Genomic DNA, 57,671 nt, shown 5'->3' on the forward strand with positions numbered 1-57,671 from the left:
TCCACCAGCAGGACGTCCCCGCCGTCGCCAACGCCTGCCGCGCCGAACTGCGCCGCCTCGGCGCCCCCGTCCACCAGCACCGCACCGGCACCAGCCGGATACCCGAGGTCCTGCGGGCCCAGGGGGTGACGGTCCGGGAGTACGAGGTGTTCGTGGTGCTGGCCGAACGACTCGGCAACAAGGACGTGGCGGACCGGCTGTACATCTCGCCCCGAACGGTGGAGAAGCACATCGCGAGCCTGATCACCAAGACGGGGGTGATCAACCGGGCGGCGCTGTGCGCGCTCTCCGCTTCGCTGCCAACCGTTGCCTGAATCCTCCGTGGACCGCCGGTCCCGTGCCTGTCAGCGTGGAGACCATCGCCGGTACCAGCGGGGGCCCGATGACCGACCGGGCGAGCAACTGGCTCCCCCGCGAACGGCCTTACGGCGGGAGCCTTCCGCCGCGCGCAGTTCCTCGCGCCCCCAGGGTTGGCCCCAACTCTTCAGGGGCGCGGGGAACTGCGCGAAAGCGGAAGCGCACTGCCCGCACACCGACCGGGCGAGCAACCGGCTCCCCCGCGAACGGCCTTACGGCGGGAGCCTTCCGCCGCGCGCAGTTCCTCGCGCCCCCGGGGGTTGGCCCGAGCTCTTCAGTCCGCGAAGGCGGGAGAGCGCTGTCCGCACACCGACCGGGCGAGCAACTGGCTGCCCCGCGAACGGCCTTACGGCGGGAGCCTTCCGCCGCGCGCAGTTCCTCGCGCCCCCAGGAGGGTCACTGCATGGCACGGGTGGCGCGGGAGGTGAGGACGGCCAGGGCGGTGAGGGCGAGGAGGGCGGCGGTGGCGGTGAAGACGAGGCGGATGTCGGTGCGGGCGAGGGCGCCGCAGGCGATCAGGGAGGCGGGGGCGGCGGCGTAGCCGACGACCATGTCGACGGAGATGACGCGGCTGAGGACGTGCTGGGGGACGTTGCGCTGCAGCCAGCTGAGGCCGAAGACGCCCTGGAAGCCGATGCCGAAGCCCATCGCGAGGACGGTGCCGACCGCCGCGGGGGCGCTGTCGAGGAGGCCGAGCAGTCCCATGCCGACGGCCAGCCAGCCGGCCAGGGCGGCGATCAGGAGGCCGACCCGGGGGCGCCCGGCGACGGTGCCGCCGGTGAGGGTGCCGAGGATCGCGCCGGCGGCGAGGGCGCCATTGAGCAGGCCGAGGGTGGTGGAGCCGCCGTGCAGGGCGGTGCGGGCGAGGGTGGCGAAGCCGACGGTGAACGGTCCGGCGTAGCAGAAGTTGACGGCGGTGTCGATCGCCAGCATGGTGCGCAGCCGCGGGTCGGCCCAGGTGAAGCGGATGCCTTCGCGGATCCGGGCGCCCAACGTGGCGTCAGGACTGTCGGGAGCGGCGGCGGTGCGCGGCCCGGCGGCGATCAGCGAGACGCAGAGGCTGCAGAGCGCGAAGCAGACGGCGTCGACCAGGAAGGCGGCGGGGGCGTCGGAGACGGCGACCACGACGCCGCCGAGGGCGGGGCCGAGGACGGCGGCGAGGCGGCTGCCGGTGCCGAGCAGGGCGTTGGCCTGGGTGAGGAGTTCGCTGTCGACGATGGAGGGCAGCACGGAGACCCGGGCGGGTTGGAAGAAGGCGTCGACGGTGCCGAAGCCGGCGGCGGCCGCGCAGAGCATCCAGGCGGTGAGCGAGCCGGACAGGCCGGCCAGGCCGATCCCGGCCATCAGGACGGCGCGGACGCCGCTGGACCAGGCCATCAGGGTGCGGGGCGAGAAGCGGTCGCCGAGGGAGCCGCCGACGAGGGTGAGCAGGGCCCGCGGGACGGCCTGGAAGGTGAGGACGTAGCCGAGGGCGAGGGTGGAGTGGGTGAGGGTGAGGGTGATCCAGGAGAACGCGACGTAGCTGAAGCCGTCGCCGAGCAGCGAGAGGGACTGGCCGAGCCACAGCAGGCGGAAGGAGCGGTGCCGGGCGGGGGCCCACAGTCGCGGGCCGGCGGCCGGCAGGGTGGTGGTCGCCATCGTCTGACCTTTCGTCGGGGCGGCCCGCGGGCGGGCCCGGTGGTGGGCCCGCCCGCGGGCGGGTGCGGGGTCGGTCGGTCAGTAGCGGACGGGCAGGGCGGTGAGGCTGCGGTTGAGCAGCGAGTTCTGCCAGCCGAGGGCCGGGGTGTCCAGGGCCAGGCCCGGGTAGTCGCGGACCAGGACGCCGACCACCACGCCGGCCACCAGCCGGGCCAGGGCGGCGCCGATGCAGAAGTGGGCGCCGAAGCCGAAGCCGAGGTGGGTGGAGCCCTCGCGGTGCAGGTCGAAGCGGTCCGGGTCGGGGAAGCGCTCGGGGTCGCGGTTGGCGGCGGCGGTGACCAGGAAGATCCGGTCGCCGGCCCGGACGGTGTGCCCGTCCAGGTCGAAGTCGCGGGCGGCGTTGCGGATCGACATCTTGGACGGGCCGTCGAGGCGCAGGGTCTCCTCCACCGCGGCTTCGACCAGGGCGGGTTCGGCCCGGACGGCGGCGAGCAGGGCGGGGTCGCGGAGCAGGGCGAGCAGGGTGTTGGCGATCAGGTTGCTGGTCGTCTCGCCGCCGGCGAAGGCCATCTGGGTGAGCATGCCGGTGAACTCCTGCTCGGTGACGGTGTCGCCGATCCGGCCGCCGGCCAGCACGGAGCTGATCAGGTCGTCCTTGGGGTCGGCGGTCCGTTCGGTGACCAGGTTGCCGAGGTAGTCCTCCAGGCTGACCAGGGACTGCAGCGAGGTGCGGTACTCGGCCTCGTCCTGGGCGACGCCGAGGACCAGGTCGGCGACCTTGGCGTTCCAGTACCAGAAGGAGGGGCCGTGGGCGGGGCTGACGCCGAGCCAGCGGGCGAAGACCAGGGCGGGCAGCGGCTTGGCGATGTCGGTCCACAGGTCGCCGCCGCGGCCGGGGGCGGCCTTGCGGGCGAGCATCGCGCCGGTGGCCCGCTCGGTGAAGGTGCGGTAGCGGGACACCGCGCGGGCGGCGAACTGCTCCTGGAAGACCTGGCGCAGCCGGCGGTGGTTGGGCGGGTCGTTGAAGACCATCCAACGGGAGAGGATGCCGAAGGCGCGTTCGGCGTCCTCGCGGGCGCCCTGCGGCACCGCGTCCATCAGCGGGCGGACCCGGTCGGCGGAGACCGCGGGGTCGCGCAGGCAGCGCATCACCTGGTCGTAGCCGGTGACCAGCCAGGCGCGGTGCATGGCGCTCCAGTACACCGGGGCGTGCTCGCGCAGGGAGTTGAGGTAGCCGTACGGGTCGGCGTTGACGGCCGGGTCGAGCAGGTAGCGCTCGGTGAAGCGGGTGGCGGTGAGGGTCATCGCCGGGCCTCCTGGGTGATCGTGGTGAGCAGCTCGGCGAGCTGGTGGACCCGGGGTTCGGCGAGCATCGACATGTGGTCGCCGTCGCTGACGTGGACGGTGAGCCCGCCGAGCGCCACCTCGTGCCAGCGGCGGACGTAGGTCGGGAAGTCCACGTCCGTCTCGGGCATCGGTTCGCCGGCCGGCAGGCCCGCGACGTGCGATCCGACCACCAGGTGGATGTGGCCCGGGTAGGGCCGCACCTCGTACCCGGCGAGGGCGGTGAGCAGCGAGTGCCAGACCTCGATCGGGGCGTCGGCGACCAGGTCGGCCTCGCTGCGGCTCATTCCGGCGGCCAGCAGCAGGGTGATGAGTTCGGCGATGGTCGCGGTGCGGGCGTCGGACGGGGGCAGGGTGCGGATCCGGTCGCGCAGGCGCAGGGCCCGCTCCATCTCGCGGCCGACCGCGGCGAGCTTGGCGCGGGCGGTGGGGCCGGGCAGGTAGGGCTCGATCAGGACCAGCGGGGCGACGGTGTGGCCGGTGTCGTGCAGCCGGCCGGCCATCTCCAGGGCGATGTTGGCGCCCATGGACCAGCCGAGCAGCTCGTGCCGGTCGCCGCCGTGCGCGGCGATCTCGTCCGCGTAGTTGGCGGCGATGCCCTCGACGGTGGTCGGGTCGACGCCGCCGAGCAGGCCGCGGGCCTGGAAGGCGTGCACGGCCCGGCCGGCGGGCAGGGCGCGGGCGAGGGGTACGTACCAGGCGGCGCTGCCGCCGGTGGGGTGGACGCACCACAGCGGGGCGCCGGTGCCCTCGCGCAGCCGTACCTCGGAGACCACCTCGGCGGGTGCGGCGCCGGCCGCGGCGTCGAGGCGGGCGGCGAGCTGGGCCACGGTGGGCAGTTCGATCAGGTCGCGGACGGTGAGGGTGAGGCCGCGGGCGGCGGCCATCGCGCAGACCCGGACGGTGGACAGGGAGCTGCCGCCGATCCGGAAGAAGTCGTCGTGGACGCCGACCCGGGGCAGGCCGAGGGCGGCCTGCCAGACCTCGGCCACGGCCTGCTCGGTGGGGGTCCGCGGGGCGGTGAACTCGGCGTCCACGTCGGAGCGTTCGTCGGGCAGCGGGAGCCGGCCGCGGTCGACCTTCTTGCTGCTGTTGAGCGGGAACTCGGAGAGGAAGACGAAGCGCGCGGGCACCATGTAGACCGGCATCCGGGTGCGCAGCTCCTGCCGGATCGCCTCGGCGTCGGGGGCGGCGCCGGGTTCGGGGACGACGTAGGCGACCAGGGCGGGGTCGCCGGGCAGGTCGCGGCGCAGCAGCACCACGGCCTCGGCCACCTCGGGCAGTTCGCGCAGGGCGTGCTCCAGCTCGCCGAGTTCGATCCGGTAGCCGCGCAGCTTGACCTGGGTGTCGCGGCGGCCGAGGAACTCGATGGAGCCGTCGGCGTGGTAGCGGCCCAGGTCGCCGGTGCGGAACAGGCGCCGGCCCGGGCCGCCGTACGGGTCGGGGACGAAGGTCTGCGCGGTCAGCGCGGGCCGGTTGAGGTAGTACTGGCCGACGGCGTCGCCGCCGAGGCAGATCTCGCCGGGCACGCCGACCGGGACCGGCTCCAGGTCGGCGTCGAGCACGTACACCTGGGTGTTGCGGATGGCCGGTCCGATCGGCGGCAGGCCGGCGCCGACCCGGCAGATCTCGGCGCAGGACCAGACCGCGGTCTCGGTCAGGCCGTAGGAGTTGACGAAGCGGCGGCCGTCGGACCACACGTCGGCCATGGCCGCGGTCGGGGCCTCGCCGCCGGTGACGATGGTGCGCAGGGTGGGCAGGTCCTCGCCCGCCAGGACGGCGAGGGTGCTCGGCGGCAGGGCGGCGGCGGTGATGCCGTGGCGGTCGATGGTGGCGACCAGGTCCGGGCCGGGCATCAGCGCCTCGCGGGGCGCGGTGCACAGCCGGGCGCCGTTGGCGAGGGCCCAGGTGAGTTCGCTGACGAAGACGTCGAAGGTGCAGGCGGCGAACTGCAGCACCCGGTCGGCGGCGGTGGGCCGGCAGACGTCGCGCTGGCCGTGGATGAGGTTGGTCAGCGCCAGGTGCGGCACGGCGGCGCCCTTGGGGCGGCCGGTGGAGCCGGAGGTGTAGAGCACGTACGCGGTGGACTGCGGTCCGGTGCCGGGGTCGACGGGGGTGGTCGGGGTGCCGGTGCTGGTGTCGCCGCCGTCGCCGCCGTCGTCGAGCAGCAGCGCGGTGCCGTCGAACGGTACCCGGCCGAGCAGCGGCTCCTGGGTGAGCAGCACCTTCATCCCGCTGTCGCCGGCCACGTAGGCCAGGCGGTCGGTGGGGTGCTGCGGGTCCAGCGGGAGGAAGGCGCCGCCGGCCTTGAGGACGGCGAGGACGGCGCGCACCAGGTCGGGTCCGCGGTCGGCGCAGATGCCGACGATCACCTCGGGCCCGACCCCGAGCCGGCGCAGCCGGGCCGCCAACCGGTCGGCGGAGAAGTCGAGTTCGGCGTAGCCGACGGTCCGGCCGCCGTGGACCACGGCGGGTGCGTCGGGGGTGCGCAGGGCGTGGCCGTGGAACAGCTCGTGGAAGGCGTCGGGGCTGTTGGCGCGTTCGGGGCCGCGCGCCCAGTCGGTCAGCGCGATCCGGCGGGCCTCGCCGGTGAGCGCGGGCCGGGTGACCGCCGCGTCCGGGTCGGCGACCATCGCGGCGAGCAGTCCGACCACCACGTCGGCGAGTTGCTCGGCGGTGGCGGGGTCGACGCAGGCGGTGTCGGCGTCGATGGTGAAGGACTCCACGCTCACGTTGATGTTGAGCGGGAACATGGTGCGGGCGATCTCCTGGGACTCGTCCCAGGTGTCGCCGGAGAGCCGGTGGAAGTTGATCCAGTTGAACAGCACCTCGACCACGGCCGGCTCCTCGGGCCGCAGCCGGGCCAGGTGCGCCAGCGGCACCCGGCGGTGCGGCATCAGGTCCTGCTCGGCGGTGAACACCTCGCGCAGCAGCTCCCGCCAGGTCCGCCCGGTGGAGGCGAGGCCGAACGGCACGCTGTTGAGGAACAGTCCGCGCATCCGGTCGGCGCCGGGCAGTTCGGGCCGGCCGTTGGTGACCAGGCCGATCGAGTGGCGCCCGGCCGGGGTGCCCGGCTCGGCGAACAGGCCCGCGGCGTGGTGGAAGGCGGCCAGCAGCACGGTGCGGCGCGGCACCCCGGCGAGGGTGGCCAGCCGGCCGATCGGCTCGGCGAGGGCGGCGTACGAGCGGCGCACCTCGTGGATGCCGCCGCCCGCCGGCGAGCCGGCGCCGCGCCGGGTGAAGCGCACCGGGCGCTGCTCGGTCAGCCGCTCGGTCCAGAACTTCAGCCCCTCCTCGCTCGCCAGGGCGGCCCGCTCCAGGGCGACGTACTCGGCGAACCGCGGCGAGGCGGGCAGCGCGGGTGCCTCGCCGCGGGTGACGATCCGGCGGTGCAGGTCGAGCAGGTCGGCGACCAGCGAGGTGAGGCTCCAGCCGTCGAGGACGACGTGGCAGTCGGTGAGCACCAGGCGCAGCTCGTGGTCGGCGAGGTGGTGCAGGTGGATGCGGACCAGCGGGGCGGCCGCGAGGTCGAAGCGGTGGGCGAACTCCCGCTCCACGAAGGTCCGCAGGTGCGCGCGCTGCTCCTCGCGGGGCAGCGCACGCAGGTCGGTGTAGCCGACCGGCAGGGTCGCCTCGGGACGGACGAGCTGCAGCGGCTCGCCGAAGCCGATCAGGTCGAAGCCGGTGCGCAGGATGTCCTGCCCGGCCACCACGGCGTCCACCGCGGCCTGGAAGGCGGCGAGGTCGAAGCCCTCCGGGACGGTGATCTTCAGGTCGGTGACGTTGTGGTACGCGCCGCGGTCCGGGTCGGCCAGCATCTCGTGCAGCATGCCGGTCTGCAGCAGGGTCAGCGGGTAGGCGTCGACCAGGCCCTCGGGCAGCCGGGCGGCGTCGGCCGGGTCCAGCAGGGAGAACGGGGCGACCGGTCCGTCGGCGGCGGCCTCGGCGGCGCTCGCCAGGGCGGCGAGGTCGGCCAGGGTGCGGGCCCGGAACAGGTCGGCGACGCTGATCCCGAGGTGCTGCGCGCGGGCCAGGCCGACCACGCGCAGGGCGATGATGGAGTCGCCGCCCAGGTCGAAGAAGTTGGCGCCGCGGCCGACCCGCTCCACGCCGAGCACCTCGGACCAGATCGCCGCGAGCGCGTTCTCCTCGGCGCCGACCGGCGGCTCGTACCCGGTGGTGGCGGTGTCGGCGGGCGCCACCTCGGTGAGGGACTTGCGGTCGACCTTGCCGTTGGCGGTGATCGGCAGCCGGGCGTGCCGGACGAACAGCGCCGGGACCATGTACTCGGGCAGGGTGAGCCGGAGCCGGTCGCGCAGTTCGGCGGCGTCCAGCGGGCGGCCCTCGGTCAGCACCACATGGGCGACCAGCCGGGCGGCGCCGTGCGGCTCGGTGCGGGCGACCACCGCGGCGTCGCGGACGCCGGGCAGGGTGCGCAGGGCGGTCTCGATCTCGCCCGGCTCGATCCGGTAGCCGCGCACCTTGACCTGGTGGTCGGCGCGGCCGATGTACTCCAGTTCGCCGTCGGGCAGCACCCGGACCAGGTCTCCGGTGCGGTACATCGGCGCGCCGGTCGCCGCGAACGGGTCGGCGGGGAAGCGCTCGGCGGTCAGCTCGGGCCGGCCGCGGTAGCCGCGGGCGACGCCGCCGCCCGCCACGTACAGCTCACCGACCGTGCCCTGCGGCACCAGCCGGCCGACCGCGTCGAGCACGTAGCCGTGCTGTCCGGCCAGTGGCCGGCCGATCGGCGAGCGGACGCCGGCGGCGGCGTCCTCGGCGGTGATCAGGCGGTACGTGACGTGCACGGTGGTCTCGGTGATGCCGTACATGTTGACCAGGTCCGGCTTGCCGCCGGGCGCGGCGAACCAGTCGCGGTAGTCCCTGACGTCGAACGCGTCGCCGCCGAACACCACGGTGCGCAGGGCCAGTTCGGCGATGTCGGCGCTTTGCTGGGCGAGGTGGGCGCGCAGTCCCTTGAACGCGGCCGGGGTCTGGTTGAGCACGGTGACCCGCTCGGCGCGCAGCACCGCGTGGACGGCGGCCGGGTCGCGCACCTCCTCCTCGGTGAGCACCACCACCCGCCCACCGCTGGTCAGCGGGCCCCACAGCTCCCAGACCGAGAAGTCGAAGGCCGGGGAGTGCACCAGGGTCCACACGTCGGCCGGGCCGAAGTCGAAGTGGTGGTCGGCGGCGGCCAGCAGCCAGGCCAGGTTGGCGTGGGTGAGCTCGACGCCCTTGGGGCGGCCGGTGGAGCCGGAGGTGTAGATGACGTACGCCAGGTCGCCGGGTGCGGGCTCGGCGTCGCCGGGCTGCCCGGGGACGTCCTCGGCGTACAGCGGGAGCACCCCGACCGGCAGGCCGTCCAGCGCGGCGCGGCCGGTCTCGTCGGCGACCACCCACTCCACGCCCGCGTCGGCGACGGTGAACTCGCGGCGGGCCCGCGGGTGGGCCGGGTCGAGCGGCAGGTACGCCGCGCCGGCCCGCCAGACGCCGAGCAGCGCGACCGCGAGGTCGACGCTGCGGCCGAGGCAGACGCCGACCAGGTCCTCGCGGCCGACGCCGGCGGCGCGCAGCCGCCGGGCCAGCGCGGAGGCGGCGGCGTCCAGTTCGGCGTAGGTGAGGGTGCGGCCGCCGCCGCTGACCGCGACGGCGTGCGGGGTGCGGGCGATGTGCTCGGCGACCCGTTCGGGGGCGGTGCGCGGCTCGGCGGTGTGCACGCCCCGGTTGGCGGGGCCGGTGGGTCCGAGCAGGTGGGCGCGCTCCTCGGCGGTGAGCGGGTCGACGGCCGACAGCGGCGTGTCGGGGGCGGTGGTGAAGGCGCGCAGCAGGGCGGCGGTGTGCTCGGCGAGGCGGGCGATGCTGGCGGGGGCGAACAGGTCGGGGCGGTGGACGAACAGCAGGGCGAGGCCGCCGTCCTGCTCGCGCAGCTCCAGCTGGAGGTCGAACTTGGCGGTCGTCAGGTCGATCGGGAAGGGCCGGCCCTCGGCCGCGCCGAGGGCGAGCGTTCCGCGGCCGGCGGTGGCGTGGGTGAACAGCACCTCGAACAGCGGGTTGCGGCTCAGGTCGCGCTCGGGGCTGAGCTCGTCCACCACCCGCTCGAACGGCAGCCCCTGGTGGGCGAGGGCGCCGAGGACGCTCTCCCGGGTGCGGGCCAGCAGCGCGGCCGGGGTCGGGTCGTCGGCGAGGTCGGCGCGCATCACCAGGGTGTTGACGAAGAACCCGGCCAGCTGCTCGGTCTCCGGCCGGTCGCGGTTGGCGACCACGGTGCCGATGGCGATGTCGCTCTGCCCGCTGTGGAAGGCCAGGGCGGCCTGGAAGGCGGCCATCACGGTCATGTACGGGGTGGTGTCCAGGGTGTGCACGGCGGCCGCGAGGTCCGCGGGCAGGTCGAGGCGGTGCACCGCGCCGGTGCTGGAGGGCACCGCCGGGCGGGGGTGGTCGGTGGGCAGGTCGAGCGGGGTGAGGCCGGCCAGCCGGGTGCGCCAGTAGGCGAGGTCGGCGGACTCGTCGGCGGCCCGCTGCCACACCGCGTAGTCGGTGTAGGCGATCGACAGCTCGGGCAGCTCGGGTGCGGTGCCCGTGCTGCGGGCCCGGTAGAGCTCGCGCAGGTCGCGCACCAGCAGGTCCAGCGACCACCCGTCGGAGACGATGTGGTGCATGGCGAGGACCAGCACGTGGTCGTCCGGGGCGAGCCGCAGCACGGTGGCGCGGAAGGCGGGCTCGGTGGCCAGGTCGAACGGCCGGGTGGCCAGTCGGCGGACGGCCTCGGCGAGGTCCTCGCCCTCGGCGTGGTCGAGCAGGTCCACCCCGGCTCCGCCGGCCGGGTGCACCAGCTGGGCGGGGACGCCCGCCCGGTCGGGGAAGGTCACCCGCAGCTGCTCGTGCCGGGCGACCAGGTCGGCGACCGCGCCATCCAGGGCGGCCAGGTCGAGCGGGCCGGTCAGCCGCCAGGCGGCCGGCATCAGGTAGGTGGCGGCGCCCGGGTCGAGCCGGTCGAGGAAGTACAGGCGCTGCTGGGCGGCCGAGAGCGGGGTCTGCTCGGGGCGCGGGTCGAGCCGGGGGATGCCGGCCGGGGCGGCCTGGGCCCGGCCGCGCAGGCGCTGCTCCAGCAGGCGGCGGGCGGCCGGGGAGAGAGCGGCCGGCGGGCGGGTGGCCCGGCCCTGCTCGGGCATGATCTCCGAAGTGGTCATGACGTCATCCGTCCAATCTCAGTCTCGGTGGTCCACCGTCAGGGAGAGGTCGATCTCGTCGTCGCTCATCGCGGAGATCAGTTCGACGAGCTGACGCTCGATCTCGGCGGCCAGCAGCTCGACGGTGGGGTGTTCGAAGAGGTCGCGCACCTCGATCGGGCAGTCGAAGGCGGCGCGCAGGCGGGAGGCGGCCGCCACGGCGCGCAGCGAGTGCCCGCCGAGGGTGAAGAAGTCGTCGTGGACGCCGATCCGGGTGACACCGAGGACCTCGGCCCAGATCTGGGCGGTCACCGTCTCGGTGGGGGTGCGCGGCGGTACGAAGGCGGTCGGTTCGGGTGCCTGCGGCTCGGGCAGGGCGGCGGTGTCCAGCTTGCCCTGGACGGTCCGGGGCAGCGCGTCGAGCAGGACGAGGGCGGCGGGCACCAGGTAGCCCGGCAGGTGGGCCCGGCAGTGTGCGGCCAGCGCCTCGGCGGACAGCCCCTTGCCCGCGACGTAGCCCACCAGGGCGCGCTCGCCGCGCAGTTCGCGGACCAGCACGGCGGCGGCGTGCACCCCGGGGTGGCGGCGCAGCACGGCCTCGGCCTCGCCGGGCTCGACCCGGAAGCCGCGGATCTTCACCTGGTCGTCGCTGCGGCCGACGAACTCCAGGTCACCGGAGGCGAGTCGGCGCACCAGGTCGCCGGTGCGGTAGAGCCGGCCGCCGGCCGCGCCGAACGGGTCCGGCACGAAGCGCTCGGCGGTCAGTGCCGGGCGGCCCAGGTAGCCGCGGGCCAACTCGGGTTCGCTGACCAGCAGTTCTCCGGGGATTCCGATCGGGGCGAGGTCGCCGCCCGGGTCCACCACGTAGGCCCGGCGCGATCCCAGCGGCCGGCCGATCGGCACCCGGCCCTCGACCGGGGCGGTGACCCGGTGGGCGGTGGCGGAGATGACCGACTCGGTCGGGCCGTAGGTGTTGACCACCGGTACGCCGGGCAGGTGGGCGAACCAGCGCTCCAGCGGTCCGGGCGGCAGCACCTCGCCGCCGGTGACCAGCAGGCGCAGGCTCGCCAGCGAGCCGGCCACCGCGTCCAGCCGGGCCACCAGCTCCTCCCAGTAGGAGGGGGTGAGCTCCATGACGGTGACGCCCTCGGCCGCGACCCGCTCGGCCAGCTGCTCCACCGTCCAGATGTCGTCCGGTCGGACCACCACCCGGGCGCCGCAGCTCAGTGCGGGCAGGATCTGCTCCAGCGAGGCGTCGAAGGAGAGCGAGGCGAAGGTCAGCACCCGGTCACCGGCGGTCAGGCCGAACTGCTCGCGGGCGGCGGCGACATGGGCGGCCAGCGCGTGGTGCTCCACGCCCACCGCCTTGGGCCGGCCGGTCGAGCCCGAGGTGAAGATGGTGTACGCCAGCTCGTACGGGTCCGGGGTGTGCCGCGGCGCGTCGGGCGCCGGCCGGACCTGCTCGACGGCGAGCTGCGGTAGGGCGAGCCCGGCCGTCCGGTCGGCGGTCGAGGCGTCGACCACCAGGCAGCCGACGCCGGCCTCCTCGACCATGAACCGCAGCCGCTCGACCGGCAGTTTGGCGTCCAGCGGGACGTACATCGCCCCGGCCCGCCAGACCGCGGCCATCGCGGCCACCGACCAGACGCCGCGGCCCAGGCAGACGCCGACCGCGCTGCCGGGGCCCGCTCCGGCGGCGGTCAGGGCGGCGGCCAGGCCGCCGGTGAGTCCGTCCAGTTCGGCGTAGTCGACGCTGCGGCCGTCGCAGACCAGGGCCACCGCGTCGGGCTCGCCGCCGAGGGTGAACAGCGGGGCGGGCGCGGCGTCGGTCCCGGCGGTGGCGACCAGGTCGGCGCGTTCGGCCGCGGCCAGCAGGTCGACGCGGTCGACGGCCGTGTCCGGGTCGGCCAGCACCGCGGACAGCACCCGGCCGACCTGCTCGGCGAAGCGGACGGCGGTGGCGGGGTCGAACAGGTCGGCGGCGTACTCGACGTTCAGCGCGAACCGGCCCGGGGACCGCAGGAAGGTCGCGGTCAGATCGAACTTGGCCGAACCCCAGGGGAGTTCGAAGGCGGAGGTGTCCAGCCCGGGAAGTGTCCAGGTGCCGGCGGCGCTCTCCTGGACGTCCACCATCACCTGGAACAGCGGGTTGCGGGACAGGTCCCGCTCCGGGCGCAGCCGCTCCACCACCCGCTCGAACGGCACATCCTGGTGGTCGAAGGCGCCCAGCACCGTGGCGCGCACCCGGCGCAGCAGCTCGGCAAAGCCGGGCGCGCCGGTGAGGTCGGTGCGCACCACCACGGTGTTGACGAAGAAGCCGATCAGCCCCTCCAGCTCGGTGCGACCGCGGCCGGCCACCGGGGTGCCCACGGCCAGGTCGTGCTGCCCGCTCCAGCGGGCCAGCACCAGCTGGGCGGCGGCCAGCAGCACCATGAACCGGGTGGCGCCCTGCTCACGGGCGAACTCCTCTACCCGGTTGCCGAGTTCGGCCGGGAAGTCGACCTCGACGGCGCCGCCGCGGCCGGTCCGGGCGGCCGGGCGGGGGCGGTCCGCGGGCAGGTCGAGCACCGGGACGCCGGCCAGGGCGCCGGCCCAGTGCTCCAGCTGGGCGTCCAGCGCCCCGCTCTCCGCCCGGTCTCGCTGCCACTGGGCGAAGTCGCCGTACTGCAGCGCGAGTTCCGGCAGTGCGGGCGGCTCGCCGGTGAGCGCCGCCCGGTAGTGGGCGGCCAGTTCGGCCAGGAAGACGTCCTTGGACCAGCCGTCGGTGGCCACGTGGTGGAAGGAGACCAGCGCGACGTGGTCGTCCGGGGCCAGCTCCCACACGCCGGAGCGCAGCAGCGGCGGCCGGTCCAGCGCGAAGCGGCGGGTGGCCAGCGCGGCCGCCGCCGGGCGGAGCGCCGCCAGCCGGGCGGCCGCATCGGCGCCCTCCGGTGCGGGCCGCCACTCCAGCGGGACGCCCGGGTTGTCGCAGACCTGCTGCGCCGGGCGGCCGTCCACCTCGACCAGGGCGGTGCGCAGCACCTCGTGGCGGTCGACCACCCCGTCCAGGGCGCGCTGCCAGGCCGCCCGGTCGAGGCCGCCGCGGATCCGCCAGGCGTACCAGAGCACGTACTCGTCGCCGACGCTCGACGTGCGGTCCAGGAACCACAGCCGCTCCTGGGCGAAGGAGAGCGGCAGCGGCCCGGAGCGGTCCACCGGGACGACCGCGGCGCCGGCCGCTCGGCGGGCGGCGGCGACCGCCGGGGCGAAGTCGCGGATCCGCGGGTTCTCGAACAGGGTGCGCAGTTCGACCTCGCGGCCGAGCCGCTCGGCGACCCGGGAGACCGCCATGGTGGCCAGCAGCGAGTGGCCGCCGAGGTCGAAGAAGCCGTCGTCGATGCCGACCCGCTCCACGCCGAGCACATCGGCCCAGATCTCGGCGACGGCCCGCTCGGTCTCGTCGCGCGGGGCGGTGTAGTCGGCGCCGCTCGCGGCCCGGTCCGGGTGGGCGTCGGGCAGCGCGGCCCGGTCCAGCTTGCCGGAGACCGACACCGGCAGCGCCTCCAGCCGGACCCAGTCGGCGGGCACCGCGTAGTGCGGCAGCCGCTCGGCGCACCAGGCGCGCAGGGCGGCCGGGTCGAAGGCGTCCGCGACCACGTAGCCGGCCAGGCTCTGCCCGGTGCGGGCGTCCGGCCTGACGGCGGCGGCGACCACGCCGGGGTGGGCGCGCAGCACCGCCTCCACCTCGCCGAGTTCGATCCGGAAGCCGCGCAGCTTGACCTGGTCGTCCCGGCGGCCGAGGAACTCCAGCTCGCCGGTGGGCAGCCAGCGGACCAGGTCGCCGGTGCGGTAGAGCCGTCCGCCGTCGGGGGCGAACGGGTCCGGGACGAAGCGCTCGGCGGTCAGCGCCGGGCGTCCCAGGTAGCCGCGGGCGACCTCCTCGCCGCCGATCAGCAGCTCGCCGGGGACGCCGACCGGAACGCTCTCGTCCTGCTCGTCCACCACGTACACCCGGCGGCCGCCGAGCGGGCGGCCGATCGGCACCCGGTCCTCGACCGGCCCGTCCACCTCGTGGCTGGTGGAGGTGACGGTGGTCTCGGTCGGCCCGTAGGCGTTGACCACCCGCACCTGCGGCACGGCGGCCCGCCAGGCGGCCAGCGCGCCGACCGGCACCGCCTCGCCGCCGAGGATCAGCAGCCGCAGGCCGGCCAGCCGGGCGGCCGAGCCGCGGTCCAGGGCGAAGGCCAGCTCGGTCCAGTACGTGGGCGGCACGTTGAGCACAGTGATGCCGTACCGGGCGACCACCTCGGGCAGCTGGCTGGGCAGCCACGGCTCGTCCGGGCGGATCACCACCCGGGCGCCGCAGGTGAGCGCCGGCAGCAGCTGGTCGAGCGAGGCGTCGAAGGAGAAGGAGGCGAAGGCCAGCACCCGGTCCTCGGCGGTGATCCGGTAGCGGGCCCGGGCGGCGGCCACGTGCGAGGCGAGCGCGCGGTGCTCGACGCCGACCGCCTTGGGCCGGCCGGTGGAGCCGGAGGTGAAGATGACGTGGGCCAGCTCCGCCGGGTCCGGGGTGTGCCGCGGCCCCGCCGGGTCGGGGCGGACGGTGTCCACCCGGACGGTCGGGCCGAGCAGCGCGGCCAGTCCTTCGGTCGCCGGGTCGCTCACCAGGCAGCCGACGCCGGCCTCCTCGACCATGAACCGCAGCCGCTCCATCGGCAGTTCGGGGTCCAGCGGGACGTACACCCCGCCGGCCCGCCAGACCGCGGCCGGTGCCAGCGCCGACCAGATCCCGCGCCGCACCAGTACGCCGACCGGCCGGCCCGGCGCGACCCCGGCCGCGGCCAGCTCCCTGGCCAGGCCGCCGGCCAGCGCGTCCGCCTCGCCGTGGCGGACGGTCCGTTCGCCGCAGACCAGGGCCACCGCCTGCGGCTCGCCGGCGAACGCGACGGCGGGCGCGGGACCTGCCGGGCGGTCGGCGGCGCGGCTCCACTCCTCGGCCGGCCGGTCGCCGGCCCGGGGCACCACCCGGCGGGCCGACTCCCGGACCGGGGTGGCCGGGTCGGCCAGCAGGGCGCGCAGCAGCGCCACGTACGCCTCGCCGAAGCCGCGCATGGTGTCGGCGTCGAACAGCGCGGTGGCGTACTGCAGCAGCGCGATGACGGAGCCGTCCGCCGCGAGGCTGAGGTCGAGGAAGACGTCCAGCGCGGTGCCGCGCAGCGGCGGGGTGACCAACTCGGCTTCCAGGCCGGGCAGTCGGACCGGCTGGATGGCCTGGTTGAGCAGCGTGAAGGAGGCCTGGGCGAGCGGGTGGCGGGACAGGTCGCGTTCGCCGCCGACCGCGCCCACCACCCGGTCGAACGGGGCGTCGGCGTGCGACAGGTCCGTCAGGACGTTGCCGCGTACCCGGGCCAGCAGCGCCGGGAAGTCCGGGCTGCCGGACAGGTCGGTGCGCAGCACGATGGTGTTGACGAACGGACCGATCAGGTCAGCGACCCGGCCGTGCCCGCGGTCGGCCAGCGTGGTGCAGACCGCGATGTCGCTCTGACCGCTGTAGCGGGCCAGCAGGGCCTGGTAGACGGTGAGCAGCACCATGTAGCGGGTGGCGCGGTGGGCGCGGGCGTACCGGTCCACCTCGGCGACCAGCTCGGCCGGCAGCCGGAACCGCTCCACGTCGCCCGCGCCGTCCCAGAACCGGGGCCGGGGACGGTCGGTGGGCAGGCTCAGCGGGGTGACGCCGGTCAGCCGCCGCCGCCAGTGGTCGAGCAGCTTCGCCATCCTCGGGCCGGTCAGCCGCTCGTGCTGGGCGCGGGCCGCGTCGGCGTACTGCAGGGCGGGGGCCGGCACGTCCTCGCCCCGGTAGCCGGCGGCCACCTCGCGCAGCAGCACGTCCCAGGACCAGCCGTCGATCGCGATGTGGTGCACCACCACCAGCAGCAGGTGCTCCTCGGGGCCGAGCCGGCCCAGCGTCATCCGGATCGGGTACTCGGCGGCCAGGTCCAGCGGCCGGGCCAGCTCGCGGTCGAACAGCTCCTCGGCGCTGCCCGCCTCGACCCGCTCCAGGACCGCCCCGCCGGGGGCGTCCACCATCGGCACCGGCTCGCCGGCCACCGCGGTGAACCGGGTGCGCAGTACCTCGTGCCGGTCGACGACGCCGGTCAGCGCCCGCTCCAGGGCGTCCGCGTCGAGCGGGCCGCGCAGGCGGAGCACGAGCGGGAGCAGCGAGCCGGCGGAGTCCTGGGCGAGCTGGTCCAGGAACCACAGCCGCCGCTGCGCGAACGAAACCTTCGGGGTGGTGTCACCGTGCCTCGCCCCGTCGGGGGCTGCGCCTGCTGTCACTGTGGGCCTCCATGCCGTGTTTTCCAGCAGCGTGCCGTCCGGCGCGGTCCCGCCCCAGAGAAGAAGACGCAGCCCTGTGCGCAGGGCGCCGTGCCGGTGTGGTCCGGGCGGGGCGGCGAGCTGGGAAAACGCCGACGCGGCGGGCCGGACCGGGGGTGACCGGTCCTGGCCCGCCGCGGCGGCGGAGTGGGGAGTGTCAGTCCTCGTCGACGGCGACGAAGCGCAACTCCGAGGTGTAGCGGCGGCCCTGGTCGTCGGTCAGCCAGGTCTGCTCGGGGGTGGGCAGCATCTCGCTGACCACCAGCCGGCCGTCCGGGTCCTTCCCCGCCAGCCGGCGCATCGCCTTGGCGAGGATGTTCACGTAGACCGGGCTGTCGAAGTCCACGTAGAACGGCCGGGACTCGGTGGGCGAGACCACGAACACGAACCGGGGCAGGCCGTGCTCCTCGCGCCAGCGGCGGGCGCGGACGAAGCGCCGCCCCTCGTCCTTCTCGGTGGCGAAGCCGGCCGCCGCGGCCGGCAGCCGCCAGGTCTCCCGGGCCACCACCAGCCGGTCGACCGTCACCCGCGGGGTGTGGTCGCCCTCCGGCAGCACCTGGAACAGGTCCATCGCCAGGGTGGTCAGTACATGGGCGAACACGTCCACGGCCGGGAACTCGGCGCCGTCCGGCAGCACCACCCGCAGCTCGCCGTCCCGCTCGACCACCGCCACGTCGGCGCTGCGCACGGTGCGCGGCCGGGCCGGGTCGGCGGTCAGGTCGACCAGGGCGACCTGGTAGTCCTCGGGCCGGGTCAGCGCGTACTTCACCCGGGCGGACAGCCGGGAGCGGTGCTCCTTGGGCAGCAGCGGCAGCAGCCGCGGTCCCGGGTGGTCCCGGGTGGTCTCGGCGAGCAGCTCCGCGCGGTCCGGGTGCTGGTGGACGAAGAGCGAGGCGCCCAGGGTGTTGGAGGCCAGGTGGAGTTCGCCCAGCACCAGGGTGAACGCGCCGCGGGCGACCGCGTCCGGCCCCTCGGCGGCGATCATCACGTCGGGGCTGAGGTAGCGGGCGGCCGTCCAGCCGCCGCCCGGGCCGCCGAACTGCTCGCGGACGCCGTCCGCGATCCGTTCCAGCGGCAGGTCGATCCGCCGCTCCCCGGGCGCGGGCGCCAGGATCCGGGCCCAGCGGTCGCGGAAGTCCTGCTGCAGTTCCCCGGCCGCCCGGCGGGCGTCCCCGTGCAGCACCGGCATGCAGGCGAACCAGAAGGCGGCCAGGTCCACCGGTCCTTCGGCGGCCAGCCGGTCGTACACCGGGCGGGCCCCGGCCAGCACCGCCTCGGCGAGGCGAGCGGTGAGCCAGCCGGCGCTGGTGAGCAGCGGCTCCAGCGGCGCCAGGGCGTCGCGCACCGCCGGGCCGAGCAGCGCGGTGGCCGAGCGGCGGCAGTCCGCGTACACCAGGGCCCTGCAGGGCGCCGTCCCGGACGACTTCTCGCGGACCGCGGCGGTGTCCGTCAGTGCGACGAACGCCTGCTCCAGCTCTGTCAGTTCGGCGACCACTGCCTCGGCGCCGGCCGCCGCGCCGACTCTGGCCCGGCCGGCCTCCAGGGCGTCCAGCGCGGCCAGTCCGCAGATCCGGACCGCGTCGTCGCCGATCCGCTCCAGCCATGCCCGCAGGTCGCGCTCGGGGTGGGTGCCGGCCGGGATCTCCAGCCGCCACTGGGCCCAGCGGCGCGCCACCAGCTCCTCCAGTACGCCCGGGACGTCGGTGCCGGGCAGCTCGGCCGCGATCCCCAGCGCGGTGCGCACCCCGTCGCACCGGCTCAGTACGGCCGCCTCCTCGGCCGTGACCGCCTGCGGCCGGCGGCCGGGTACGGTGACCAGCAGCCCGTCCAGCCGGACGAACGGCACCCGGCGCGGAGCCACCCAGCCGCGGACGGCCGGGTCGGCACCGATCAGCGCGGCCAGTGCGTCGATCGCCCAACTCGCCCAGTAGACGGTGGAGTCGGCGACCAGCCCGGTGCCGGGCCTGATCTCCACGCCGTCGACGGCGCCGTCCCAGCGGCCCCAGCCGACCGGGCCGAAGAAGCCGATGGTGTCGTTCTTCACGCAGAACCGTTGCCAGTAGTGCGCCACCAGCTCCTCGCGCTGGCGCGGCATGCTGGTGCGGCCGGCGGCGGTGGGCGTCCAGTTCAGGAACGGGGTGACGCCGGAGTCGAGCACCGGCCGGTTCTGCCAGGCGACCGCCTCGCGGAAGGCCGGGGTCCGGGCGATGTCCTGCAGCGCCTCGGCGGTCTCCACGGCCGCGTCCGCGAACAGTCCGGCGAACTCGGACCAGCGCTCGCCGCCCAGCTGCTCGTCCGGGGCGAACTTGTCGGCGGCCTCGGCCAGCCCCGCCGGGGCCAGCCGCAGCACCCCGTCGGCGGGGAAGCCCGGTCCGCGCAGCGCGAACTGCTCCCACAGCCGCCAGCGGCCGCCCGGCAGGTAGGTGTCGGTCACGGCGCGCTCCCTCAGGCCTCGACGAAGTCGGACTCGACGACGTCGGCGAGGTCCGCCGGCGTCGGGTAGGCGAAGACCAGCGACACCGGCACCTCGACACCCAGCGCCTCCTGGAGGCGGCCGGTGATCTGGAAGGCGCTCAGCGAGTCGCCGCCGGCCTCGTAGAAGTCGCTGTCGCGGTCGAGGTCGTCGATGCCGAGCACCTCGCGGTAGACGGAGACCAGCAGGTCGGTGGTGGTACGGGCGGTGGTGGTCACGGGAGCTCCTCGGGAGGGTGGTGGCGGGTGGTCGGGGTGGCGCAGGTGCGGGAGTGCGGGGTTTCGGAGTGCGGGACGCGCGTCGGCGGTCAGGCCCGGACGGGCGGGCGGCAGCGGGCGGCGGCGGCGTGCAGGGCGGCGGCGGTGTTGCCGCCGGAGACCACGGCGACCGCCGGGCGGGTCCGGGTGGCCCGGCCGTCGCGCCGGGCGCGCAGGGCGCCGGCCAGGGCGACCGCGCCGCTGGGTTCGGCCTCGACGCCGTGGCGGCCGAGCAGGTCGACGGCGGCGAGGATCTCGGTGTCGGTCACGGCGATCAGTTCGTCGACCCGGTCCCGGATGATCGGGTAGGTCACGGTGCCGGGCTGCTGTCCGCGCAGCCCGTCGGCGACCGTCGCGCTGGGCGGCAGCCGCAGCGGGCGGCCGGCGGCCAGCGAGCGGGCGTAGCGGGGCGTGGTGGCGGGTTCGACGCCGACCACCCGGACCGGGCGCCCGTGGGCGGCGAGGCAGACACCGGCCAGCAGTCCGCCGCCGCCGGTCGGCACGTACACCGTGTCCGCCTCGGGGACGTCCGCGAGGATCTCCCGGCCGACCGTGCCCTGTCCGGCGACGATCAGCGCGTGGTCGGAGGAGGGCACCAGGACGGCGCCGGTCAACTCGGCCAGCTCTCGGGCCCGGAGCTCCCGTTCGGCCACTCCCCCGGTCACCGTGACGGTCTCGGCGCCGAGCGCCTCGATCAGCCCGACCTTGGCCGGGTTGGCGCCCGCGGCGAGCACCACGGTGAGGTGGATGCCGAGCGGTCCGGCCAGGCCCGCCAGCGCGATGCCGTGGTTGCCGGAGGAGCCGGTGACGATCCGCCGGGCACCGAGCGCGAGCACCGCGTTGGCGGCGCCGCGCAGCTTGAACGAGCCGCTGTACTGCCGGTGTTCGGCCTTCAGCAGCAGTCCGGGCAGGATCGGCAGTACGGGGGTGCGGCGGACGTGCCCGGCGATCCGCTCGGCCGCCGATCGGACGTCGGCGGGGGTGACCTCGGCCGGGGTGAGTTCGGCGACGGGGGCGGTCATCGGATTCCTCCGGCTTCGGCGAGGGCCCGGCGGTCGGCCTTGCCGCTGCGGTTGACGGGCAGTTCGGCGAGCCGCTCGATCCGGCGCGGCATCAGGTGCGGCGGCAGGGTGCGGCCCAGGTGGGTGCGCAGCTCGTAGTCGGTGGTGTCGGCCAGGGCGCCGGTGACGTGGGCGACCAGGTACACCCGGCCCTGGGTGTCGGTGGCGGCGGTGACCACCGCGCCGGTCACCCGGGCGTGGGTGAGCAAGGCGGCCTCCACCTCGGCCGGGTCGACCCGGTAGCCGCGGATCTTGACCTGGCGGTCGCCGCGGCCCAGGTAGCGCAGCCCGTCGGGGCCGGCCGCGGCCAGGTCGCCGGTGCGGTAGAGCCGGCTGCCGGGCGGTCCGAGCGGGTCGGGGACGAAGCGCTCGGCGGTCCGGGCCGGGCGGCCGCGGTAGCCGCGGGCGACGCCCACCCCGCCGATGTACACCTCCCCGGTCGTGCCCTCCGGCACCGGCGCGAGGGCCGGGTCGAGCAACCGGACCACCACCCCGTCGACCGGCGTGCCGACCACGTCGGCGGCGGTGTCCGGCTCACCGGCCACCCGGTGGCGGGTGGAGGTCATGGTGCACTCGGTCGGGCCGTACTGGTTGACCAGGGCGCCGTCGATCAACGCCCGGCCGCCGGCGGCCAGGAACGGCCGCAGCGACTCGCCGCTGGAGACCGCCAACCGCACCCCGGCGAGCAGCCGGGCCGGGTCGGGCTGACCGGCCAGGAAGGTGAGGAAGGACGGGGTGACGCTGAGCAGCGTGTTCACCCCGTGGGTCCGGACGGCGGCGCCGAAGCTCTCCGGCCGCAGCAGGTCGCCGCGCGGCACGATCACCAACCGCCCGCCGGCCAGCAGCGGGGCGAAGGTGTCGCGGATGGAGGCGTCGTAGCCGAGCGGGGCGACCTGAAGGGCGACCGTGTCGGGGCCGAGGCCGTAGTCGCGGGCGACGAAGCGCAGGTAGGAGTCGAGTCCGCGGTGCTCGATCAGGACGGCGCTCGGCTCACCGGTGGAGCCCGAGGTGTGGCTGACGTACGCCAGCGCGTCCGGCCCGGACGGTCCCGTGGGGCTTGCGTCGTGGTCGTGGTCGGCATGCTCGTCGAGCAGCACCACCGGTCCGGGGACGGGCAGTTCGAGCCGCTCGGCCAGCGCGGCGGTGGTGATCAGCAGGTCGGCGCCGCCGCTGCGGACCAGGGCGGCCAGCCGGGCGGGCGGCTGCTCGACGTCCAGGGTCAGGAACGCCGCCCCGGCGTGCAGCACCGCCGCCATGGCGACCACGGCGTCGGCGCCGCGGGTGACCGCCACCGCGCAGACCCGCTCCGCGCGGGCGCCGCCGGCGTGCAGGGTGCGGGCCAACGCGGTGATGCGGTGGCCGAGTTCGGCGTAGGAGAGCTCGCCGTCCGGGGTGGTGAGGGCGGTCCGGTCCGGCGTCCGCTCGGCGTGTGCGAGGAGGTCGTCGACGAAGGTGCGCATCACGCCTCCGTCGCGGCGGGCACGGGCAGGGAGGGCACGGCCGTCTGGTCGACGGCGACGAAGCGCAGCTCCGAGGTGTAGGTGCGGCCCTCGTCGTCGGTCAGCCAGGCCTGCTCGGGGGTCGGCAGCATCTCGCTGACCTTCACCCGCGCGGCCGGGTCCTTGCGGGCCAGCCGGCGCATCGCCTTGGCGAGGATGGTGATGTACACCGGGCTCTCGAAGTCCACGTAGAAAGGCCGGGGTTCGGCCGGCGACACGACGAAGACGAAGCGCGGCAGGTCGAGTTCGCGCTGCCAGTTCCTGGCCCGGACGAAGCGGCCCGCCTCCGTCTTCTCCTCGGCGAAGGCGAACGCCTCGACCGGCAGGCTCCAGGTCTCCCGGGCGACGACCATCCGGTCGATGGTGATCCGGGGGGTGTGGTCGCCCTGCGGGCGCAGGGTGAAGCGGTCCATCACCCGCTGGGTGAGGGTGTTGGCGTAGACGTCCAGCAGCGGGTACGCGGTGCCGTCGGGCAGCACCGCGACCAGGGCGCCGTCCCGCTCCTCCACCGTGACGTCGGCGCTGAGCGCGGTGCGCGGCCGGTGGGGGTCGCCGGTCTGGTCGACCAGGGCGACCACGTGGTCCTGCGGCCGGTCCAGCGAGGGGCGGCTGCGGGTCGACCACTTCAGCGGCAGCTCCTTGGGCAGCATCGGCAGCAGCCGCGGGCCGGGGAAGTCGCGGGTGGTCTCGGCGATCAATTCCTCGCGGTCCGGGTGCTGGTGGACGAAGAGCGAGGCGCCCATGGTGTTGAGCGCGCAGTGCATCTCGCCGAGCACCAGGTCGAAGTCGCCGCCTTCCACCGCCTCCGGGCCGTCCGCCACCAGCAGGACGTCGGGGCTGAAGTAGCGGGCCAGCGACCAGCCGGCGCCCGGCTCCTCGAACTCCTCCCGGACCCGCTCGGCGATCTCGGCGGAGGAGATCCGCACCCGGCGCGCACCCTCCGGCAGGGCCAGGATCCGGCCCCACTTGGCGCGCAGCTCGGCCTGGATCGCGTCCAGGTCGGCGCCGGCCTGCGGGTACGGGGAGGGCAGGCACTCCAGCCAGAGCGTGCCGAGGTCGACCCGGCCGTTCGCCTTCAGCCGCTCGTACACCGCGCCGACCCGGGCGGTGACCTGCTCGGCGAAGCGGTTGGTCATCCACCGGGCGGCGGTCAGGCACTGCTCCAGCGGGGTGAGTTCGGCCAGCAGGGCGGTGCCGACGGTGGCGGTCGCGGCGCGCCGGCTGTCGGAGTAGACCAGCCCGCGGCACGGCGCGGTGCGGGCGCCCTTGGCGCGCTGGGCGTCGGTGCGGGTCAGCGCCGCGAACTCCGCCTCCAGCGCGCCGATCGCCGCGGTGAGCGCCTCGGCGTCCAGCCCGGCGGCCTGGACGGCGTCGCGGCCGCGCTCCAGCACGGCCAGCTTGGCGAGCGCCGGCTCACGCACCGCCGGATCGCCCACCCGCTCCAGTACGGTGCGCAGTTCGCGCTCCGGGTAGGTGCCGGCGGGCAGGTCGAGGCGCCAGTGCGCCCAGCGGCGGCCGACCAGCCGGCGCACCGCCTCCTCGGTCCGCTCCGGGTCGGCGCCCAGGGTCTCGGCGATCCGGGCGACCGTCCGGGTGCCGTCGCACAGGTCGAGCACGGCCCGGTCCTCGGGCGTGATCTCCTGCGGGCGGCGGCCGGGCAGCCGGACCTCGCCGTCCACCACGCCGACGAAGGACACCCGCACCGGCGGGATCCACGCCATCAGCGCCGGGTCCTCGGCAAGCGCCTTGGCCAGCGCGTCGATCGCCCAACTGGCGAAGTACACCCGCGAGTCGGCGAGGAACCCGGTGCCCGGGTCGACCGCGACACCCCGGCTCGCCAGGTTCCACCGGCCCCAGCCGACCGGGCCGAAGAAGCCGATCGTGTCGTTCTTCACGCAGAACCGCTGCCAGTAGTGCGCCACCAGCTCCTCGCGCTGGCGCGGCATGCTGGTGCGGCCGGCCACGGTCGGCGTCCAGTTCAGGAACGGCTCGATGCCGGTCCGCAGCACCGCCGGGTTCTGCCACGCCACCGCGGCCCGGAACCGCGGCATCGCCGCGATCTCCTGGAGCAACCGGGCGGTGTCGACCGCGGCGAGGTCGTACGCCTCGGCGAAGTCCTCCCACTCCGGACCGGTCAACCGGTCGTCCGGGCCGAACTTGTCGGCGGCCAGGGCCAGCTGGGACGGTGCCATGCGCAGCACGCCCTCCGCCGGGAAGCCGGGGCCGCGCAAAGCGAAGTGCTCCCACAGCCGCCACCCCCCGGCGGGCAGCAGCACGTTCTCCGGGACGTCCGACATGGGCGGCACTCCTTCCAGGGCAGGCGACTTCGGCGGCGCCGGCGACCCGGTTCACCCGGTCCGGCCGTGCCAGCACCCTGCCCGCCGCACGGGCCCGGTCGGCAGAGAAGAACCGGCAGCGACACGCGCTGCCGCCGCCGCGTCTGTGTCCCTGGGACCGCCGCGCGTACCGGGGCACGCTGGCCCTCGACCGAGCGAGCCCGAGGAGGATGCACCGCGATGAGCGACACCAGCGACAGCGACGACACCCAGTACCTGGTCGTGCACAACGACGAGGAGCAGTACTCCATCTGGCGGGCCGACCGCGAACTCCCCGCCGGCTGGCACGCCGAGGGCACCCGCGGCCCGCGCCAGAACTGCCTCGACCACATCGACCGGGTCTGGACCGACATGCGCCCGCTCAGCCTGCGCCGCCGGATGGCGGCCGCGGGCGCCTGACCGCCCCACCGCCCGCCGACGGGGCCCGGGACACCCCCGGGCCCCGCACGGCACTGGCACCGCCCGATCGGAGGACCCGAGTCCGTGATGACCTCGCAGCAGCCGTACGTCCCGACCGAGGTCGACGTACGGCGGATCCAGGCCGAGCTGCGCTCCCCGCCCCGGCGCAGCCTCACCGGCCCGCCGGCGGTCTACCTCGCCACCGCCCGCGGCCACGACGAGCACGCCGTCCGGCTCGCCACCGAGGTACTCGACACCGAGGAGCGGCAGCGCGCCCGCGCGTTCCGGCGGGACAGCGACCGCGAGGCGTACGTGATGGCCCACGCCGTCCTGCGCGGACTGCTCGGCTCCCACCTCGGCATGGACGCCGCCGCCCTGCCGCTCACCCGCGAACCCTGCCCCGGCTGCGGCGGGCCGCACGGCCGGCCGGCCCTGCGCGGCGCCGGCGTGCACTTCTCGCTCTCGCACAGCGGTGACCTGGTGATGGTGGCCCTCGCCACCGCGCCGGTGGGCGTCGACGTCGAACAGGTACCGAGTGCGCAGGCCACCCAGGACGTGCAGTCCATGCTCCACCCCGACGAGGCCGCCGAACTCCTCGCCCTGGTCGAACAGGACCGCCCGCTCGCCGTCGCCCGCGCCTGGGTCCGCAAGGAGGCCTACCTGAAGGGCCTCGGCACCGGCCTCTCCCGCAGCCCCGGCCTGGACTACCTGGGCACCGGCCCCGTCCCCGCCGCGTCCCCGCCCGGCTGGCTGATCCGCGACATCACCGTCCCCACCGGCTACGCCGCCGCCCTCTCCCTCGCCACCCGCCGTCCGGTCTGACCGGTCCGACCGATCTGACCGGTCCGACCGGACGGAGCGTCAGAACTGCCCACGCGCCCGGCCGATTTCTTCGTGTCATCCGCCAGTACGGCCACCGCCCGGCGCCGGAGGAGACTTTCGGCCACAAGCAGCGGACTCAAGCAGCGGTCAACGAGGGGGCGGCACATGGGCGTGCAGCAGTACGACGGGATCGGCGAGGCGTTCGAGGGCTTCAAGTCCCTTCCGCTGACCAGGTACGGGGAGGTCCCGAGCTTCCTAGGCCTGATCGGCGACGTCCGCGGCAGGTCGGTCCTCGACCTGGCGTGCGGCACCGGCTTCTACAGCCGCGAGGTGAAGCGGCGCGGCGCCACCGACGTCCTCGGCGTCGACATCTCCACCGAGATGATCGCCGCCGCCCGCGACATCGAGCGCCGCGAACCGCTCGGCGTCGACTACGAGGTCGGCGACGTCGCCGAGTTGAAGCCGTTCGACCGCCGCTTCGACCTCGCCCTGGCCGTCCAGTGCCTCAACTACGCCGAGGACATCGCGGCCATGGAACGGATGTGTCGCAGCATCCACCAGAGCCTGCTGCCGGGCGGCCGGTTCCTGGTGCTCGCCCAGAACCCCGACTACCGCTTCGACTGCGACTCCCTGGAGACCTACGGGTTCCGCTGCGAGCCCACCGGCGAGGAGATCGAGACCGGACCCCGCGTGCGGGTCACCGCCCTCCTCGACCCGCACCCGATCACCATCGTCGCCGGCGCCCCGCGCCGCGAGGTCTACGAGCACTCCCTGCGCGCCGCCGGCTTCCACGACCTGGAGTGGGTCCCCCTGCACATCTCCGAAGCCGGACTCCGCGCCCACGGCGAGGAGTTCTGGGCCGACCTGCTCGCCCACCCGCCACTGGAGATGCTCCGCTGCCGGGCCTGAGCACCACGGGGCGGACGCGGGGTGCGCCTCAGCCGGTCAGGAGGGGCAGCAGTTCGGCGAAGGACATGGTCGTGTCGGGTTCGAGGCGCGTCGTTCCGCCTCGGAACGACCGCACCTCCAGCCAGCTCTGCGGCGATGCCGTCGGCAGGATGTCCAGGAGCTTCCGGAGGTCGTCCGCCTGGTGGACCTTGAACTTCGGCGACGGACGGTAGGGCGAGGGCCGGATGTCGAAGCGCAGGTCCACCACGGGGTGCGGCGGCCGGGACCAGTCGCTGTGGGGCAGCGCGCCGTGCCCGTGGATCCGGGCGTCGACCAGCACCTCCGGATCCTCGTCCCCGATCTCGCAGTCGAAGATCGGGAAGGCCGTTGCCACCCGGGCCGCTACCGCCGGATGTGCGGCGCAGGCCCGCCCGAGCGCCGGCGAGCAGAACAGCGCGTGGTCGAAGGACCCCACCGGCGTCGGAAGCTCAACCTTGTGGTGGGACCTGCCGTCGAAGGCCAGGTCCCGCCTGGCGGACAGGAACTCCAGGAACGGGGCGACGGTGTCGGCGCGGTGGCTGCTCGCCCGAACGGTGAAGCGGACCGCGCTGCGCCCGTTCTCCCGCAGCACGTAGTACTCGTGGAAGCCCCTCGGGTGGTCGGGCGCGTGGGCGCAGCCGTACACCTGGTCGAAGCCGTCGATCGGCCGGTACCGGGGGACGGGCGCGTGGGGGCGGGTGGCGCCGGCGAGGATGTCGAGGACCGGCGTCTCGACGTCGGACTCCGCCGGATCGCGGGGAGGGTCGACCTCGACGAATCCCTTGCGCAGACGGTCGTTGATCTTGCGGGCCGCGTGGCGCCGCGCCTGCTCCGTGTCGTCGAGCGTCGATGTGCCGGCCTTGCCCGGCGTCCGGTCGGAGCCCCATCTGAGGAAGCAGCGGATCCCTTCCTGTCGGATCTCCCAGTAGTCGAGCGTGGCCGCCTGCCGCTCGAACCGCCGCCATCGGGTCATGCGGGTGACCCTATCGCCCGGTCGCACCGGAGAGCAGGTCAGGCGGTCAGGCCGTCAGGCGGTCAGCCGGTCAGGCGGTCAGCCGGTCAGGCGGTCAGGCCGTCAGGCGGTCAGCCGGTCAGGCGGACGGCCCCGGGGGCAGCTGGTCGACGAGGAAGGGGAGCATGCCCCGTTCCAGCAGGGCCGAGCGCCAGGCTTCGCGGGCGCGCCAGAGGGCGTCGTCGGCGAGTGATTCGGCGGCGCCGCCGGGGGGACGGCGGGCGGCGGCGGTGAGCAGGCCGATCACCCCGGCCAGGGCGCTGGTGGCGGCAACGACAGCGGCTGCCGCGCCGGCGTGCCAGAGCGCGAGGCCGAGGGTCCGCTGGGAGGGGACGAGGCCGAGCATGGCGCCGAGCAGGAAGAAGATCGCCCCGGCGCTGCCGGTGAGGATGGGCACGATCAGCGCGAGAACGCCGAGCCAGCCGGAGGAGTTCTCCGTGGTGGACGGGCGGTCCGGGGGCGGGGCGGCTTCCGCCGCGGTGCGCAGTCGTGCGTAGGCGGCGTATTCGGGCGCGGCGCCGGCCAGGATCTCGGGGACGGACCGGCGGGCGAGGGCCCGCAGGCGTTCGCTCTCCGCACCGTCGGCGCCGGCCGCCCCGGCGGCGCGCAGCGCGTCGCGGACGGGTTCGCGGGTCAGTGCGCGGTTGAGGGCCCGTTCGAAGTCGGCCCGGTCCTGCTGCGAGAGGCGTGGTGGTACGTCCATGGGTCCCCCGGGGTGCTGCCCGGCTTGGGTCGCCGGTGGTGTCGGTGGTCGAACGGGCAGGTCACGTACGGCACATCAGGTGGGGCGGGTCACGAACGGCGGGTCACCGGGTGCCGGTGGCCCGCCGCTCGTGGGGAGTTGCTAGCCGTACGAGAGGTCGGCGCAGGGGTCGTCGTCGGCGGAGCGGGCGGCCTGGGTGACGCTGGTGGGCAGCGGTCCGGGCGGGGGCGGGGCGACGGACGCGCCGGCTTCGGCGCCGCCGGTGGCGAAGTCGGCGCCGAGCACCAGGGCGAGGCCGGCCTTGGTGCCGGCTTCCAGCGTGGCGCCGGGGAAGAGGGCGGCGACCTGCTCGGCCTTGGCCTTCTCGCCGGGCCCGTACTCGACGACGGTGGTGCGGTGGTCGCGGGTGGAGGCGTTGGCCTTGCCGCTCACGGTGAAGTCGGCGGCTTCGAGGAGTGCGGCGGCGCGGGTGGTGAGTCCGCCGGTGGTGGTGCCGTTGTAGACCGCGACGGGAGTCCCGCCGCCGTGAACCGCGGTGGCGGGGGCGGTGGTTGGGCTGGGGGTGGGGGCGGGCGCGGAGGGGCCGGGGCTGCCGGCGTCCTGGCCGTCGAGGGTCCGGTCGGCCTTGAGGGCGGCCCAGAGCTGGTCGGCGTCGGGGTGGAGGACGGCGACCCGGGCGCCCTGGTAACGCCAGGGCATGGTGACGAACTTCATGTCGTGCAGGTCGATGTCCTTGAGGGACATCGCGAAGCCGAGGAGCTTCTGGGCGGAGCCGAGGCCGGGGTCGACGGTGAGCGACTTGGTCGCGGCGTCGGCGAGCGGGAACAGCGTGGTCGGGTCCATGCCGCGGCTCTTGACGTCCTTGGCGAGCGCCGAGAGGAAGGCCTGCTGGCGCTTGGTGCGGCCGATGTCGGAGCCGTCGCCGATGCCGTGCCGGAGCCGGACGTAGTCGAGGGCCTGCTGGCCGGAGACCTTCTGCAGGCCCTGCGGGAAGATCTCCTTGCCCTTGTGGCCCAGGTTGGGGTTGAGGTCGCCCTCGTAGACCGCCTTGGGCACGCAGACGGTGACGCCGCCGACGGCACTGGTCATCGCCGCGAAGCCCTGGAAGTTGACCACGATGGTGTGGTCGATCCGCAGGTTGGTCATCTTCTCGACGGTGTTCTGGGTGCAGGCGGGGTTGCCCTGGGACGTGTTGCCCACCGAGAAGGCGCTGTTGAACATCACGCCGGTCTGCGGCTTGGTCCAGGTCTTGTTGGGGAGCATGCAGGGCGGGATGTCGACCAGCGAGTCGCGCGGGATCGAGACGCCGACCGCGTGCCGGTGGTCGGCGTACACGTGGAGCAGGATGGTGGTGTCGGAGCGGGCGCCGTCGTCGTCACCGCCACCGAGGTCCTTGTTGGCGCCGTCGCGGGAGTCGGAGCCGATCAGCAGCAGGTTGACCGGGGTGTGGCCGTTCGCGTCGGGCGAGGAGGCGTCGGGACGGTCCTTGCTGAGGCCGCTGCCGTCGAAGGTGGAGAGGTTGCCGTTGAGGCGCCAGTAGACCAGCGCGCCGGCGAGCACCACCAGAGCGAGGACGGCCGCCGTGATCCACGCCGCGATCTCCTTGCGCGACCGCCGCCGTTTGTCCTTCCGTCGACCGACCGGGGACGCCCCGGCCTCCGGGTCCCGTGCCTTGTGGCCTGCCATCCGCCCACCCTTCGCCAGCGTCGAGCCGCCGGCCGACTCGATCCGAGTTCTACACTCGTGTAGAGGTCCAGCGAAGGATACAAACCGAAACCCGCGGAGTCACACCGGGTCGCCCGCTCCGACCGTCGGACGGCCGTCACCGGGACCTCACTAGGATGGGAAACCGCGACCGGACGACCCCCGCCGGACGTACCTGGAGGGAGACGGGCCATGGCCCAGGACAGCGACGAGAACGCCGACTCCCCCCGCACCCGTCGCCGCGGACAGGGCGAGCTGGAGGCTCAGGTACTCGCCGCTCTCAAGGCCGCCCCCGGACCGGTGCCGGCCGGCTGGGTCCAGCAGCGCATCCCCGGCGGCCTCGCCTACACCACCGTGATGACCATCCTCTCCCGCCTCGAGGCCAAGCGGGCCGTCTCCCGCACCCGCGCCGGCCGCGCCTACGCCTGGAGCGCCGCCTCCGGACCGGCCGACCTGACCGCCCTGCGGATGCGCCGCCTCCTGGACAACGAGACGGACCGCGATGCGGCACTGGCCAGTTTCGTCTCGACCCTCTCCCCGCACGACGAGGAACTGATCCGCGGCCTGCTCGCCGCCGCGGACGAGAAGCGGCGGTGACCATGGGCGTGTTCGTCTTCCTCCCGCTGATCCTGCCGCTCACCGCGCTGCCGATCTCCCGGCTCGCCGCCCAGCACCTCCACCCGCGCGCCGCCACCCGCCTGATGACCACCATCAGCGTCGCGATGGCCCTGTGCAGCGCGGTCTGCCTCGGCCTGCTCGGCGTGGTCGGCACCGCCCAGATCCCCGGCAACCCGCTGCCCGACAGCTGGTCCGACCCCGAGGTCAGGGCCGCCGTCCCGTTCCACGAGGAGGTCGGCACCGCTGCGCTGATCGCCCTCGCCCTGGTCCTGCTCACGGTGGCCGCCACCGCGCTGAGACACCTGCGCGTCCGGGTCCGGGCCCGCCGGGTGCTCAGCACCGTCCCCGGCACCACCGGACCCGCCGTCACCCGCGACGACGAGCCGTACGCCTACGCGCTGCCCGGCCGGCCCGGGCGGATCGTCGTCTCCACCGGGATGCTCGACAGCCTGGACGAATCCGAACGGCGCGCCCTGTTCGCCCACGAGCAGGCCCACCTGACCGACCGCCACCACCGGGTCCGGCTCGCCACCCAACTCGCCTCCGCCGTCAACCCGTTCCTGCGGCCGCTGCAGCACGCCGTCGCCTACACCACCGAGCGCTGGGCCGACGAGGAGGCCGCCGCCGCGGTCGGCGACCGCCGGCTCACCGCCCGCGCCGTCGCCAAGGCCGCCCTGGTCTCCCACCGCGGCCCCGGCCACCCGCTTCCCGCCTTCGCGGCGCCCGGCCCCGGGCCCGTCCCGCGCCGGATCGCCGCCCTCCTCGGGCCCGCCCCCGACGACGCCCCCTGGCCCCCGGCCCGCAGCCCGGCCGGCCTCGCCGCGATGGTCGCCGCCGCGGGCACCGCCGCGTCCGCCCTCTCCGCCCTCAACGCCGCGGTCGCGCTCCTCCTGGTCCTCAAGGCCGCTACTCCGTTGTAGGGCCCGCCCCGGCGGGCAGGTCAGACCGCGACCGCCTTGGCGCGGTCGGCGGCGATGCGGACGGCGAGGCCGGCCAGCACGGTGCCCATGGCGTAGCGCTGGATCCGCAGCCAGGCGGGGCGGCGGGCCAGGAAGCCGGCGATGCCGCCCGCGCCGAGGGCGATCAGGCCGTTGACGGTGACCGCGATCGCGATCTGGGTGAGGCCGAGCAGAAAGCTCTGCGCCGCGACGTGGCCGCGGGCCGGGACCACGAACTGGGGCAGCAGCGAGAGGTACATGACGGCGATCTTCGGGTTGAGCAGGCAGGTCAGGAAGCCCATCGCGAACAGCCGCCGCGGCCGGTCCGGGGGGAGCTGTTGCGGCGCGAACACCGCGGTGCCGCCGGGCTTGACCGCCTGCCAGGCGAGCCGGAGCAGGTAGGCCGCGCCGGCCAGTTTGATCGCGGTGTAGAGCACGGGCACCACGGCGAAGAGTGCGGCGATGCCGGCCGTCACGGCCGCCAGGTAGACCAGGAACGCGGTGGCGACGCCGGCCAGCGACACCAGGCCGGCGCGCCGGCCCTGCACGATCGATCGCGACACCAGGTAGATCATGTTCGGCCCCGGGGAGAGCACCATGCCGGTCGCCACCGCGGCGACCCCGAGCACGGCGTGTCCGTCGACGGCCGAGACGGGCCCGAGGCTGCTGAGTGCGTCCATGCGGCGAGGCTAGGCGGCCGATCGGTGTCGGTGCAATACTCACTTTGCCCTCGGTGCAATGAGCGTGCGATGAAGGGGATCGGCCGATGAGCGAGCACGACTACCGCCTGATCGCCGACGAGGTCGCCGCCGCCATCGACGCGGGACGGCTGCGCCCGGGTCAGCAACTGCCGACCCAGCGCGCGTTCGCCCGGCGCCGCGGCATCGCCAACTCCACCGCCGGCCGGGTCTACCGCGAACTGGTGGCGCGCGGCCTGGTGGTCGGCGAGGTCGGGCGCGGCACCTTCGTCCGGGCAGGGCGCGGTACGGCCGCGACCGTACCGCTGGCCGAGCCGGCCGCGGCCCGGGTGGACCTGGAGCTCAACTACCCCGTGGTGCCGGAGCAGTCCGCCCTGCTGGCCGCGGGCCTCGCACCGCTGCTGCGGGCCGACGTCCTGGACGCCGCGCTGCGCCCCGTTCCCGTGACGGGTACGGCGGACGCGCGGGAGGCGTTCGCCGCTCTGGCCGCCGGTACGACGACACACACGGCCCCCAGTACGACGACCGGTCCGGACCGCCCCGACTGGCAGCCCTCGCCCGACGACCTGCTGTTCGCCGGCAACGGCCGCCAGGCCCTGGCCGCCGCGCTCGCCGCACTCGTACCGCCGGGGCAGCGGCTCGGCGTCGAGGCACTGACCTACCCGGTGGTGAAGGCCCTGGCGCAGCGGCTGGGAATCGTCCTGGTGCCCCTGCCCGTGGACGAGCACGGCCTGCTCCCCGACGCGCTCGCCACCGCCGCCCGAGGTGGGCCGCTGCGGGCGCTCTACCTGCAGCCGCGGCTGCAGAACCCGCTCGGCGCCACCCTCTCCCCCGAGCGCCGTGCCCATCTGGCGGCCGAGGTGCGCCGCCTGGACGTACCGGTGGTGGAGGACGCGATCTGGTCGTTCCTCCACCCCGGTGCGCCGCCGCTGGCCGCGCTGGTGCCGGAGCGCACCGTCCTGGTCGACAGCCTCTCCAAGCGGCTGGCGCCCGGCCTGTCCACCGGGTTCGCCGTGGTGCCCCGCGGGCTGCACGGCGCCGTCGGGGCGGCGCTGCGCTCGGGCGGCTCGGCCCCGAGCGGGTTCGCGCTGGAGGCGGCGGTGCGCTGGATCGCGGACGGCACCCTGGAGACGGTCGCCGCCGCCAAGCGCGCCGATGCGGCGCAGCGCCAGGTGCTGGCCCGTCACCTGCTCACGGGCCGGCGGCTGCACGCCGACCCGACCTCCTACTACCTGTGGTGGGAGCTCCCGCCGGCCTGGCGGGCCGACACGTTCGTCGCGACCGCCGGGCGCGCGGGCATCGCGGTCACGCCGGCCGCCGCCTTCGCGGTCGGACCGCAGGCCGGCTCGTCGGCGGTCCGGGTCGGCCTCGCCTCACCGCCGGTGCCGGTACTGACCCGGGCGCTCTCCACCCTCGCCGAGTTGGCGGACAGCCTCCCCGAGGACCACCTCGACCGATCGGGTCGGCGGGGCGGCGGGTAGCCTGCTCCGGTGGCCTACCAGCTGGTGATCTTCGACAACGACGGCGTGCTCGTCGACAGCGAGCCGACGGCGCACCGGATCCTGTCCGACTACCTCACCGAGCTCGGCTACCCGACCACGCTGGAGGAGTCCTTCCGGTACTTCCTCGGCAACGCGGGCCGCAATGTGCACCGGGTGATCGCCGACCGCTACCGGGGCACCCTGCCGGACGACTTCACGGCCCGCTGCCACGACCGGGTGTTCGCCGCGTTCCGCGAGGGGCTGGCCGCCACCGCGGACGCCGGCGCGGTCCTGACCGAGCTGCGCCGCCGGGGTGTCCCGTACTGCCTGGCGTCCTCCTCCGATCATGCCTGGATCGAACTCGCACTGGAGCAGGCCGGGCTGCGCCCGCACCTGCCGGCGGAGCTGGTGTTCAGCGCGCAGGACGTGAACGGCGTGGGCAAGCCCGCACCGGACCTGTTCCTGCACGCGGCGGCCGCGTTCGGGGTGGATCCGGGCGAGTGCCTGGTGGTCGAGGACAGTCCCAACGGCGTGCTGGCCGCCCGTGCGGCAGGAATGGACGTGCTCGGCTTCACGGCGCTGATGCCGGCCGAGCGGCTGACCGAGGCCGGGGCGACGGGAGTGATCGAGCGGCTCCCGCAGCTGCTCGAACGGGTCTGACGACGCCCGCCACCGGTCCACCCCGCCCGGTGGCCGGTGGCCCGGAGGGCGCTTGACAGGGCGGGCGGGGTTCGAAGACTGAGGACGTGTCGGCCGGTACGGACGGGGATTCCCGGGTACCGGTCGGCGGCGGCGCGGAGGGGAGTGCGCGGACATGCAGCAGGACAGCGGCGAGGGGTCGCCGAGCACACCGTCGAACGGGCCCGACCCGTGGGCGCCGCCGAACCCGGCCAACCCCTGGGCGGCACCGACCGCGGCGGCGGCCGAAGGGTCGTCCGCGGCGCCGTCGGCGCAGCCGTACCCGTGGATCCCGCCGATGCCGACCCGGCCGCCGGGTCCGCCGCGGCGGGCGTGGTGGCGGCGGCGCCTCGTACTCGGCGTCGGGGCGGGCGGCCTGGCCCTGGCGGTGGCGGCCGGCGTGCTGGTGTGGCGGGGCGGGGAGGACGCCGCGGCGGCGGACGCCGCGAACCGGGCACCGTTCTACCTCGCGGTGTACAACCTGTTCGGCGAGCCCGCCGTGCACTACACCGGGTCGGCGTCCGGGGCCACCTCCTGGGACCTGACGGTGACCGCCGACGACGAGACCCTGGGCACGGTCACCTCCGAGGGGAACCGGTTCGACCTGCTGGCGGTCGGCGGGCGGACCTATCTCAAGCCCCCGTCCGGCCGGTTGGCCGACTACGCCGGCAGCACGCCCCGCGCGATGCTGGAGGGCAAGTGGCTGACCGGGAACCCGGCGCTGACCGATCTGGTCCCCGAGCTGCCGGGTTCGCCGTCCACCTTCGCGAGCCGGCTGTGGACCGCGCTGGACATGGCCCGGCACTTCCCGGCGGCGGGCGCCGCACCGACCCGGATCGACGGTCAGGACGCGCTCACCGTCTCCACCTCGCTGGGGACACTGGCGGTCTCGGCCACCGCCCCGTACCGGGTGCTGCGCATCGACCCGGAGCCGTCGGCCAAGAACGCCGCCGCGCTGGGCGGTCCCACCCGGATCCCGGTGGCCCTCGCCGCCGCGCCGGACGTGGTGTCGGCGGCCGGCCAGGGTCCGGGCACGGTGGCGCTGAGCCCGCTGGCCCCCGCCGAAGTGGGCCAGACGTACGACGCGCTGATCGACCGGACCAGGACGCTGAGCAGCGCGGTCGACCTCGGCGTCGGCTTCGACTTCAACCAGACCGGCAACCTGGCCTGTTCGGACTCGTGCACGGTCACCGAGCACGTCACCACGTCCACCGCGGCGGGCCGCAGCACCAAGCTGACCGGGAACGTGACCGCCGTGCTGAACGCGGACGTGACCCTCAACGGCGAGGCCGCCGGCAGCTGCAGCCAGACCGCCGAGCTGCCGCTGAACGGCAGCGGGACGATCAGCTGCGTGGACTCCGCCATCGCACCGGTGGTGGCGAAGATCAAGGCGCAGAAGCAGCAGGAGGCCGACCAGCAGGCGCAGGCCCAGGGCCGCAACGTCACCCTCCAGTACACCCTGGACTACCGCGCGCAGGTCTCGCTCACCGCCGTCGCCCAGGGCCAGGCCGAGGTCGACCAGGAGGTGAAGGGCCAGCAGACCCGCAAGGACCAGGCGGTCCGCACCGCCCAGGACAACGCCGGGCAGCAGCCGGACTGCGGCCAGGACAGCTTCCTCGCCGGCACCGGCGTGCTGGCCGCCGACGGTTCGGCGGTGCCGATCCAGGAGCTCGGGGCGGGCGACCGGGTCCGCAACGCGGTGGCCGGCGCCACCGACCTCCAGGCCCACCCGGTGGACGCCGTGGTGGTGACCGACACCGACCGGGACTTCGTGGCACTCGGCGTGGACGGCCCGCAGGGCGGCGGCGAGCTGGGGGTGACCGCGCACCACCTGTTCTACGACCTGACCACCGCCGCCTGGACGCCCGCCGCCGAGCTGCACCCCGGCGACCTGCTGCAGAGCACCGGCACCGCACGGGCCACGGTCCGCTCGGTGCACCCGTACCGGGGCGCCGCGCGCACGTTCAACCTGTCCGTCGCCGGGGTGCACAGCTACTTCGTGCTGGCCGGCGGCACCCCCGTGCTGGTGCACAACTGCCCGATGAAGCGCGACGCCAAGGCGCTCAAGGGCGTCAAGGTGCCGCGCACGTACGAGGGTCTGGACATCGCCCACACCCGGCAGAACCACGTGCCCGGCAAGGACGGCCTGGCGCCGGGCAAGGACGCCTGGCCGGCGACCATCACCGACCCGCAGCTGGAGGACATCGCCCGCCAGGCGCTCCGCAACACCCCGCGGGTGATCGGCTACGATCCGAACACCGGGATGGTGCAGGCGGTGGCGATGGTGAACGGGGTCCCGGTCCAGTTCCAGATCCCGCGCGGCGGCGGGCAGATGAGGTCGATCTACCCGCTGCGGCCGTGGCCCGGGAAGTGAGCCCGGCTGGGAACGAGACCGGCGACCGGACGGAGGGCGGCGGACGGTGAGCGCGCTGGAGATCTCCCTCGCCGCCCTGCGGCTGGACCGGGCGGCGCCCCCGCTGGTCGCCGGCGAGGTCTGGTTCACCCTGGACGGGGTGGACTTCCCGGCCGCGCACTGGAGCGACTCGCCGCTCTCCGTCCTCGGCTCGCTGGCCGAGGCGGTGCGGCACGCCGCTGCGGGCCGGGCCGCGGACGTGTACTTCTTCGACGGTCCCTACTACCTGCGGCTGGCCCCCGGGCCCGGCGGCACCATCCGGGCGGCCGGGGTCTGCGACCGCGAGGGCTGGGTCTCCGGCAGCGGGGAGGGCACGGTGCAGGCCGAGTGCACCACCACCGCGGCCGAGCTGACCGAGCTGTACGGTCAGGCGCTGATCGCCGTCGAGCGCTGGGCCCGTGACGCGGGCGCGCCGCAGCTCCTGGACGGCTTCCCCCGCCCCGGGGACCGCCCAGGGAGTTGAGGGTCAGCTCCCCTCGGCGAGCCGCGCGTGCGCGGCGTGGACGGCCAGGTAGCGGCGGTGCACGTCCTCGCGGTCGGCCTCCTCCGGGACGGAGTCGCGGTTCAGCCGCTCGATCATCTCGGCCTGCCGCAGCAGGACCCGCCGCTGCTCCTCGGTGGTGGTCTCGGCCATGATCTCCACCAGCGCGTCCAGCTGCCGGATCAGCACGGCGGGCATCCCGGCGGCGGACTGACGGATCTTCTCGAAGGCCCGCTCGACCAGCCGTTCGTAGCTGACCGGTACGGTCATCACCCGGATGTACCCGAGGTCGTCGCGGTGGACCGGGTCGGGCTGCCAGTTCGCGGCCACCCGGCACAGCCCCTCCCCCAGCCAGTCGATGCAGGTGAGGGTGGTGAAGGTGTCGTTGACGGCGGTGGACAGCGCCCGGATGGCGATCTCCACCAGCTGGTCGACGGCGAAGGCGATGTCCTGGGCGAGGGTGCGGGTGGAGCCGGTGATGTGGGCGCGGGCGAAGCTGCGGGCCACCTCGGGGGCGGCCGAGGGGGGCCAGACGGTGGCCAGCGGGTGGCCCTGGACCAGGAAGTGGCCGGGCCGGTGGTCCAGCCGGATCACCGCGTCGAGCTCCGCCGCCAGCCGGACCAGGGTCCGGTGCCGGACGAACTGCAGGTAGCCGCTGGCCGGGGCCGGGACCCGGGCGCCGGTCGCGTCCAGCCGGGCCTGCAGCTCGGCCGCGGTCGGCCCGCGCGCCTCGCCGCCCGACCACTGCGGCTGGCCGCCACCCGCCTCGATCGCCGCGGACAGCTCCGACGCGATGGAGGCGATCACCCGGGGCAGCTGGATGGAGGTGGCGATGTGGTGGATGAAGAAGATCAGCACCGCCAGGTCGGCCAGCACCAGCACCATGCACGCGGTGATCGACAGGTGCGGGACGAAGTCGCCGCTGGCCGCCGGGCCGATCGAGACCAGGGAGAGGATCGCGTACACGAAGGTGCCGACGAAGGTGCCGAGCGTGAGCTGGGTGGTGCGGTCCCGGATGAAGGTCCGCAGCATCCGGGGGCCGAACTGGGTGGAGGCCAGGGTCAGCGTCACGATCATGATCGAGAAGACCACGCCGACGACGGTGATCAGCGCCGCGGCGATGGCGGCGAGGATCTGCCGGGCGGCGTCCGCGGTTCCGCTGATCACCCACGGGGGCAGCGTCAGCTCGCCCCGGCTGGCGGCCCGGTCCAGCGACCAGGTGACGAAGAAGAACCCGACCGCGAGGACGATCTCGAAGGTCGGCACGACCCACAGGTTGGTGCGCAGCGCCTCCCGTCGCCACTGCGCCTCCAGGTGGACCCCGCTGATCATCGTGCCCACCACCCGTCCCGTGCGCCCATTTCCCCACTAAACACGGGGCCGGGCCGCGCCGTCGCGCCCGACCCGGCCGCCGCCGCCCGAACGGACCAATCGGGGCCGGGTCAGGCCTGGGCCCTCTCATTCCGCCGGTGCTCGTCGATGGCCTGCCAGACCTTGTCCCGGAGGAACGGCGCCTCGGTGAAGCGGATGCCGGTGGCGTCCCGCAGGGCGTTGGCGAACGCGGGCGGCACCGGGTTGAACGGGCTCTCGGACATCGACTTGGCGCCGAGCGGGCCGATCGCGTCCGAGGTCTCGCTGAAGTGGACCTCGGTGCGCGGCACGTCCGCGTACGCGGGCAGCCGGTAGCGGCGGAAGGCGGCGGTGGTGACCTCGCCCCCCTCGTCGAGGAGCACCTGCTCGAACAGGGTGGCGCCGAGCGCCTGCGCCACCCCGCCCTCGACCTGGCCGCGGCACTGCAGCGGGTTCATCACCCGGCCGGCGTCGGCGCCGTGGACGCTGCGCAGGATCCGGATCTCGCCGGTGTCCGGGTCGACGGCGATCCGGAACCACTGCGAGTTGAAGGCGATCGAACGCGGCGAGCCGCCGAAGTGGCCGTCCGCGGTGAGCCCCACGCCCTGGCCCCGGGCCGCCTCGAAGATCTCCTTCAGCGGGACCGGCCGCCCGTCGCAGTCCACCGAGTCCGCGGTGAGCTTCAGCAGGCTGCGCGGGGTGCGGGCGTACTCGGCGGTGAAGGACAGGATCTGCTCGGCGAGCGCGTTGGCGGCCTTCATCACGGCCTTGCCCGCGACGACCGTCCCGGCCGAGCCGAAGGCTCCGGTGTCGTGCCTGACGACGTCGGTGTCGGACTGCCGGATCGCGATCCGGTCCACCGTCGTCCCCAGCGCCCCCGCGGTGATCTGCTGGTGCACGGTGGTGGTGCCGTTGCCGAACTCCGCCGTGCCGACGGCGATGTCGTACGTGCCGTCCTCCAGCAGCTTGACCGTGGCGTCGGCGATGTGGCCGCCGGGCGGACCGCAGGCGATCGCCGCCATGGCGAAGCCCTGGCCCACCAGCCAGCCCTCCGGGGCGAGTTCGGCACTGGTGTCGTTCGCGAGGGCGGTGCGGACGACACCGAGGCACTGGTCGAGGCCGTAGGAGGCGATGTGCAGGTCCTCCTCCTCGCCGAGCGGGCCCTCCATGTGCTCGCCGGGGCCGATGATGTTCTTCTCGCGCAGCACCAGCGGGTCGATGTCCAGCCGTCGGGCGAGTTCGTCCATCGCCGACTCCACCGCGAAGGTCACCTGGCCCAGCCCGTAGCCGCGGAACGCGCCGGCGGGCACGCCGTTGGTGTACACCGAGTAGGCGTCGACCTTCTTGTGCGGCGCCCGGTAGACACCCATCGACTCGCCGACGCTGTGGAACATCACCGCCGGCCCGTGATTGCCGTACGCGCCGGTGTTGGCGACCACCCGGAACCGGATCGCCGTCAGCGTCCCGTCGCGCTTGGCGCCGAGCTTCACCGTGATCCGGAACGGATGCCGGGTGGTGGCGCCGTAGAACTGCTCGGCACGGGTGAACTCCAGCTTCACCGGGCGGTGCAGCTTCATCGCCGCGAGCACCGCGATGTCCTCGGTGAGCATCTCCTGCTTGCCGCCGAACCCGCCGCCGACCCGGCCCGCGACCACCCGCACCTTCTCCATCGGCAGGTCGTACAGGTCGCACAGGGCCCGCCGGGTCAGGAACGGCACCTGGGTGGAGGACCGGACCACGATCCGCTCCTCGCCGGTCTCCTCGGACTCCTCGAAGTACGCGACGCAGCCGTGCGTCTCCAGGCTCGCGTGCTGCACCCGCTGGGTCAGAAAGGTCTCCTCGTAGACCACGTCGGCCTCGGCGAAGCCCGCCTCGACGTCGCCCAGCTCGCCGTGGGCCTCACCGCAGACGTTGTTCTCGGCCCGGGCGATCCGGGTCTCCGGGCCCTTGGGGTGGATCACCGGGGCGCCGGGCAGCATGGCCAGGTCCGGGTCGAGGACGTACGGGAGCTGCTCGTACGCGACCACGATCCTCCGGCAGCCCTCCTCGGCGGCGCCCTCGCTCTCGGCGACCACGGCGGCGACCCGCTGGCCGACGAAGCGGACCACGTCGTCCAGCACCCGGGTGTCGTCCGGGTCCTCGGTCGGATGCTCGTGCCGGGCCGAGGAGTACAGCTTCTCGGGCGCGTCGTGGTGGGTGAACACCGCGACCACGCCGGGGACGCGCAGCGCCGCCGCGGTGTCGATGGAGACGATCCGGGCGTGCGGGTGCGGGGAGCGCAGCAGCTTCATGTGCAGCAGGCCGTCGACGGCGAGGTCGAAGGTGTACCGGGCGGTGCCGGTGACCACCTGCGGTCCGGCGGGGGCACCGAGGCTGCGGCCGACCGCCTGCCCGGCGCACGGCTGCTCGGTGTGCCGGACCCCGCGGATCGAGTCCTCGATCGCCCGGTAGCCGGTGCACCGGCACAGGTTGCCCTTCAACGCCCGCGGCAGGTCGGCCAGGTGCTCCTCGGTGAAGGCGGAGGCGGTCATCAGCATCCCGGCCGTACAGAAGCCGCACTGGAAGCCCTGGGCGTCGAGGAACTGCTGCTGCACCGGGTGGAGTTCGCCGTCCTTCGCCAGGCCCTCCACGGTGGTGACCGAGCGGCCCTCGGCGCGCAGCGCGGGGTAGAGGCAGCTGTGCACCGGTTCGCCGTCCACCTGGACGGTGCAGGCGCCGCAGTCGCCCGCGTCGCAGCCCTTCTTCACCCCGAACCAGCCGCGCTCGCGCAGGTAGGTGCGCAGGCACTGGCCGGCTCTCGGCTCGTGGTCGACGTCCTCGCCGTTGACCCGGATCGAGAAGCTCACCGCCCGGCCTCCTCGATCAGTTCACGGCGGATCTCCTCGGCGAAGCGGAAGGTCATGTGCCGCCGCCAGACCGGGAGTCCGTGGATGTCGTCGAACCACTCCTCGGGCCGGACACCGTACTCAACGGCCTCGCGGACGGCCTCGGCGTTGGGCGGGACGGCGAAGCGCAGCTGGATCGGCCGCACCGTCGAGGCGGTGACGGTCAGCGCCAGCTCGCCGTCGATCGGGTCGCGGGCGCCGATCAGCAGTGCGCCGGAGCGGCCGAGACCGTACAGCGACGCCTGGCGGAACGCCGTCCGACTCGCCAGTGCCCGGGCGGGGAGAGTGATCGACCGCAGCAGCTCACCGGGCTGAAGGACCTTGACCCCGGCGCCGATGACGAAGTCCTTCACCGGCACCTCGCGCACCTCGCCGCCCTGCGACAGCAGGGTGCACACCCCGTCCAGGGCGGCGGTCAGCGAGATCATCGGCCCGGCCGGCAGGCCGTTGCACAGGTTGCCGCCGACGGTGGCCATGTGCCAGATCTTCCAGGAGGCGAGGAACGCCCGGCAGCACTGCTCCACCAGCGGCGCCGCCGTCCAGTCGGCGTCCCGCGCGAACCGCGACAGCTGGGCGACGGTGCAGGTCGCCGCGATCTCCAGGTCACCGGCCGCGGTCAGCCGGACCGGTTCCCAGCCCATCCGGCTGAGGTCGATCAACCGGCGGATGTGCGGCTGCGGCTCGGAGAACAGGTACGTCCCGCCGCCGAGCCAGGCGTCCCCGGGACGCCAGGTGTCGCGACGCCGCGCGTCGCGCATCTCCACCACCGTGTTCAGGTCCACCTGCCACCACCGCCGTCCTCGACTCGATCGATACGGCGATTGAAGCAACGGCCGCAGGCGCGGACGAGTGGCCTCGTACACCACGCTTCCTCGGCCGACTTGGAGGATCAACCAGGCAGGCTCCCTCGCAGATGCCAGTCCGCTACGAGCAGTGTCCTTGCGGATGCAAGGCGCTATCCCTCGCGGCCGGTCAGGACGAGGTCGGCGAGGGAGAGGCGGAGGTGGAGGTGGAGGCGGAGGTCGAGGGGCACGTCGACGGCGGGGCGGACGGGGAGGCCGTCGGGCCGAGGAAGCCGGCGTCGGTGAGCACCTTCTGCCCCGCCAGCGACTGGACCAGGGCGACGAACGCGCTCGCGCCCGCAGCATTCGGGGCGTGGGTGAGCGGGGCGATCGGGTACTTGTTGATCGCGCACGCCGATTCGGGGAAGGTGGCGCCCCCGACCTTGCCGCCCGCGCTCTTGACGTCGGTCCGGTAGACCAGCCCGGCGTCGGCCTCCTTGAGCTCGACCTTGGTGAGCGTGGCGGTGACGTCCTGCTCGTAACTGACGGGCGTCACCGTGACGTTGCCCGCCGCGAGCGCGGTCTGGGCGGCGGCGCCGCAGGGGACGGTCTTGGCACAGAGCACCACCTTGACCGAGGGGTTGGCGAGGTTCTGCACGGTGGTGACGTGCATGGGGTTGCCGGGCTGGACGGCGATCTCCAGCTGGTTGCTGACGAACACGGTGGGAGTGCCGGCCGCGTCGCCCTTGTCGGTGACGGTCTTCATGGTGGCCGGACTGGCCGAGGCGAAGACGTCCGCCGGGGCGCCGTTGACAATGCTCGCGGCCAGGGTGTCACTGCCGCCGAAGTTGAAGACGACCTTGGTGCCGGGATGCGCATCCTCGAACATCTTGCCGAGCTGGGTGAAGGTGCCCTTCAGCGAGGCGGCGGCGAAGACGGTCACCGCACCGGTGACCGTCGGCGACGCGGACGCCGAGCCGGACGAGCTGCTCGACGAGCAGGCGCTGATCGCCAGCAGTGCGGCGGCGACGACGCCGGCAGTGGCGGAGCGGTACACGATGGTCTCCCAGAGCCGTGGGGCGGTCCCCGCGAGCATAGAACAGCAGATACCAGGAGATATGGGACATTCGGCCGGTATTAGCCCGACCGGACGGCCCCGCAGCCTCGCAACTGCGAGGGATCAATCGGGAGCTCTTCCCGGCCGCCGCTCCGCCGCCATCGCCAACCACTCTTCCCCGACCGCCGGAAGCGGCACACGGGCCGTCCCCCTCCTCGCACATGGTCCCGCCCGGGCACCGGCCGACCCACGCCACGATCACCGACCCCGAGGCGACCGCCACCAGTGGCGCCCGCTACCGGACGAAGTCCCGCCAGAAGGCGACGGTCGCCCGCGGGTTCCAGGTCTCCCGGTGCTCGCACCCGTCCTCGAACTCGTCGACGCCGACGCCGAGGCCGGGTTCCAGTGCAGCAGTCGGCCTGCCGCAGGCGCCGGGCCGTCTCGGCCCCGGGACGGGCCGCGTCGATGTCGATCACAGCGCGAGAGCAGCGGCCTATTCGCACCTCCGCGTTTCGGCCACGCCGTCGGAGCGGGCAAGCGCTCCGCCGGGTTTCCGAGGGTCGAATCCATAAACAGTAAACGGCAATTGACGCCAATCCCGGAAGCGCGCACGCGCCCGCGCCGCGATCGGCGGACCCGATATTGCGCTCCGCCCGCCACACTTCCTGACCTGACGTCATCCTGTCAATGTGCGGCCGGAGTTCTTCCGGGCCGGAGCGGCGTAGCCGAACGGACACGGATCGGAGTCAATCAACGGTTCTGGATCCGACCAGGCGGGACAGTGTTCACAGTTCAACCACACCGCCTCACACCGGCGCCCTCAACAACCATTGTGGCGACACATGTTCGAAGGTAGAGTCCCGGTTCGCCGAGCACGGACAGGGCGCTCGCAAGCGCATTTTTGGGGCGGGCATGTCAAAGCATCACGGCACCGAACCGGTCTCTTCCGACCTTCTTGACGCGTTCACGGAAATCGCCGATCGATTTCCCGAACGGCCGGCGATTGTCCACCGCGGACACGCCATCGCTTATCGCCGACTCAGGGAGTCGGCGAACGCCTTCGCGGCAGGGCTGGGCCCCAATCCCGGCGCGGTCGCCGTGCAGGCGACGCACACCCCGGAAACGGTGGTGGCACTGCTGGGCATCCTCATGGCCGGCGGCGTCTACTGCCCGGTCGATCCGCAATTCCCGACGGAGCGTCAACTGGCCATGGTGGCCGGAGCGGGCTGTCGGACGATGGCCGGTTCGGACCACGGGCTGACGGCCCGTCTGGGCCTGTTACCGGTACCGGACGACCGGGCGCCCGGCGGACGCGGACCACGCACCGTCGACCCGGACGATCCGGCCTACCTGCTGTTCACCTCCGGCTCCACCGGGCAGCCCAAGCCGGTGGTGACGCCGCGTCGGGCGATCTCCGCCACCGTCGCCTCGCTCCGCGAGCTGTTCGAACTCACCCCTGAGGAACGGGTGTTGCAGTTCGCCTCGCTCAACTGGGACACCTGCTTCGAGGAGATCCTGCCGACGCTCACCACGGGCGCCGCCCTGGTCCTCGACGCCGAGGCGCATTCCGGGTCGTTCCCCCGCTTCCTGCGGCTGGTCGAACGCGAGCGGATCACCGTCCTCGACCTGCCGACGGCCTTCTGGCACGAGCTGGTGCTGCACCTCGCCGAGGACTCGCTCGCCCTGCCGGACTGCGTCCGGCTGCTGGTGATCGGCGGCGAGGCGGCGAGCCCGGCCCGACTGGCGGACTGGAGCGCCCTGCCGACCGGGCGGATCCGGCTGGTCAACACCTACGGCTGCACCGAGACCACGCTGATCACCCACGCCGTGGACCTGTCCGGTCCGCGGGCGGGCGCGCTCGGCCTCGCCTGGGACGGCAGCACCCGGGCACCGATCGGCCGGGCACTGCCGCACGTGGTCGAACGGATCAGCGAGGACGGCGAGTTGCTGATCGGCGGACCGGCGCTGGCGCTCGGCTACCGCGGTCTGCCCGAGGCCACCGCGGCCCGCTTCGCCCCGGTCGACGGCGAGCGCTGCTTCCGTACCGGCGACCGGGTGAGCCGGCGGCCGGACGGCGTGCTCGACCACCGCGGCCGGCTCGACCACGAGATCAAGGTCCGCGGCATCCGGGTGGACCCGGCCGAGGTCGAGGCCCACATCGCGGGCCACCCCGAGGTCGGCGCGGTCGCGGTGGCGGGCACCACCCTGGCCGGCCGCTGCGCGCTGGTCGCCTACGTGGTGCCGCGCACCCCGCAGACGGTCGGGGCGCTGGACCGGGAGGTCCTGTCGTACCTGCGCGGCCGGGTGCCGGGCCACCTGGTGCCCAGCCGGATCACCGTCGTCCCCGAGCTCGTGCACACCGCGAGCGGAAAAGTCGACCGCGCGGGCTCGCACCAGCGGCACGCGCCCCGCGGTCAGGTAACCGAACAGGTCAAAGGAGACCCTCGATGAGCGTTGACACCACCGCCTCCGCCGCCCCCGGCGGCGCGCCCGCCGGCCTCGGAGCCCGCACCGGTTCCGCCGCCGACGTCGACGGCGTGGTGGCGATCTTCCGTCGCGTACTGGAGACCCCGGACGTGGCGGCGGACGCGGACTTCTTCCTGCTCGGCGGCGACTCGCTGATCGCGACCCGGGTGCTGAGCGCGATCGCCCGCGGCTACGGCGTGGAGCTGGCGTTCGAGGACTTCGTGCTCGCCCCCACCCCCGAGGGCCTCGCCGAGCTGATCGCGGCCGCCCGGTGACCGCGCCCGTGGCCGGCGGCGCGGATGCCGCCGCTCCGGGCGGTGTCACCAGCGCGGTGGTGGTCGGCGCGGGCTTGGCCGGCCTGACCGCCGCGAGCGGCCTGGCCGAGCGCGGGGTCGAGGTCACCGTGCTGGAGGCCCGCGAGCGGGTCGGCGGCCGCACCCACGGCCTGCGGGTCTCGCCCACCGGCTGGGTGGACGCGGGCGCCGCGTACCTGGGCGACCGCCACACCGAACTGCTGGCCTTGATGGCCGAGTTGGACCTCAAGACCACTCCCACCACGATGCTCGGCGCCAGCCGCTTCGCGCTCGGCGCCGAACACGCCACCCGGGACGGCCGCTTCCCGCCGCTGAACGCGGTGGCGCTCGGCGACATGTTCGAGCTGCTGGCCGAACTCACCGACGCCGTACGGCCCGAGGCGCCCTGGCTGACCCCGGACGCCGAACGGCTGGACACCACCACCGCGGCCGAGTGGGCCGAGCAGAACCTCACCCACCCGGACGCCCGGCTGTTCTTCCCGCTCTTCCTGGGCGAGATGATGGCCGCCGACCCGGCCGACGTGTCGGTCCTGCACATGGCCTTCTACCTGCGCTCCGGTGGCGGGATCCGCTACCTCAACGCCTTCGAGGGCGGCGCGCAGCAGGACCGGATCGCCGGCGGCGCCCACCAGGCGTGCGAGCGGCTGGCCGCACGCCTCGGCGACCGGGTGCGGCTCGGCGAGCCGGCCGTGGCGGTGCACCAGGACGGGGCCGGCGTCACCGTCCGCACCGCGCTCGGCGAGCACCGCGCGGACGTCGCGGTGATCGCCCTGCCCCCGCTGCTGGCCCAGGCCCTGGAGTACGCACCGGCCCTGCCGGCGCCCCGCGCGGGGAGGCGCACCGCCCGCGGCTGCGCGGTCAAGGTGAACCTGGTCTACCCCGAGCCCCTCTGGCGCCGGCACGGGCTGTCCGGCTGGTCGGTGAACGCCGAGGGCCCGCTGCTGTCCACGGTGGACGACTCGCCGTCGGACGACGGGGTCGGTGTGCTGACCGGCTTCGTCACCGGCGCCGAGGCCCACCGGTACGCCGCGCTCGACCCGGAGCAGCAGCGCACCGCCGCGGTCGAGCAGGCCGCCCGGCTGTTCCCGATGCTGCCCGCGCCGATCGCCTTCCACGTCACCGACTGGGTCAACGACCCGTACAGCCAGGGCTGTTACGCCGCCCTGTTCGGGCCCGGCGACTGGCTGCGGCACGGCCCGTCGCTGACCGCCCCGCACGGCCGGGTGCACTGGGCCGGCACCGAGACCAGCACCGCGTTCTTCGGGCTGATGGAGGGCGCGATCCGCTCCGGCGACCGGGTGGTCGCCGAGATCCTCGGCCGCCCGTAGCACCCGCCCGTCGCACCGCCCCGACCTTCCCCGACACCACAGAGCCGGCCCCGGGTCCCACGAGGACCCGGGTCGGCCGACCCTTCCCGGGAGACCGCCATGAGCGACCAGAGTTCCATCGCACCACTCTCCGCCCGGCAGCAGCTGATGACCGAACCCACCCTCGGCGCCGGCAACTTCCTGGACCACGCCATCGCGGTCAACCCCAACCGCTCGGTCCCGTACGCCTTCAGCCACTCCACCGACCACCGCGGCCGGGTGGTGCTGCGCGGCCACAGCCTGCTCGACCTGGCCGCGCTGCGCGACCGCTACGCCCGCTGGTACCACGCCAACGGCGTGCGCGCCGGCGACCCGGTCGGCGTGGTGGTGGCCGAGGGCCTGGAGCCGCTGCTGCACTTCCTCGCGCTCAGCGCGCTGGGCGCCGTCCCGGCCCTGATCAACGACGCCATGCGGCACGACGTGATGGTCCGCTACCTCAACCACGTCGGCGTGGTCGGCGTGGTGGCCGACGACCCCACCCGGCTGGCCGCGGCGTACCGGGAGGACCCGCAGCGCCGCCCGCGGTTCGTCGCCATGACGGCCGAGATCCAGGCCTTCGACGCCGAGTCGGCGCCGCTGCCCGAGGTGTACCCGTACCGGCACGAGGCCGAGGACGTGGTGGCGCTGATCCACTCCTCGGGTACCACCGGCACCCCGAAGTCCACCATGCTGGCGCACCGCCAGTTCTGGGACGGCAAGCAGCCGCGGATGGTGCGCTTCCCGGCGGAGCCGACCGACCGGCTGATGTCGCTGATGCCGCACACCCACGCGGGCGGCCTCAGCTACTTCCTCACCGCGACCCTGCTCGGCCTGCCGACCGTGGTGATGGGCGACTGGCGGCGCTCGGTGGTGGAGCCGGTGATGGAGGCCTTCCGGCCGACCATGGTCGCCTCGTTCCCGCGTACCTTCGTGGAGCTGGCCACCGGCGAGCTGCCGGTCGAGGGCGCGGCCAAGGTGCACTCCTGGTTCAACACCGGCGACAGCGCCCACTACGGGCACATCCGCCGGCTGGTGACGCTCGGCGAGCGGCCGGCCGGGCTGATCAAGCCCTGGCTGCTGCCGCAGGAGAGGGCCGAGCAGCCCGCGCTGCCCGGTTCGCAGTTCATCGACGGCCTGGGCTCCTCCGAGATGGGCATGGCCCTGTTCGGCCAGGTCACCACCCCGGAGTCGGTGCGCAACGACCGCTGCGTCGGCAAGCCGCTCGAGGTGGTCACCAGGGCCGCGGTGCTGGACGGCGACGGCGCCGAGGTGCCGGACGGCACGGTCGGCATGCTGGCGATCGTCAGCCCGTCCCGTACGCCCGGCTACTGGAACAACGCCAAGCTCACCGAGACCTTCGAGCTGGCCGGCTACTGGCTGACCGGGGACGTGGCCCGGCGCGACGCCGAGGGCAACTTCTACCACCTGGACCGCACAGTGGACGTCATCGACACCGTCGACGGCCCGGTCTACAGCCTGCCGGTCGAGGAGGTGCTGCTCGCCGACTGCGCGGACCTGGTCCAGGACTGCTCGGTGATCGGTGTGTCCGGCGACGGGGGCCAGCGGCCGATCGCCGTGGTCCGGCTGCAGGAGGGCGCCGCGGACTGCTCCGCCGAGGACGTCCGGGAGGCGGCCAACAAGGCGCTGGCCGAGGCCGGCCTGGCCGCCCTCGCGGCGGTGAGCATCGCCCGGACCCCCGCGGAGTTCCCGCTCGGTCCGACCGGCAAGGTGCTCAAGCGCGAGCTGCGGACCCGCTTCGCCACCCTCTTCACCGGTCAGTAGCACCCGATGGACCCTCACCTGATCCGGCAGCCGTACCAGTACGTACGGATCCCCCTGGCCGAGCCGGACTGGCGCCGGCTGCCGGGCTGGCGCGACGTCACCGCGGAGCAGTGGCGGGACGCCCAGTGGCAGCGGGCGCACTGCGTGAAGAACGCCCGGCAGCTGCGGGCGGTGGTCGGCGATCTGCTCACCGACCGCTTCTACCAGGAACTCGCCGCCGACCGGGAGCAGTTCGCGACCATGTCGGTGCTGCTGCCGCCGCAGATGCTGAACACCATGGCACCGGACGCCCCGGGCGACCCGGAGGGCTTCACCGAGGCGTTCCTGGCCGACCCGGTCCGGCGGTACATGCTGCCGGTCCGCGCCGACCGGCACCCGCACTGGCCGAGCCACCCGCTGGCGCAGCGCGACTCGCTGCACGAGGCCGAGATGTGGGTGGTGGAGGGGCTCACCCACCGCTACCCCACCAAGGTGCTCGCCGAGCTGGTCGCCACCTGCCCGCAGTACTGCGGGCACTGCACCCGGATGGACCTGGTCGGCAACTCCACGCCCCAGGTGGTCAAGTCGAAGCTGGTGCTGCGGCCGGCCGACCGGCAGGAGCAGATGCTCGACTACCTCAAGCGCACGCCCGGCGTGCGCGACGTGGTGGTCTCCGGCGGCGACCTGGCGAACGTGCCGTGGCCGCAGCTGGAGTCCTTCCTGCTGCGGCTGCTGGAGCTGGGCTCGGTCCGCGACATCCGGCTGGCCAGCAAGGCGGTGGTCGGCCTGCCGCAGCACTGGCTGCAGCCGCGGGTGCTGGAGGGGATGGCCCGGGTGGCGCGGCTCGCCGCCCGCCGCTCGGTCAACCTGGCCGTGCACACCCACGCCAACCACGTGCAGTCGGTCACCCCGCTGGTCGCCGAGGCGGCCCGGGCGCTGCTGGACGCGGGGGTGCGGGACGTGCGCAACCAGGGCGTGCTGATGCGCGGGGTCAACGCCACCCCCGAGGACCTGCTCGACCTGTGCTTCGCCCTCCAGGGCGAGGCGAACATCCTGCCGTACTACTTCTACCTCTGCGACATGATCCCCAACGCCGAGCACTGGCGCACGCCGCTGCACGAGGCGCAGCGGCTCCAGGAGGCGATCATGGGCTACCTGCCCGGCTACGCCACCCCGCGGATCGTCTGCGACGTGCCGCACGTCGGCAAGCGCTGGGTGCACCAGGCGGTGGCCTACGACCGCGAACGCGGCATCTCGTACTGGACCAAGAACTACCGCACCGAGCCGGAGGCGCGCGCCTGCGACCCGGCCGGCCCCGACGCGGCGCTGGAGCGGCGCCACCCGTACTTCGACCCGGTGGACACCCTCCCGGAGCCCGGCCGCCAGTGGTGGTCCGAGCAGCCCGGCGGGCCGTGCTCCTGAACCGACCCTCGTGAGGACTGCAGTGAACCGAACCCCTGACAGCGCCACCGGCCCCCTGCGCCGGATGTGCTGGATCTTCCCCGACCGGGAGTCCACCCGGACGGCCGCGATGTGGCGGCACTACTTCTGGGACCTCTACGCGGAGATCGCCGAGGAGCTGGGGATGAGCTGGACCCGGCACTCCCCCGACGCGGTGACCGTCGACGGCACGGTCCGCGGCAATCCGCGGATCTACGTGGACGACGAGCTCGTCACCCCGCAGGACACCCTGTTCATCACCGCGCTGTACTCGCTGCCGTACCAGTCGATGGACATCTTCAACCAGTACGCGCTCACCGCGGTCCTCGACCGGGCCGGGTTCTACCTGCCGTTCCCGGCCGAGGCGTCGCTGATCGGCAACGACAAGCTGGCGACCCTGCTCCACCTGGACGGCTCGCCGGTGCCGCCGATCCCGTCGGTGCGGATCGGCAGCGGCCGCGACGTCGGCAAGCACCTGTACGAGGTGGCGCTGGGGAACATGAGCTACCCGGCGATCGTCAAGCCGGCCGGCTGGTGCGGCGGCGGCGGGATCAACCTGGCCCGCAGCGCCGAGGACGTCCGCGGCCTGGCCAGCCTGGCGCAGGGCGGCGACACCACCCTGGTGGTCCAGCCGTACCTGGGCGACGGCACGGTGGACTACCGGGTGTACGTGATCGACGGGAAGCCGTACGCGGTGCTCAAGCGCACCCCGGAGGCCGGTTCGCCGGTCGCCAACGCCAGCCGTGGCGGCACCATGGAGTTCGGCGCCATTCCGGACGAACTGGCGGACGCCACGGCGTACTTCGCCGAGCGGCTGGACCTGCCGTTCTTCTGCGTGGACTTCCTCCACGACGGGGAGCGGTTCTGGTTCTCCGAGTTGGAGCCGGACGGGGTGATCGCCCCGGACTTCGAGGACCCCGACCGGTCCGTCCAGCGGGACATCACCCGGGCCCGCTTCACCGCCTACCGCGACGCCCACGCCAAGTGGCTGGCCAACCGCGCCGCGACGACCGGAACGGAGGCCCCGTGACCGACTTCTCGCTCCCCGCGCAGGACGCCGAGCCGCGCCTGCACGTCGCCCGCAGCAACCTGGAACGGCTGCTGACCGTACCGGAGTTGGCTCCGCGCTACGCCGGCGCCCAGGCGCCGGACACGCTGGCCGCGCTGGCCGCGCTGCCCCCGCTGATGAAGGACGACCTCAACGTCGCCCTCGCCCACCTGGAGCCCAGGGCCGAGCACGGCGCGACCTGGCTGTTCCAGAGCGGCGGCTCCACCGGCGCGCCCAAGGTCGGCTACGCCCCGACCGGCTTCTACATGGCCGGGGTGGCCGCCCACTGGCAGCCGCTGGACCGCACCGACGTGTTCGTCAACGCCTGGGGCGCAGGACGGATGTGGGGCGCGCACTTCCTGGTCGCCGCGCTCGCCGACCTGTCCGGCTGCCAGGTGATCGCGCTCGGCTCGGTCGCCCGCGACGAGTACGCCGACTGGCTCTCCTTCTTCGCCGACCGCGAGGTCACCGCGATCGGCGGCACGCCCAGCGTGCTGCGGCTGTGGTTCGCCCACGCGCGGGCGGCCGGGGTGACCCTGCCGGCGCTGCGCAAGGTGCTCTGGCTCGGCGAGGCCTGGCAGCCCCAACTGGAGGAGGACATGGCCGTGGTGGCGCCCGGGGCGCGCCGCTGGGGCATGTTCGGCTCCACCGAGACCTGGGTGGTCGGCACCAACACCCCCGACTGCCCGGCCGACCGGTTCCACACCCTGCCCGAGCAGTTGGTGCACGTCGGCGAGGACGAACTGCTGGACTTCACCACGCTCGACCCCGAGATGCTCAACCCGGTGCTGCGCTACCGCACCGGCGACGCCGGCCGGATCACCGACTGCCCGTGCGGGCGGCCCGGCCGGGTCATGCAGGTGCTCGGGCGGCGCGACAGCGTGGTCCAGGTCCGCGGCCTCGGGCTGCACGTGGACGAGTTGATCGAGCGGGTCGAGCGCGAGGCCGGCGTCGCCCGGGCGCAGGTGGTGATCACCGAGAAGCAGGGCCGGGTGAGCGGCGTGGACGTGCTGCTGCTCACCGACCCAGCGGTGGACGTGGACACCGAGCGGGTCCGCAAGGACCTGTTCTCCGCCACCTTCACCCTCTCCACCGCCTTCCTGCACGATCCGGAGTCCTTCCGCGTCCGCGCGGTCGGCGCGCTGATCAGCAACGACCGCACCGGCAAGACCGCCAACTTCGTCGTCCGGGAGGAGTCGTGAAGCTTCGCCTGCCCGAGTCGCTCGGGCGCGGGTTCAACCTGTTCTGGGCCGGACAGACGGTCAGCTCGGTGGGCGACAAGGTCACCGTGTTCGTCGTCCCGACCCTGATGATCTTCGCGCTGCACGCCAGTGCGCTGCAGGTCGGTGTGGTGGCGATGGCCCAGTACCTGGGCATCCCGCTGCTCGGCCCGGTGGCCGGCGTGCTGGTCGACCGCTGGGACAAGCGCTGGACGATGCTGGTCTGCGACCTGGTCCGGCTGGTCGCGGTCGCGGTGATCCCGGTCGCGTACTGGCTGGACGTGCTCTCCACCCCGCTGCTGTTCGCCTGCGTCGCGGTGGTCAGCGGCGCGACCATCTTCTTCAACGTCGGCTACCTGGTCGCCGTCCCCGCCGTGGTGCCCGAGGAGCGGCTGGTCCGCGCCTACTCCCGGCTGGAGGGCAGCGGTTCGGTCTCCGAGGTGGCCGGCCCGTCCATCGCGGCCGGCCTGTACAGCGCGTTCGGCGTGGCCGCGCTGCTGGTGGACGCCGCCAGCTACCTGGTCTCGGCCGCCTGCTTCCGCTCCATGCGGCCGTGGGGCGAGAAGACCGTGGTCTCCGGCTCGGTCTGGCAGCGGCTGACCCTCGGCTTCCGGCTGAACTGGAACGACCCGGTACTGCGCCGGGTGGTGATCGCCGCGGTCACCCTCAACAGCGGCGGGCCGATCTTCGTCACCGTGCTGCCCGTCCTCGCCTACCGCGGACTCGGCGTCTCGGTCGGCGTGTTCGGCGCCGCCATGTCGGTCGCCGCCGTCGGCGCGCTGGTCGGCGCCGTCGTCGCGCCGAGGATCAGCGAGCGGTTCGGCCTCGGCCGGACCCTGGCCTGGGCGCTGCTGCTGCACTGCCTGGTCGGCCTCGGCGTGCTGGCCGCCCCCGCCCTACCGGCCGGACTGGTGATCGCGGTGACCATGGGCTGCTACGGCTTCTTCATGTCCTGCATCAACGTGTGCAGCGCGCCCACCCGGCAGTCCCGGATGTCCGCCCGGAACCAGGGCGTGATGCACGCCGCCTTCCGCACCGTCACCTGGGGCGTCATCCCGCTCGCCGCCCTGGTCGGCGGCCTGGCGGTCTCGCTGCTCACCCACCCGCTGGGCATCCTGGACGCGGCCCGGGTGGTGATGGCCGGCGGCACGCTGCTGGCGGCCTGCTCCTTCGTCCCGGCGCTGCGCATCCAGTCGCTGCTGGACGCCGACCGGCCCGTGGCGGAGGCCGAGACGGCGACCGGTCCCGAGACGGCCCTCGCGGACAGCACGTCATGACCGCCGACCGCAGGACCGTGCTGATCACCGGGACCTCCTCGGGCATCGGCCTGGCCACCGCCGTGGCCGCCGCCCGGGCCGGCTTCACCACCGTCGCCACCCTGCGCGAGCCCGCCCGCGCCGACGCGCTGCTCGCCGCCGCCGAGGAAGCCGGCGTCACCGTGGACGTCCGCCGCCTCGACGTCACCGACGCCGACTCCGTCGAGGAGTGCGTGGCCGGCGTGCGGGACACGTACGGGCGGCTGGACGCGGTGGTCAACAACGCCGGGATCTCCAACTTCGACCCGACGCTGGAGATGTCCACCATGGCGGCGCTGCGCGCCAACCTGGAGGTGAACTTCTTCGGCGTCATCGCGGTCAGCCGGGCGGCGATGCCGCTGCTGCGGGAGGCCCGCGGACGGCTGCTGACCGTCGGCAGCGTGCACGGGCTGGTCGGCCAGCCCTTCAACGAGGCCTACAGCGCGGCCAAGTTCGCGGTCGAGGGCTTCATGGAGAGCCTCGCCCCGGTCGCCGCCGCGCACGGGGTGTCGGTGTCCGTACTGGTCCCCGGCTTCGTGCCGGACACCTCCTTCGGGGTGTTCCCCGACATCGACCGCACCACCATCCACGCCGCCTCCGGCCCGTACGCCGACACCTTCGCCGACTACCTGGCCTGGGTCGGCGGCCAGGGCTGGGAGGCCGCCGGACAGCTCTCGCACGAGGTCGCCGAGGTCGTGGTACGCACCCTGACCGAGGAGCGGCCGGCGTTCCGGATCCCCACCAACGCCTGGGCCGCCGACTACCTCGCGCACAAGCTCGCCGACCCCGACGGCTCCACCGTCCAGACCCTCGCCCGGACCTGGATCGGGCAGCCGGACCCCCTGAACAGCTAGGAGAAGCAGTGCCCGCCAAACCCCTGCAGGAGCTGGTCGACTTCGCCCGCCGCAACTCCCCGTTCTACGCGGAGCTGTACCGGGACGTGCCGCAGACCGTCTCGCACATCACCGAGCTCCCGGTCATCGACCAGGGCGCGTTCTGGGCCGCCAACACCTGGCCGGACAACCGGCTGCTGACCGGCCCGCTGAACGACGCCGGCGTCTACAAGACCGGCGGCACCACCGGTGTGCCCAAGTTCTCCCCGTGGTCGCGCACCGAGCACGCCGACTCGGTGACCGCCTTCGGCGCCGGCATGGTGCAGGCCGGCCTCAAGTCCGGCCACCGGGTGGCCAACCTGTTCTGCGCCGGCGAACTCTACGGCGGATTCCTCTACATCGAGAACGCCCTGCACCACGCGCCGGTGGAGAACGTCCGGCTGCCCGTCGGCTGCGCCGCGCCCAACGAGTACATCGCCGACCTGATCACCGGCTTCGGCGTGCACGTCCTCGCGGGCGAGCCGATGAAGCTCAGCGCGGTCGCCGAGTGCCTGGTCCAGCGCGGCGAGGCGGCCGACACCGTGGAACTGCTGCTGTTCGGCGGCGACCTGCTCTTCGACGACCTGCGGCCGATCCTCGCCCGGGCCTTCCCGAAGGCCGCGATCTCCTCGGTCGGCTACGCCTCGATCGACGCCGGCCTGGTCGGCGCCCCGGTGCCCGGCGACGACGTACGGATCCACGAGGCCTTCCCCAACCGCACCTGGGTCGAGCTGCTCGACGACGTGACCGGCGAGCCGATCACAGCCGCGGGCGTGCCCGGCCGGGTGGTGGTCACCAACCTGTTCCGCACCCTGATGCCGATCCTGCGCTACCCGACCGGCGACCGGGCCGAGTGGGTCGACCCCGACAAGCAGCGGTTCCGCCTGGTCGGCCGCTCCGACGAGGGCGCCCGGGTGGGCACCGTCGCCATGCCCACCGAGGAGATCCGGGCCGTCCTGCTCGCCGCCGACCCCGAGCAGTACATCTCCGGCATGCAGCTGGTCCAGCGCCGCTGGAACGGCCGCGACGGGCTGATCATCCGCCTCGGCTGCACCGAGCAGCCGCCGGCCGAACTGAGCGAGCGCCTGGTCGAGGCGGTGTACACGGCCCGCCCGCTCTACCCGGCCGAGGTCGAGTCCGGCGCCATCCACCACCTCACCGTCGAGTGGGTGCCGCGCTCCGGGCTGGTCACCAACCCGCGCACCGGCAAGCTCCAGCAGGTGGTCGACGAGCGGCCGCCCGCGTAGCCGGCGCGCCGGAACGGCGAGGGGGCCGGGCGGATCGCACCGCCCGGCCCCCTGCCGCACATCCGTCATTCGCCGCCGCTGTGCGACTTTCCGGCGAGAATCACGCTGTGCCCGCGGAATTCCGCCACCACTCGCCCGGACGTATGCCGGACGGTCACGTCGTAAATTCCGGTGCGCCCGGAACGCGTCCGCTCGTCCGCCTCCGCCACCAGTTCGTCACCGACCGCGGCCGGGCTCAGAAAGGTCACCTGCGCCGCCTGCGCGACGGTGACCGGGCCGTAGCTGTTGCAGGCGTACGAGAAAGCCGCGTCGGCGAGCAGGAAGAGGAAGCCGCCGTGCGCCATTCCGTGGCCGTTCACCATGGTGTCGGCCACCGTCATCCGCATCACCGCGCGGCCCGCGGACACCTCCTCGAGGGCGATCCCCAGCGACCGGCAGGTGCGGTCCCGTTCGTACAGCGCGGAAATCCTGGAATTCCCCGCGACGACCGCTCCGATATCCGTCCCCATAATGTCCTGTTTCCCCCGGGATCCATGTGAAAACACCGGCGATCCGTACACCCGAGTGCACCTGAATTACATCGAGCGCCGCCACCGCCTGTCAACGGGCCGCCGCATTCCATGTCACCGATTTCGGCGAGGCGGCGCTCCGGTTCCACCCCGTCCGGAGCCGTCCGAGGGCGTCCGCCGGCGGTGCGGAGGGGAACTGGCAAGTGGTGGCGTCGTCCAGCTGTGTCGCCACCCGGGACCTGGGCGTACGGCCCGACCACGTACGGCGGCCTGTCCGGCTGGTAGGCCGGGCCGGCGATCTCCTCCACCGCCACGTGGTCGGTGCCCGAGCGCGGCCGGCGGATCCGGATCCGCCCGGCGGGGGCCAGCACGCGGGCGGCCGGGGCCACGAAGACGGCGACCCGGTGCCGGTCCGGGTCGGTCACGTCCCAGGTGAAACCGATGCGTACCCTACACATCCCCTGCACAGGGTCAAGGGAGCACCGGCGCAGGGGCGTTGGCCTCGGGAGCTGTGGGATGCTGCCCGGATGACCGGCGACACCTCCCACCTCCGTACCGCCCGCCGCGACGACCCGGCCCGGCTGCTGCCGTACCTGGATCCCGCGGCCGAGGGCCTGGCCGAGCCGTCGGTGGCCGACCTGCTGCGGCTGCGCCGGCTGGTGGCCGACCGGCCGGACCGGGCCGCCCGGCGGAGCGCCGCGGCCGCGCTGCATGGGC

The 57,671-nt window shown here is 74.3% G+C and carries 39 protein-coding genes (1 of these 39 running past the window's edge); 21 read left to right on the forward strand and 18 right to left on the reverse strand.

The window, feature by feature from the left end; genetic code table 11:
* On the forward strand, positions 1 to 314 hold a 314-nt coding region (locus FHR36_RS25750; protein ID WP_253800778.1), incomplete at its 5' end, for a helix-turn-helix domain-containing protein.
* Between the two features lie 439 nt (positions 315 to 753).
* Here FHR36_RS25750 and FHR36_RS25755 read toward each other — a convergent pair.
* The 9 genes from FHR36_RS25755 to FHR36_RS25795 all read right to left on the reverse strand — a co-directional run bounded on the left by FHR36_RS25755 (position 754) and on the right by FHR36_RS25795 (position 24,449).
* Positions 754 to 1,995: an MFS transporter gene (locus FHR36_RS25755; RefSeq protein WP_253800780.1), complete on the reverse strand. Its 1,242-nt coding sequence runs from the start codon at positions 1,993 to 1,995 to the stop codon at positions 754 to 756.
* Between the two features lie 78 nt (positions 1,996 to 2,073).
* Positions 2,074 to 3,300: a cytochrome P450 gene (locus tag FHR36_RS25760; protein ID WP_253800782.1), complete on the reverse strand. Its 1,227-nt coding sequence runs from the start codon at positions 3,298 to 3,300 to the stop codon at positions 2,074 to 2,076.
* Positions 3,297 to 10,529 carry a non-ribosomal peptide synthetase gene (locus FHR36_RS25765; protein ID WP_253800784.1) on the reverse strand — a complete coding sequence of 2,411 codons (7,233 nt, stop codon included), beginning with the start codon at positions 10,527 to 10,529 and terminating at the stop codon, positions 3,297 to 3,299. The genes FHR36_RS25760 and FHR36_RS25765 overlap by 4 nt, the downstream gene beginning before the upstream one ends.
* A gap of 18 nt (positions 10,530 to 10,547) precedes the next feature.
* Positions 10,548 to 16,823, reverse strand: a complete 6,276-nt coding sequence (locus FHR36_RS25770; RefSeq protein ID WP_253800786.1) for a non-ribosomal peptide synthetase — start codon at positions 16,821 to 16,823, stop codon at positions 10,548 to 10,550.
* 196 nt (positions 16,824 to 17,019) lie between these two features.
* Positions 17,020 to 19,296, reverse strand: a complete 2,277-nt coding sequence (locus FHR36_RS25775; RefSeq protein ID WP_253800788.1) for a lantibiotic dehydratase — start codon at positions 19,294 to 19,296, stop codon at positions 17,020 to 17,022.
* Between the two features lie 11 nt (positions 19,297 to 19,307).
* Positions 19,308 to 19,553, reverse strand: coding sequence for an acyl carrier protein (locus FHR36_RS25780; protein WP_253800790.1), 246 nt, complete (start codon positions 19,551 to 19,553; stop codon positions 19,308 to 19,310).
* An 89-nt stretch (positions 19,554 to 19,642) separates the two neighbouring features.
* Positions 19,643 to 20,614 carry a threonine ammonia-lyase gene (locus FHR36_RS25785; RefSeq protein ID WP_253800793.1) on the reverse strand — a complete coding sequence of 324 codons (972 nt, stop codon included), beginning with the start codon at positions 20,612 to 20,614 and terminating at the stop codon, positions 19,643 to 19,645.
* The gene (locus FHR36_RS25790; RefSeq protein WP_253800796.1) at positions 20,611 to 22,113 is read right to left on the reverse strand and encodes an amino acid adenylation domain-containing protein; all 1,503 of its coding nucleotides are present in this window, start codon (positions 22,111 to 22,113) and stop codon (positions 20,611 to 20,613) included. The genes FHR36_RS25785 and FHR36_RS25790 overlap by 4 nt, the downstream gene beginning before the upstream one ends.
* Positions 22,113 to 24,449: a lantibiotic dehydratase gene (locus tag FHR36_RS25795; RefSeq protein WP_253800798.1), complete on the reverse strand. Its 2,337-nt coding sequence runs from the start codon at positions 24,447 to 24,449 to the stop codon at positions 22,113 to 22,115. The genes FHR36_RS25790 and FHR36_RS25795 overlap by 1 nt, the downstream gene beginning before the upstream one ends.
* 219 nt (positions 24,450 to 24,668) lie before the next feature.
* On the opposite strand from FHR36_RS25795, the gene FHR36_RS25800 reads away from it, so the two are divergent.
* From FHR36_RS25800 to FHR36_RS25810, 3 genes are all read left to right on the forward strand, one after another.
* Positions 24,669 to 24,887, forward strand: a complete 219-nt coding sequence (locus tag FHR36_RS25800) for an MbtH family protein (RefSeq protein WP_253800799.1) — start codon at positions 24,669 to 24,671, stop codon at positions 24,885 to 24,887.
* Positions 24,888 to 24,974: 87 nt separating this feature from the next.
* Positions 24,975 to 25,709, forward strand: a complete 735-nt coding sequence (locus FHR36_RS25805; protein WP_253800800.1) for a 4'-phosphopantetheinyl transferase family protein — start codon at positions 24,975 to 24,977, stop codon at positions 25,707 to 25,709.
* Between the two features lie 165 nt (positions 25,710 to 25,874).
* On the forward strand, positions 25,875 to 26,618 hold the full coding sequence (locus FHR36_RS25810) for a class I SAM-dependent methyltransferase (protein WP_253800801.1): 744 nt from the start codon (positions 25,875 to 25,877) through the stop codon (positions 26,616 to 26,618).
* 28 nt (positions 26,619 to 26,646) lie between these two features.
* On the opposite strand, the gene FHR36_RS25815 is transcribed toward FHR36_RS25810, so the two are convergent.
* The 3 genes from FHR36_RS25815 to FHR36_RS25825 all read right to left on the reverse strand — a co-directional run bounded on the left by FHR36_RS25815 (position 26,647) and on the right by FHR36_RS25825 (position 30,037).
* On the reverse strand, positions 26,647 to 27,609 hold the full coding sequence (locus FHR36_RS25815; protein WP_253800804.1) for a WGR domain-containing protein: 963 nt from the start codon (positions 27,607 to 27,609) through the stop codon (positions 26,647 to 26,649).
* Between the two features lie 118 nt (positions 27,610 to 27,727).
* Positions 27,728 to 28,351 carry a hypothetical protein gene (locus tag FHR36_RS25820; RefSeq protein WP_253800806.1) on the reverse strand — a complete coding sequence of 208 codons (624 nt, stop codon included), beginning with the start codon at positions 28,349 to 28,351 and terminating at the stop codon, positions 27,728 to 27,730.
* A gap of 141 nt (positions 28,352 to 28,492) precedes the next feature.
* Positions 28,493 to 30,037: an LCP family protein gene (locus tag FHR36_RS25825; RefSeq protein WP_253800809.1), complete on the reverse strand. Its 1,545-nt coding sequence runs from the start codon at positions 30,035 to 30,037 to the stop codon at positions 28,493 to 28,495.
* Positions 30,038 to 30,247: 210 nt separating this feature from the next.
* On the opposite strand from FHR36_RS25825, the gene FHR36_RS25830 reads away from it, so the two are divergent.
* Entirely contained in the window at positions 30,248 to 30,652 is a 405-nt protein-coding gene (locus FHR36_RS25830; RefSeq protein ID WP_253800811.1) for a BlaI/MecI/CopY family transcriptional regulator, read from the forward strand.
* Positions 30,653 to 30,654: 2 nt separating this feature from the next.
* On the forward strand, positions 30,655 to 31,593 hold the full coding sequence (locus FHR36_RS25835) for a M56 family metallopeptidase (RefSeq protein ID WP_253801909.1): 939 nt from the start codon (positions 30,655 to 30,657) through the stop codon (positions 31,591 to 31,593).
* A 20-nt stretch (positions 31,594 to 31,613) separates the two neighbouring features.
* Here the strand turns inward: FHR36_RS25835 and FHR36_RS25840 are convergent, their stop codons facing one another.
* Positions 31,614 to 32,291 (reverse strand): LysE family translocator, encoded by a 678-nt coding sequence (locus FHR36_RS25840; protein ID WP_253800814.1) that lies wholly within the window; start codon positions 32,289 to 32,291, stop codon positions 31,614 to 31,616.
* Between the two features lie 86 nt (positions 32,292 to 32,377).
* Between FHR36_RS25840 and FHR36_RS25845 the strand changes: the two genes are divergently transcribed.
* The 4 genes from FHR36_RS25845 to FHR36_RS25860 all read left to right on the forward strand — a co-directional run bounded on the left by FHR36_RS25845 (position 32,378) and on the right by FHR36_RS25860 (position 37,344).
* Complete coding sequence (locus tag FHR36_RS25845; RefSeq protein ID WP_253800817.1) at positions 32,378 to 33,790, forward strand: aminotransferase-like domain-containing protein; 1,413 nt, start codon at positions 32,378 to 32,380, stop codon at positions 33,788 to 33,790.
* Positions 33,791 to 33,799: 9 nt separating this feature from the next.
* The gene (locus FHR36_RS25850; protein ID WP_253800819.1) at positions 33,800 to 34,450 is read left to right on the forward strand and encodes an HAD family hydrolase; all 651 of its coding nucleotides are present in this window, start codon (positions 33,800 to 33,802) and stop codon (positions 34,448 to 34,450) included.
* A gap of 154 nt (positions 34,451 to 34,604) precedes the next feature.
* Positions 34,605 to 36,842 carry a Hint domain-containing protein gene (locus FHR36_RS25855; protein ID WP_253800821.1) on the forward strand — a complete coding sequence of 746 codons (2,238 nt, stop codon included), beginning with the start codon at positions 34,605 to 34,607 and terminating at the stop codon, positions 36,840 to 36,842.
* 46 nt (positions 36,843 to 36,888) lie between these two features.
* Positions 36,889 to 37,344, forward strand: a complete 456-nt coding sequence (locus FHR36_RS25860) for a hypothetical protein (RefSeq protein ID WP_253800822.1) — start codon at positions 36,889 to 36,891, stop codon at positions 37,342 to 37,344.
* A 3-nt stretch (positions 37,345 to 37,347) separates the two neighbouring features.
* Here FHR36_RS25860 and FHR36_RS25865 read toward each other — a convergent pair whose 3' ends face one another.
* From FHR36_RS25865 to modA, 4 genes are all read right to left on the reverse strand, one after another.
* Positions 37,348 to 38,694 (reverse strand): DUF2254 domain-containing protein, encoded by a 1,347-nt coding sequence (locus FHR36_RS25865; RefSeq protein ID WP_253800824.1) that lies wholly within the window; start codon positions 38,692 to 38,694, stop codon positions 37,348 to 37,350.
* Positions 38,695 to 38,804: 110 nt separating this feature from the next.
* Positions 38,805 to 41,558: a molybdopterin-dependent oxidoreductase gene (locus tag FHR36_RS25870; RefSeq protein WP_253800826.1), complete on the reverse strand. Its 2,754-nt coding sequence runs from the start codon at positions 41,556 to 41,558 to the stop codon at positions 38,805 to 38,807.
* On the reverse strand, positions 41,555 to 42,379 hold the full coding sequence (locus tag FHR36_RS25875) for an FAD binding domain-containing protein (RefSeq protein WP_253800828.1): 825 nt from the start codon (positions 42,377 to 42,379) through the stop codon (positions 41,555 to 41,557). The genes FHR36_RS25870 and FHR36_RS25875 overlap by 4 nt, the downstream gene beginning before the upstream one ends.
* Positions 42,380 to 42,569: 190 nt before the next feature.
* The gene (gene modA / locus FHR36_RS25880; protein WP_253800830.1) at positions 42,570 to 43,475 is read right to left on the reverse strand and encodes a molybdate ABC transporter substrate-binding protein; all 906 of its coding nucleotides are present in this window, start codon (positions 43,473 to 43,475) and stop codon (positions 42,570 to 42,572) included.
* 873 nt (positions 43,476 to 44,348) lie between these two features.
* On the opposite strand from modA, the gene FHR36_RS25885 reads away from it, so the two are divergent.
* From FHR36_RS25885 to FHR36_RS25930, 10 genes are all read left to right on the forward strand, one after another.
* On the forward strand, positions 44,349 to 45,887 hold the full coding sequence (locus FHR36_RS25885) for an amino acid adenylation domain-containing protein (protein WP_253800832.1): 1,539 nt from the start codon (positions 44,349 to 44,351) through the stop codon (positions 45,885 to 45,887).
* Positions 45,884 to 46,177 carry a phosphopantetheine-binding protein gene (locus tag FHR36_RS25890; protein WP_253800834.1) on the forward strand — a complete coding sequence of 98 codons (294 nt, stop codon included), beginning with the start codon at positions 45,884 to 45,886 and terminating at the stop codon, positions 46,175 to 46,177. The genes FHR36_RS25885 and FHR36_RS25890 overlap by 4 nt, the downstream gene beginning before the upstream one ends.
* Complete coding sequence (locus FHR36_RS25895) at positions 46,174 to 47,544, forward strand: flavin monoamine oxidase family protein (protein WP_253800836.1); 1,371 nt, start codon at positions 46,174 to 46,176, stop codon at positions 47,542 to 47,544. Before FHR36_RS25890 ends, FHR36_RS25895 begins: the two co-directional genes overlap by 4 nt.
* 99 nt (positions 47,545 to 47,643) lie before the next feature.
* On the forward strand, positions 47,644 to 49,344 hold the full coding sequence (locus tag FHR36_RS25900) for a class I adenylate-forming enzyme family protein (protein ID WP_253800838.1): 1,701 nt from the start codon (positions 47,644 to 47,646) through the stop codon (positions 49,342 to 49,344).
* Between the two features lie 6 nt (positions 49,345 to 49,350).
* The gene (locus FHR36_RS25905) at positions 49,351 to 50,745 is read left to right on the forward strand and encodes a KamA family radical SAM protein (protein WP_253800840.1); all 1,395 of its coding nucleotides are present in this window, start codon (positions 49,351 to 49,353) and stop codon (positions 50,743 to 50,745) included.
* Between the two features lie 22 nt (positions 50,746 to 50,767).
* A complete protein-coding gene (locus FHR36_RS40025) occupies positions 50,768 to 51,793 on the forward strand; it encodes an ATP-grasp domain-containing protein (RefSeq protein ID WP_253800842.1) in 1,026 nt (341 codons plus the stop codon).
* Entirely contained in the window at positions 51,790 to 53,013 is a 1,224-nt protein-coding gene (locus FHR36_RS25915; RefSeq protein ID WP_253800844.1) for an AMP-binding protein, read from the forward strand. The genes FHR36_RS40025 and FHR36_RS25915 overlap by 4 nt, the downstream gene beginning before the upstream one ends.
* Positions 53,010 to 54,308 (forward strand): MFS transporter, encoded by a 1,299-nt coding sequence (locus tag FHR36_RS25920; RefSeq protein ID WP_253800846.1) that lies wholly within the window; start codon positions 53,010 to 53,012, stop codon positions 54,306 to 54,308. Before FHR36_RS25915 ends, FHR36_RS25920 begins: the two co-directional genes overlap by 4 nt.
* Entirely contained in the window at positions 54,305 to 55,180 is an 876-nt protein-coding gene (locus FHR36_RS25925; RefSeq protein ID WP_253800848.1) for an SDR family NAD(P)-dependent oxidoreductase, read from the forward strand. Before FHR36_RS25920 ends, FHR36_RS25925 begins: the two co-directional genes overlap by 4 nt.
* Before the next feature lie 8 nt (positions 55,181 to 55,188).
* Positions 55,189 to 56,445, forward strand: coding sequence for a phenylacetate--CoA ligase family protein (locus tag FHR36_RS25930; protein WP_253800850.1), 1,257 nt, complete (start codon positions 55,189 to 55,191; stop codon positions 56,443 to 56,445).
* A 65-nt stretch (positions 56,446 to 56,510) separates the two neighbouring features.
* Here the strand turns inward: FHR36_RS25930 and paaI are convergent, their stop codons facing one another.
* The gene (gene paaI, locus FHR36_RS25935) at positions 56,511 to 56,954 is read right to left on the reverse strand and encodes a hydroxyphenylacetyl-CoA thioesterase PaaI (RefSeq protein ID WP_253800853.1); all 444 of its coding nucleotides are present in this window, start codon (positions 56,952 to 56,954) and stop codon (positions 56,511 to 56,513) included.
* 527 nt (positions 56,955 to 57,481) lie between these two features.
* Between paaI and FHR36_RS25940 the strand changes: the two genes are divergently transcribed.
* Positions 57,482 to 57,671, forward strand: partial view of a DUF6707 family protein gene (locus tag FHR36_RS25940; RefSeq protein ID WP_253800855.1) — the 5' end (the start) only. It continues 566 nt past the right edge of the window; 190 of the gene's 756 nt are visible here — the first part of the coding sequence; it begins with the start codon at positions 57,482 to 57,484; its stop codon lies beyond the right edge, outside the window.

This window comes from Kitasatospora cinereorecta, assembly GCF_024172095.1.
Taxonomy (GTDB): Bacteria; Actinomycetota; Actinomycetes; order Streptomycetales; family Streptomycetaceae; genus Kitasatospora; species Kitasatospora cinereorecta.

Coding starts and splice junctions, on each gene's coding strand:
- FHR36_RS25755 (WP_253800780.1), bottom strand. CDS start 1,995: ATGGCGACCACCACCCTGCCGGCCGCCGGCCCGCGACTGTGGGCCCCC.
- FHR36_RS25760 (WP_253800782.1), bottom strand. CDS start 3,300: ATGACCCTCACCGCCACCCGCTTCACCGAGCGCTACCTGCTCGACCCG.
- FHR36_RS25765 (WP_253800784.1), bottom strand. CDS start 10,529: ATGACCACTTCGGAGATCATGCCCGAGCAGGGCCGGGCCACCCGCCCG.
- FHR36_RS25785 (WP_253800793.1), bottom strand. CDS start 20,614: ATGACCGCCCCCGTCGCCGAACTCACCCCGGCCGAGGTCACCCCCGCC.
- FHR36_RS25790 (WP_253800796.1), bottom strand. CDS start 22,113: ATGCGCACCTTCGTCGACGACCTCCTCGCACACGCCGAGCGGACGCCG.
- FHR36_RS25795 (WP_253800798.1), bottom strand. CDS start 24,449: ATGTCGGACGTCCCGGAGAACGTGCTGCTGCCCGCCGGGGGGTGGCGG.
- FHR36_RS25800 (WP_253800799.1), top strand. CDS start 24,669: ATGAGCGACACCAGCGACAGCGACGACACCCAGTACCTGGTCGTGCAC.
- FHR36_RS25805 (WP_253800800.1), top strand. CDS start 24,975: ATGACCTCGCAGCAGCCGTACGTCCCGACCGAGGTCGACGTACGGCGG.
- FHR36_RS25810 (WP_253800801.1), top strand. CDS start 25,875: ATGGGCGTGCAGCAGTACGACGGGATCGGCGAGGCGTTCGAGGGCTTC.
- FHR36_RS25815 (WP_253800804.1), bottom strand. CDS start 27,609: ATGACCCGATGGCGGCGGTTCGAGCGGCAGGCGGCCACGCTCGACTAC.
- FHR36_RS25820 (WP_253800806.1), bottom strand. CDS start 28,351: ATGGACGTACCACCACGCCTCTCGCAGCAGGACCGGGCCGACTTCGAA.
- FHR36_RS25825 (WP_253800809.1), bottom strand. CDS start 30,037: ATGGCAGGCCACAAGGCACGGGACCCGGAGGCCGGGGCGTCCCCGGTC.
- FHR36_RS25830 (WP_253800811.1), top strand. CDS start 30,248: ATGGCCCAGGACAGCGACGAGAACGCCGACTCCCCCCGCACCCGTCGC.
- FHR36_RS25835 (WP_253801909.1), top strand. CDS start 30,655: ATGGGCGTGTTCGTCTTCCTCCCGCTGATCCTGCCGCTCACCGCGCTG.
- FHR36_RS25840 (WP_253800814.1), bottom strand. CDS start 32,291: ATGGACGCACTCAGCAGCCTCGGGCCCGTCTCGGCCGTCGACGGACAC.
- FHR36_RS25845 (WP_253800817.1), top strand. CDS start 32,378: ATGAGCGAGCACGACTACCGCCTGATCGCCGACGAGGTCGCCGCCGCC.
- FHR36_RS25855 (WP_253800821.1), top strand. CDS start 34,605: ATGCAGCAGGACAGCGGCGAGGGGTCGCCGAGCACACCGTCGAACGGG.
- FHR36_RS25865 (WP_253800824.1), bottom strand. CDS start 38,694: ATGATCAGCGGGGTCCACCTGGAGGCGCAGTGGCGACGGGAGGCGCTG.
- modA (WP_253800830.1), bottom strand. CDS start 43,475: ATGCTCGCGGGGACCGCCCCACGGCTCTGGGAGACCATCGTGTACCGC.
- FHR36_RS25885 (WP_253800832.1), top strand. CDS start 44,349: ATGTCAAAGCATCACGGCACCGAACCGGTCTCTTCCGACCTTCTTGAC.
- FHR36_RS25890 (WP_253800834.1), top strand. CDS start 45,884: ATGAGCGTTGACACCACCGCCTCCGCCGCCCCCGGCGGCGCGCCCGCC.
- FHR36_RS25900 (WP_253800838.1), top strand. CDS start 47,644: ATGAGCGACCAGAGTTCCATCGCACCACTCTCCGCCCGGCAGCAGCTG.
- FHR36_RS25905 (WP_253800840.1), top strand. CDS start 49,351: ATGGACCCTCACCTGATCCGGCAGCCGTACCAGTACGTACGGATCCCC.
- FHR36_RS25925 (WP_253800848.1), top strand. CDS start 54,305: ATGACCGCCGACCGCAGGACCGTGCTGATCACCGGGACCTCCTCGGGC.
- paaI (WP_253800853.1), bottom strand. CDS start 56,954: ATGGGGACGGATATCGGAGCGGTCGTCGCGGGGAATTCCAGGATTTCC.